This is a genomic window from Cupriavidus sp. (assembly GCF_057315035.1).
Map to the genome: position 1 here is coordinate 1 of NZ_DBHKYV010000004.1, position 56406 is coordinate 56406.

Consider the following 56406-nt stretch of genomic DNA (forward strand, 5'->3'; position numbering starts at 1 on the left):
GGCTCTTATACCCAGAACCCCCAAGCCCATAAGCTTGGGGGTTTTGCTTTTGGGCTTTTGTATTTTTGCGCGACGGTTTGGGCTCGCGTATCATCGCTGCCAAATGTCTGCCGATACCGACCTCGCGATCGCTGAGGAAACTCCCTGGTTTCTCTATATGCTCGAGTGCGAAGGTGACTCGATCTACACCGGCATTACGACTGACGTTCAGCGCCGCTATGCCCAGCATGTGGCGGGAATCGGAGCCAAGTACACACGTGCCCGCAGGCCATTGCGATTGCTTGGCTGGCTGCAATTTCCAAATAAATCCGAGGCCCTCAAGGCCGAAATAAGGATCAAACGGATGTCTGCCACGCAAAAGCGTGCGATGTATGTCGATCTGCAGAGGTCAGGCTAATAAACCCAGGATCCAATGAAAAACGCCGGCAAATAGCCGGCGTTTTTCATATCTGCAGCGTAGACAGCTTCACACCACGATCAGGTTGACCTCGATGTTGCCGCGGGTGGCATTCGAATACGGGCAAACCTGGTGAGCGGCTTCCACCAGCTTTTGCGCGGCTTCCTTTTCCATGCCCGGTAGCGAGATCTTCAGTTCGACCTGAATGCCAAAGCCCTGGGGAATCTGGCCAATACCGACTGCACCTTCGATCTTGGCATCCGGTGACACGGTAATTTTCTGCTGGCCTGCCACGAAGCGAATCGCACCCAGGAAGCAAGCCGAGTAACCGGCGGCGAACAACTGTTCCGGATTCAGGCCGTTGCCGGCTCCGCCCATTTCCTTCGGCACCGCCAGCTTGGCATCGAGTTGGCCGTCGGAAGTCTGGGCGCGGCCATCACGGCCACCGGTTGCGGATGCATGAGCGGTATAAAGGACTTTTTCCAGTTTCATTTGCAATCTCCTAGGTTCGCCCGGAACGGGCAGCTAATCAAAGAGCCGATGATCGGCAATCAATCCTCGGTCCGCGAAGCTTCCAACGTGGACCGCATGGCATGCAGGCGCGCCGTCAATGACTGGATCTCTTCGATCGAGCACTGCGTCGCGCACAACAACTTTTCCGGAATTCCTACTGCGGTGCTGCGCAACGCGCGGCCAGGATCCGTAAGGCTGACCAGCACGCGGCGCTCATCTGCAGCATCGCGCTCGCGTCTGACGAATCCGGCGGTTTCCAGGCGCTTCAGCAAGGGCGTCAGCGTCCCGGAATCCAGCGTCAGTCGCGTTCCCAACTCCGATACCGCCAACTCGTCGTGCTCCCACAAGACAAGCATCACAAGGTACTGAGGATATGTAAGCCCAAGCTCACTAAGCATCGGCTTATAGACTTTCGTCATTGCAAGCGATGTTGAATACAGCGCGAAACAGAGTTGCTGATCGAGCTGAAGCCAGTCAGTTGGCTTGGCCTGGGTGTTGGTTGGCGTCGTCATGCAGCTATCTTATACACAATTAAATTGTGTGCAAGATAAATTTTCTATCGACCCTATAGAGAATAGGGCTCGCTCATGAAGGGGCAAGGACTGATCGGTTCTGGCAAGCCAATAGCCGAGCCTTAAGTCTGGTTTAAGTGTGGCTGCTTAGGATGACCATGTCGCGCCAATCAGCAAAGCGGCGCCACCCATCATCCAGAAAGGAAAGCACCATGATTCGTCAGACTCTTGCTCGCTCCGCTGTCGGTGTCGCCGCGCTCGCAGCCCTTGCGGGCGGCTATGCCTATTTGCAGAAGGATGCCATCACTCCCGGATATGCAGCGCCAACGCCGGCTGTCACTGCACCGGTAGCCGTGGCCACCCCAACTGATTTTTCCGGCATCGTCGACCAGTATGGTCCTGCCGTCGTGAATATCAGCGTAACCGCGCGTGCCCAGCGCACGTCGGCGCAAATGCCGTCGGGCATGGACCCGGACGATCCGCTGTTCCAGTTCTTCAAGCGTTTCGGTCCTCAGTTCCAGGGCCCGCAGAGCCAACAACCCCAGCTTGTGAAGGGGCTGGGGTCGGGCTTCATTGTCAGCGCCGATGGACTGATCCTGACCAATGCCCACGTTGTCGATAACGCAACCGAGGTCACGGTGAAGCTGACGGATCGCCGCGAATTCAAAGCCAAGGTACTGGGCTCGGATCCGCAGACCGATATCGCAGTCATTCGCATCGATGCCAAGGACCTGCCTACCGTACGTCTGGGCGACCCCTCGAAGATTCGGGTTGGTGAGCCCGTACTCGCGATCGGCTCGCCCTATGGCTTCGAGAATACGGTGACTGCCGGCATCGTCAGCGCCAAGTCGCGCTCGTTGCCGGACGATACCTATGTGCCGTTCATCCAGACCGATGTTGCCGTCAATCCAGGCAACTCGGGCGGTCCGTTGTTCAACCAGCGTGGCGAAGTGATTGGTATCAATTCACAGATCTACAGCCAGACCGGCGGTTACCAGGGATTGTCGTTCGCGATCCCGATCAACGTGGCCAAGAAGGTTGAGCAGCAACTGGTGGAGCATGGCAAGGTCACCCGCGGGCGTCTTGGCATCTCGGTACAGGAAGTCAACCAGGCGCTGGCGCAGTCTTTCAACCTGCCGAAGCCGGCGGGCGCGCTGGTCAACTCTGTCGAACCAGACAGTCCCGCTGCAAAAGCCGGCGTAAAGCCGGGCGACGTGATCGTGCAGCTGGGCGATGACGTGATCGATCACTCGGGCGATCTGCCAGAACACGTGGCTGACCTGCAGCCAGGTACTGAGACCAGGCTTAAGGTGATCCGCAAAGGCGAGCCAATGGCATTGACCGTCAAGATCGGCGCCGTGAAGGAAACGTCGGTTGCGCAAGGCAAGAACGGTGGCGAGGCAGGTGGCCGACTGGGTCTCGCGGTACGTCCGCTGACGCCGGCCGAGAAACGCGATAGCGGTATCGATGGCGGACTGGTCGTCGAGGATGTTACGGGTCCGGCCGCGCGCGTGGGTATCCAGCCCGGAGATGTCATCTTGTCGTTGAACGGCACACCGATCGCATCGGCGGAGCAACTGCGCGCGCTGGTGTCGAAATCCGGCAAGCAGGTGGCCCTGCTTGTACAACGCGACGACGCACGCATCTTCATCCCGCTCGATCTCGGTTGAGCGAGCACGACGAAGCGGTTTACGCGCCACCGGAAACGTATACGAGACGTATACAGCGGGCGTATACGTATACGCGTATACGCCCGCAAACCCTTGCCAGAAGCGGATTTCCGGGTGACAAAACGTACCATGGAGGCGTTTGAGCGGGTATCATCTCGACTGCGATGCATGAAGCGTGTGGTGACTCACGTCGCCACTTCTGGTTCTTGCTGAATCGACAGAAGAAGGAAGTCTATGCAGTTGGATTTCACCCGCGCCCCCATCTCGCCGGGTACCGACCTGGCACGGCGGCTCACGCCAGCCACTACAAAGCCGACGGCTCGTCGGCGCAAGAAAGAAGTCCCTCCCCACTGGGAGCGTGGCTACCGTTCTCACTACTATCGCAGTGATCGTGGCGACAAGCTTGGCGAGGTTCGCCTGTCCGACCGCGGTGACCTGCCTGTGGTCTACCACTGGGCGGCCGGCAACTATTCCGGCGCAGAGGGTTCGCTCGCACACGCACGTGCCCGCGTGGAAGAGACCGTGGGTTTCGGCATGCGCCAGCTGTCGCTGTTCTGAAGACCGCGTGACCGCACCGCGTTCCTGATCTCAGGGCATACTTGCCCGTTCGCGATGGCGATGCGCCATTGCCGCGCTGCTGCCAGCGCAACCGTACGACCGCCGTTCCTCCTCCGCTTGCTTCGCCAGGCGTGGTCAATCGAGCCGGCGCTGCACCAGCATAAAGACCGCCGCCATCAGCGCGAGCGCGGCAATCAACCGATAGAGATCCTCGCAGGCAATCAGTCGCGCCTGTTGATCGACCATGGCAGCCAGTTGTACCAGCGCACCGGCGTGAGCCTGTCCGGCATCGAAGCCACGTGCTGCGAGTGTGGACTGCATGGCATGCATCCATTGTTCTGTTTCCGCCGGCCGTTGACCGATGGCATTTGCCAGGCTCGTGTGCACGGCAAACTGACGGTTCTGCAGTAGCACTGCGCCAACGGCCGAGGCGAACGAGCTCGCGATCTGCCGGACCAGGTTTTTGCTGCGATAGCCGTGGGCGAAGTCGTCGCCGGCCAGAGAGCCGAAGGTGAGCCCTGCAATCGGGATGATGACCATCACACCGAACAGGCCCTTGCCGATGAGCCCGACGACTAATGCCGAAGGGCCAATGTCTGGCGGCATGAACGAGAAGTACGTCATGGCGGCACACATCAGCAGCAGCCCGGCGACCATCACCGGCTTCTTGTGTTTGAGCCTGCGCGCCATGCGCAGATAGACCCAGATGCCCACCAGGCTGATGACCCCGGCCAATGTGTTGAGCCACCCGGTAGTGGCCAGCGGAAACCTGAGCGCCTGTTCCGCATAGATCGGGAACACATAGCTGCTCAGGTTGCTGATCATGTAATAGATGAAGTACATCGCCAGCCCGGCCATGTACACCGGTTGGCGCAGTGAGCGCAGCCGCAAGACGGGCGTGGCGTGGTGCCACTGATGCCAGAGGAAGATGCCGAGCAGCGCCAAAGCGACCGCGGCAATGACAGCCACGCGCAGAGGGTGCGAGAAGATGTCGAAGCGTGCCTCGGTCATCGATGCCTGCAGCGCGACCATGGCCACGCCGAACAGCAGCAAGGGGCCGAGTGCGGGCCCTTCCATGTCATCGCGCGGTTCCGCGTCGGGCAGCAGCAGCCAGACCCCGGCCGTGGCGAGCAAGGCGAACGGCATTACGCCGTAGAAAACATCCTGCCAGACACCGCGTTCGACCAGCTCCGCAGCCAGGGCCGGCGCGATGGCCGATGCCGTGAAAATTCCCAGCATGAACAAGCGCGAGGCGCGCGGGCGGTCTGCGGCGCCGAACATCAGGTTGACCAGTATCCGGCAACTGGTGAACAGCGCACCGCCGCCGACACCCTGCATGAAGCGGGCGAGAACCATTTGCGGCAGTGACGTGCTGGTGGCGGCCACCAGCGTGCCAGCCATGAACAGCAGCAGCGAGGCGGTCAGGTAGTGGCGATAGCCAAACCGCTGCGCCAGCCATTGCTGCTTCAGGATCATCATCATGCTGCCGACCGCGTAGGCGGCCTGCACCAGCGCAAAGCTGCGCGGGTCCGCATCGATGCCGCCGATGATATGGCTCGACGCAAACACGAACATGATGTTTTCAAGGAATTCGACGCCGGTCGTCAGTCCCAGCAGCATCATGATCAGCGTCTGCCGCTGCTGATGGCTTAACAGCCGCAGCCAGCGCATGCCGGCACGCAGCCGGTGCCAGCGTCCAGCATGGGCGCTCACGGCTTGACTGCCTCCAGCGCGGCAAGGTGCTGATGTAGCTGGGTGAGTTCGCGGGTGGCGGCAGCCAGACCGGCCTTGCCGATCGGTGCCCAGGCTTCGCCATAGGCGGCATGGACGGCGGGCGCTGCATGTTCCAGAAGCGCGTGTGCGGCCGGTGTCAGGCTCAGCTCCAGGCTGCGCCGGTCATGCTCGGAAGCCTTGCGCTGCACTAGGCCCCGCGCTTCCAGAACGTCGATCAACCGCGTCATCTGCGTGCGCGTGGCATCGATCGTCATGCCCAGTTCCGACGGCATGGTCGGTTCGCCAGCATCGATCGCCAGCATGCTGATGACAAGGTACTGGCTCAGGTCCAGCCCGTGAGGCGCGAGGGCGCGCTCGATGTGATGCCGCAACAGCCGCGCCGAACGCAGCAGCAACCGCGACGCCAGGATCAGGTCACGTGGCGCTTCTGGATGGTCATCGCAAAAGCGGTCGATGCGGCGTTCGAACGACATAGGTAGTTTCATCTGCAATAGTTACGGATGAAACTATATGTGCCGCGACGTCAGTTTGCAAGGCGCGTCTGATGGACAGTCTGGTCATGCTCAGCGACGATTCGCCGCGCCAACTTGTCGGCAAATCTATCGTTTGAGGCTTCGCGCCAATTCGCGCAGTGCCTGGCGCAGGTTGGACAGGTTCCTGGCGTCCGCTTGCCCGGCCGGTTTCCCGTAGCGCCACGCAATGTAGCCATTGGTGAACGCGCGCACCGCTGGCGCGGCGTGGGGCAACGCGGTTTCGGCACGCGCCGCGAAATCATGCGGCCCCTCCGATGCGCGCCGCGCGCAGCCATGCCGAGACAGCAGCCCACAGAAGCGCTCGTACAGTGCCTGAACCGGATCCACGCGCCGGCGCCGTAGCCACATCGGCACCAGTGCCATCAGGCTCAGGCCGGCCAGCCCAAAGGCCATCACACGCGGCAACTGGTTGGCCAGACCAATCTGGTCGAGCAAACGGTGTTGTTGCCCCCGGTCGTATTCGAGCACCCAACGTTGCCATTTGTAGGCCAGGCCGTCGAAGCCCCAACGCAGATCACGCAACCATCCGGGCGCGCGCAGGTCGCGCAGCGCCTGCAGTTCTTCTCCTTCGAGCGCGGCATCGACACCTTCTTCCACCCGGCTTGGCGCTACGGCGCTGGTCGGGTCCACACGAACCCAGCCGCGCCCGTCGAGCCAGACCTCGGCCCAGGCGTGTGCATCGGACTGCCTGATCACATAGTGTTTGCCGACCGGATTGAACTCGCCGCCTTGATAGCCGGTTATCACCCGTGCAGGCACGCCGGCCGCGCGCATCAGGAATACGAAGCTGCTCGCGTAGTGCTCGCAAAAGCCGCGCCGCGTATCGAACAGGAAGCTGTCGACCTGTTGCGCACCCAGCGGCGGCGGCGAAAGTGTGTAGGCAAATGGCGCCGCGGCAAACAGCCGCATGGCTGCCTGCACGCGTTGCCACGGATCGGCATACTGCGTTGCCCAGCGTGCCGCCAGCTCGCGACTGCGCGGATTACCATCCGGCAATGCCAGCGATAGCTGCAGCGTACGGCGTGTCAGCGGCTGGGGTGTTGCCTGCAGCATCGATTGCGCCCGATAGCGCAGTGGCCGGTCCACAGGGGTACGCGTGAAAAACTCTCCGTCGGCGGATTGGCGTGCCGCGAGGCTGTCCGACACTGCCACGCCACGATCGAGCAGATAGAGCCAGGTTTTCTGCGTGGCCTCCAGGGTCACGTTGTATTCGCGCAGGCCTGACGATGGTGCGGCCAGCGGGACATCGTCCTCGACATCATCGCGCAAGCCCGGCGCGGGTCGGGTCGGTTGCGCGTCGTCCAGTCGCCACGTCTGGCCGTCGTAGTTCCAGAGCACCAGGGCGCGCCAGTAGAGCGCGCTGGGGGGCAGTGGATTGCCGATGATGTCGGCGCGGAACGCCGCTTCCGGTGACCGGATCAGCTCGCCGATACTCCCCGGCTTCATCGTGTCGCTGATGCCGGTACGGCCCAGGGGCTCGGATTGCGGTAGCCGCCATAACGGATGGTCGAGCCGAGGAAACAGCGCGAACAGGAACAGGGCCCAGGGCAAGCCGAACAGCGCCATGCGTCCCAGCAGCGGCCAGATCGCCAGCCGTCCGCGTGCTTCCGGGTGATGGAACAGCAGCCAGTTGCGCAGGATCCAGGCACCGATGGCCATGCTGTAGAGCGCCAGCCAGAATGGCTGGTCAGCCAGATAGAGTGTCAGCAGCAGGTAGAACGACAACTGCGTGACCAGCGTCGCATCGGGCAGCGCACGCGTTTCCATCAGTTTGAGGATGACGAACGCCGCCAGCAGCGCCACGCATAGCTCTCGGCCCAGGCTGCCGCCGGCCTGCCAGACCAGCGCGCCGGCAATCACCAGTACCAGTACCGCTGTTACGCCGATCATCAGCTTCGATGGCAGCGGCGCGCGCTGCCGCCACAGCAGCCAGCGCCAGGCCAGCAGCAGCAATAGCAGGATACTGATCGACACCGGTAGCGTGCGGGCCTGCGGCGCAAGCACCAGCGCCAGCTGGCCAATCAGCATGCCATGTTCCTGGTGGCCGAGCGTGCGTTGCGGCTGGGCTGGCGATGTCATGATGGGCGGCGCTCCGGCCATAGCGCCAGCGCTTCCAGGCAGGCACGGCGATGCGAAGCGCCGTGGCCTGGCGAGAGTTCCACGCCGGGCAGGCGCAGGCCGATGTCCATGGTGTCGCCCGCGGCCAGCACCCACGCGCAGAGCCGCGACAGCCGTGCCTCGGTGTCCATCGTGACCGGCAGCGTATTCCAGTCGATCCAGCAGCCGGGCTGCCGCTGGGTTTGCCCGGTACGACTGAGCCAACGGCCGGCACGTGCGCTGTGCTTCCACGCTATTCGGTGCAGCGGGTCGCCCGGACGGTACCTGCGCAACTGGTCGATGCCATCGTCCGATGCCACGCCGAGCACGCCGTCGTCACTGTCGTCGGGCTGGGGAATCAACGGCAGCGGTGGCGCCTTGGGTTCGGCTGCGGGATAGACGATCGCGGTGACCGGAAAATCCGCATAGCTCCAGACGCGGAATAGCCCGAATGGAAAGCGGCTGGAGATGGTGACGCGCGGCAATGCCAGCCGGCCGCGGCGCGGTGCGGGCACATGGACAGGCAGGTCGCCACTGCCCATGCCATCGAGCGTCAGCGAAGGTGGCTGCCGTGTCTCGCTGTCGCGCGATACACGTGCCTCGATGCCGATTCGCGCGCCGCTGTCGTGATTGCTGGCGTGCAATGCAAACACCGCGACATCGCCCGCGAAGGCAGCGGATACGGGGCCTGCGGAAACTTCGAGGTCAAGCAGGTTGCGATAGGCCATCCACATGCAGGCCATGCCGATACCGGTCAGCAGGAAGGTCAGGGCAAAGCCCAGGCTGATGTTGTAGTTCAGCGAAGTCACCAGCATGGCCAGCAACAACAGTGCGAAGCCGAGCCCGCTACGCGTGGGCAGGATATAGAGATGCCGCCGGTCGAGCGTGACCACGCCGTTGATGGGCTTGCGCGGCCGACGCGGGCGCGCCGTCACCGTGGCGGGTGACGTTCCATGAGCATTGGGCACCGCCGAGGCGCGTCGCATGATCTGGGCGCAAGCAACTGTGGCGCGTGGTCAGGGGATCGCCACGCCGGCCAGCAGGCGATCCAGCGAGGTTTGTCCCTGCCCGGCTGGCAACAGCCGGTGAGCGGCTACCGCTGCAAAGACGGCCTGCACGTCTTCAGGCACCACCATCTCGCGCTGGTCAAGCAGCGCCCAGGCCCGCGCGCATGCCAGCAGTGACAGGCCGGCGCGTGGCGAGAGTCCCGCGGCGAAGCCTGGTTCCGCGCGTGTGGCCTGTACCAGGGCCAGTACATAGTCCACCAGCGCCGGGCTGGCGTAGACGCGGCCGACCGCAGCTTGCAGCGCCAGCACCTGCTCCGCGTTCATGATGGCCGTCGCTTCCTGCTTTGCGGCACCGCCCAGGTAGAGCACGCGTTCGAACGCCGGGTCGGGATACCCGAGCGAAATGCGCATCGTGAAGCGGTCCAGCTGGGATTCGGGTAGCGCATGCGTCCCGATCTGTTCTAGCGGGTTTTGGGTGGCAATGACAAAGAACGGAGCCGGCAGTGCATGCGTGACACCGTCATGGGTGACCTGACGCTCGGCCATCGCTTCGAGCAGGGCGCTCTGCGTCTTCGGTGGCGCGCGGTTGATCTCGTCGGCCAGTACCAGTTGCGCAAAGACCGGACCGGGGTGGAAGCGGAAGTCACCGGTCTCGCGCAGGAAAACCGAAACGCCAACCAGATCGGCGGGAAGCAGGTCGCTTGTGAATTGCACACGCCGGTACTGGAGTCCCAGTGTTTGCGCCAGGGCATGCGCCAGCGTGGTCTTGCCCACGCCGGGCACGTCTTCCAGCAGCAAGTGGCCGCCAGCGAGCATGCATGCGAGCGCCAGCCGCACCTGGCGGGGTTTGCCCAGGACGATGCGGCCGAGCTGGTTCTGGGCCTCGGCCAGCGAGGCGGTGATCTTGGGTCGGGCAGTCACGATGGCGGCATCAAGGGTGGTTGGCGATGCGGTTCGTACAGCAGGGTGCGGCCATTGTAGCGGCGCCGGGGTCGCATCGGACAGTGGGTTTCCGCACGCAGCGAAGCCGCGACAACGCCTCTGTTTAGTCCAAAAACACCGGAATCAGGCGCCAACCCGCGCCGGTTCTCGTGGCTTCTGGCATCATCGGTGTTGTTGGCACCTTGCCACTTTCAGAATCGTCTTACCTCGCTGCAATGACTGCTTCGCAACAGCGCGCGTCTGGCGCGTCCGCTTCCCTCGATTTCGATTCTTCCGCGCCGCTGGCCGACCAGGCGGCGCTGGCCAGCCTGGCGCGTGAATTCCACACCGGCGGGTACATTGTCCTGCGCAACTTTGCCAGCGAAGCCACGTGCGCGGCGCTGGAAGCTGTGACGCGCCAGCATTTGGCGGGCGCGGTGCCGCCGGTGGAGTTCGAGGCCGATCTAGGCTACCCGGGGGCACCGGCCACGCGCCAGGCCACGGGCGGCAATACGGTGCGCCGCCTGCGCCAGGCCTATGGCCGCGACGAGGCATTCCGACGCTGGGCCAGCAATGCGCAAGTGGTGGCCACGGTCGAGGCGCTGCTTGGCGAGCCGGTGCGGCTGACCCTGGCCCACCATAACTGCGTGATGACCAAGCATCCGCATTTTGGCAGCCAGACTGGCTGGCATCGCGACACGCGCTATTGGTCGTTCGTAAAGCCGGATCTGGTCACGGTGTGGCTGGCACTGGGCGATGAAGACGAGCGCAACGGCGTGCTGCGCGTGATTCCGGGCTCGCACCGCGCGCGGCTCGATCCGGCGCAGCTCGATCCGGCCGAGTTCCTGGTGGAGGCGCATCCGGCCAGCAAGGATCTGCTCAAGGGCACCATGCCGCTGGCGCTGCACCGGGGCGACGTGCTGATGTTCGACAGCCGGCTGTTCCATGCCGCGGGCCGCAATGACTCGGAAGCCGTCAAGCTGTCGGTGGCATTTGCGTATTTCGGTGCCAGCAATCGTCCGATAAGCGGTAGCAGATCGGCCGAGTTTGGCAGCGTCGAGATGCCGCCGGCCACGATCTGAACGACCCGGGAAAACAAAAGCCGCCCATCTGGGCGGCTTTGTTCATGGTGGGCCAGAGGTGTGGCTTTGGCTCAGACCGTCTTGCTTTGCGTGGTTCCGCTCCGGAGCAGCGCCAGCAGGTCGGCGAAACGGAACGGCAGCAACGGCGTGGCCTGACGAACGATGGCACGGCGTGCGAAGTGGCTGCGAAGCTGCTCGCCCACCGGACGGTCGAAATACGAAGCATCCGGGTAGTTCATGGTGATTCCCTATTGTGGTCAACAAACGCCTACAGTATACACTTCAATGGTGCACTGCGCCATTTCGTGGTGCGCAATGCGGGCTTGTGTGAACTGAAGGGGTGCAGCTGACCTCAGGGAGCCACCGGGCGAGCGAGTTATTGCGGTGCTGCGCTACTGCGTTATTACGCCGCCGTGGCGTCACCGTTCATCGCTTCCACTGCCTTGGCCGCGCTGTAGACATGGCGGGTAGCCAGTAGTGACGCCAAATCGGCATCGCCGGCGATCACGGCCTGCAGGATCTGGGCGTGCTCGTCCCAGTTGGTGCGCGCCCGGCTCAGGTTTGCCGGGGCAAACAGCAGCGCGGTACGTTCGCGCAACGAGCGCATCATGTCCTGCAACACACTGTTGGCAGCGATATTTCCGAGCACTTCGTGAAAGCGGGAATTGAGTTCAATAAAGCGCTCGGTCTGCCCGCTGTTGACGGCATCGTTGCCTTCCTTGAGCACTTTCTCGAGCTCCTGGATCAGCGCCGGGTCGCGGCGCTGCGCGGCCAGCTTGGCGTTAAGCCCTTCCAGCGTGGCGCGCACTTCCACCATCTCGCGCGCGATATTGGGCGACAAGCGCGCCACCGATGCGCCACGGCGCGGCTCGATACTCACCAGGCCTTCGGCCGCCAGCGCGCGTAGCGCCTCGCGCACCGGAATACGCGACACGCCCAGCTCCAGTGACAGCGTATTTTCCACCAGCCGCTCGCCCTGTTCGTATTGCCCGCCAAGGATGCGTTGCCGCAAGGTGTCGGTCACCAATGCGAAAAGAGGGGAATGCTGGGCACCCAGGCTGGCAGCCGGGGCTTCCGGATTCGGCTTGATGGCACTGGCGGTGGCGTCGTTCATGGTCGGGATCGGCCGTCGGAATTCGATGGAACGCCGCGGTCGGTTGGCCACGGCGTGAATGCCGCTATTGTATACCGTCACTTCCTCATGCAAGACATAGGGTAGACAACTACTCAATGCTCGGCATGCTGGAACGTGAATCCGTCCGAGTAAATGAACGGCGCCTGCGCGCCCAGCACCATGAAGGCCTGTTTGGCATCGTGGATCATGTTCGGTGAACCGCACAGGTAGATGGCGTGCTCCGACAGGTCGCCCAGGTCGGCGGCCACGGCATCGTGCACATAGCCGCGGCGGCCATGCCAGTCTGCGTCGGCACGCGACAATACCGGCACATACTGGAAGTCATAAAGCCGTTCGCCCCAGCGCGCAATCTCGTCATGCAGATACAGGTCGGCGGCTGAGCGCATGCCCCAGTAAAGCCACACGGGCGGACAGTCGGGATCATCCATCAGCGATTCGAGCATGCTCTTGATCGGGGCCAGCCCGGTGCCGGTGGCCACCATCAGCAGCGGGCGGTAGTCTTCCTTGCGCAGGCTGAAGTTGCCATGTGGCAGTTCTACGTCGAGCTGGTCGCCGGCGTGCAGTTGCGGCAGCTGCTGCGACGTGAAGCGGCCATTGGCGATCTGCCGGACGTGAAAGTCGACGGTATTGCCATTCGGCGCCGACGCCATCGAGAAGCTGCGATGGCTTCCGTCGCCGAGCAGCACCTTCAGGTACTGGCCCGGCGCGTACTCGAATGGCTCGTCTGCGGGCAACGCCAGGCGCAGGTGAAGGACATCGGGGCCGAGTTGTGCGATGGACTGGACCGTGGCCGTGGCGCGCCGCGCGGGCACCAGCGTTTCCGTGCCGCGCGCGGTGCTGATCACGAGATCGCCGTCGGGCCGCGCCTGGCAGGCCAGCGCGAAGCCTTCGGCGTGTTCTTCCTCGGTCAGCCCCATCGGGAAGTCCTCGTAGGAGACCGACCCTTCCACCACGCGCATGCGGCACGTGCCGCAGCCACCGAAGGTGCACTCATGCGCCAGGCTGACGCCGCAGCGCAGCGCGGCGTCGAGCACCGATTCTCCAGGTGCCACCATGAACACCTGCTGCGTTTCCGCAATCTCGACCCGATGGGACATGATGACTCCTGCTTACTTCTTGATATCGGCCTGGGCCAGCACGGTCAGGTCTTCAGCGGCCAGCAGGTCGCGCAGCGCTTCGAGCGCCGCCACGCCGCAGGCGGTGTCCTGTTCGCCGTTGCCGCCCGACAGGCCCACGCCGCCAATCACTTCGCCATTGACCACGATCGGGTAGCCGCCCACGAACACGGCGAACTTGCCGTCGAAACTCCACTGGATGCCGAACGCTTCGTTGCCGGGCAGTGCCGGGCCATTCGGCGCCGTGTTGAACAGATGGGTCGAGCGCTTGTGCCCGGCGGCCGTGAACGCCTTGTTCCAGGCAATCTGCGGACCGGTGATGCGGGCACCGTCCATGCGTTCCAGCAGCAGCGGATAGCCGCCGTCATCGACGATACAGACCGATTCGAGCACGCCGATTTCCTCGGCCTTGCGAATCGCGGCGGCCACCATATGGCGGGCTTCCTTCAACTCGAGCTTGATGGCTTTCTTCATGTTGGTTTCCTTATGGCGTTGTTTGTCAGACGCCCTGGTAGACGGTCTTGATCTGCGTGTAGAACTCCAGCCCGGCGCGACCCGATTCGCGGAAGGTCGAGGTACTGGAGCGCTTCAGGCCACCAAACGGCGCGTTGACCAGGTTGCCGGTGGTGGTGCGGTTGATCTTCACCGTGCCCGATTCGATATCGCGGGCAAAGTCGTGGATGTAGCGCGGATTGCGTGTGGCGATGGCGGCGGACAGGCCGTACTCGCTATCGTTGGCCTTGGCGATGGCGTCGGCGTAGCTGTCGACTTCGATGATCGCCAGCACCGGGCCGAAGATTTCTTCCTGCGCGATCCGCATGGCCTGCGTGACGTCGGTGAAGACGGCAGGCGCCACGTAGTAGCCGTGGGCGAAGTCGCCTTCGGTCAATGGCTCGCCGCCGCACAGCAGCGTTGCTTCCTGCTTGCCGGTGGCGATATAGCCGAGCACCGTTTCCAGTTGCTTGCGTGTGGCCAGCGGACCCAGATCCATGCCCGACGCCATGCCGTGGCCGATCTTGAGGGTCTTCACCTTGGCCACGAGTTTCTCGGTGAATGCCTGCTTCACGCCGCGCATGACCAGGATGCGGCTGGTACCGGTGCAAGCCTGGCCTGACAGCGACAGGCCGCCCTTGATGGCGAGGTCCACGGCGCGATCGAGATCCGCGTCTTCCATTACGATCAACGGATTCTTGCCACCCAGCTCCATCTGCGTGCGCGTGGTCATCGGCACCGACTTGTGGATCTGTTCGCCAGCCGAGGTCGACCCCGTGAACGACACCGCGCGCACCGCACGTGATTCGACAATCGTGGGCCCCACCTCGGCGGCACTGCCGGTCAGGAAATTGAGCACGCCTTTCGGGATGCCTGCCTTGACAAATGCCTCGGCCAAGCGAAATCCGGACAGCGGCGCGTCGGAGGATGGCTTGAACACCACGGTGTTGCCGGTAATCAGCGCCGGTGCGATCTTGCGCGCGGGAATCGATACCGGGAAGTTCCACGGCGAGATCACGGTCACCACGCCCAGCGGTTCGCGCAGGCTGTAGACCAGCATGTCCGGATCGTCGTTCGGATAGCTTTCGCCGCTGAAGGTCTGGCCTTCGACCGCATAGAAGCGCAGCGTCTGCGCCGAACGCATGATTTCGTCGCGCGCCAGGTTCAGCGACTTGCCTTCCTCGCGCGTCAGCTCGGCGGCGATGGCATCGGCGTTTGCTTCCAGATGCGCGGCGGCATCGTTCAGGATCTTCGCGCGCTTGCCGATCGGGGTTTTCTTCCACGCGTCGAATGCGGCGGCGGCGGCGGCCACCGCGGCGGCGGCGTCACGTGCGTCGGACGCTGCGTGGCGGCTGACGATGTCGCGCGTGTCGGCAGGATTGATATTGTCGAGCGTGCGGCCGCTGGCGCTGTCGCACCATTCGCCGTCAATATAGTTGCGGTACGTCTCGGTCATCTTGCGGGGGCCCTGTTCTGATTCGGAGAAACACCGGACGCGCCAGCAGCAGCGTCCGGCCATGGCGTCGCGATGCTTCAGGCGGCCACTGCTTGCTGCTTCGGTTCGACGTAGTCGTAATAGAGCGCGGTCGTATAGAGCAGGCGCATCTGGGCGCCGATCTCGCAGATCTTCAGGCAGCGCTGTTGCAGTTCGGGCGTGTTGGCGTGCTCGAGCACGATCTGGTAGCCGCGCTCTCCATGGATTTCGTCGGACACGATATGCAGGTCGAAGAATTCCACTTCCTCGTCGGTAAAGCCGTACTTCTCGCGCAGCGTCGGGGTTTGCTTGCGATAGATCGACGGGACCTGCGACTCCAGGCCCACTACCAGGCCGGCCACGGCCACCACCGGGTCTTCACGCATGGCCACCGCATAGCACCAGCTCTGCAGGCCGCGCGTGGTGGGCGACATGTTGTCGGGACTCACCATACGTTCGCGCGTGGTGCCGCAGGCCTCGGCAAAGCGGATCAGCAGGTCGGTATGGCGATCACCGCCAATTTCTTCCTCGTACATGTTTGCCAGCAGGAAGTCCTTGGCCTCGGTCATGTGGTCGGGCGTGCGGGCATAGATATAGCCAAGGTAATCCGCGAACGGACCCACATAGTGATAGTGGTTCTCGGCCCAGCGGGCCAGATGGTCGCGGCTCAGCGTGCCACTGGCCCATGCCTTGCTGAACGGCGCCTGGTTGGCGCTCTTGCCCTTGATGGCGTTTTCAAGGGCGGCACGGAAATCTTCACGGTTCATCAGTTCGGCCATTTGGGGCTCCTGTACTTGGCGAATGGGGGTGAGTGAGTTTTGTATACTTTCTACAACGTCGTTTGGGCGATAAAAAAGCCGCACAAGGCGGTTGACTGCAAGGTTCCTTTATCCGGTCAGGCGGCGACGGCTTTTGCGTCGCACAGGCGTTGCCATGCCACGCCAGCCAGCGCCACATCTTCCAGGCCGACGCCCACCGACTTGTAGATCACGATGTCGTCGGGGTTTTGGCGCACGGCTTTCGAGTCGAGCAATACGTCGGACAGTTCCACGATCTTGTGGTCTGGCAGCACGGCCTTGTCGGCCAGCACGAGGTCGCCCGCTTCGCGCAGGGACTGTGGCCGCCATTCGACCACCACTGCGGCGGCACGCGACAGCAACGTGTCGTCGAGTTCACGCGTATGCGGCAGGCTGGAACCGATGGCCGCCACGAATGCGCCGGGTTTGACGCTGGCGCCCGCGAATAGCGGTGTGGTGGACCGTGACGCCGTGACAATGATGTCGGCGTCCGCCACGGCGTCTTCGGGTTGGGCAAATTCGACAGCGATGCCGCATTGCGTGGCCAGTCGGTCGGCAGCATCGGCAGCGGCATACGGATCGCTGACAAGTATGCGCTGCAGTGGCAGGGCGGCGGACAGTTGCAGCGCATGCTGCACCCCCTGGGTGCCGGCACCGAACAGCGCCAGTGTCCGCGCATCGGTGCGCGCCAGGCGCTGTGCGGCCAGTACCGTGCAGGCCGCTGTGCGCAACCGCGTGATGGCGCCCGCGTCGAACGAGGCCAGCGGCCGGCCGTCAACCGTTGAAAACAGCAGGATGACAAACGAGAACTGACCGGCGATCGTGGTGTAGACCTTGGCGCCGGCCACTTGCTGGTCCGGTATGACAGCGCCCAGTGTCGAAAGCTTCACGCCGCCGGCCTCGGTACGAATCCGTTCCTGCATGGCGGCGTCGCCGCGGCCGAAGCTGCGGAATGCTTCCAGCATCGCGGCCTGGGCGTCGGCGGCCGTGACGTGGCGATCGATCATTGCGTCGGTGACGTGGAGCATGGCTAAGTCGTCTCAGAAGCTATTTCGGTATACAGTCTACACAAGCTTTTGAAAAATGCCAGAGGGTTTTCCATATTCCGAGGCACTTCCGAACTGGTGCGAGATGCCCGTAATCCGTGCGCTGTAGCCAGATATCGCACCGATCGGGTGATTTCCCTAGGTTCTGCAACTTTCGCTTGTTTTCGGGATGTTGCGGGATATAGTATACAAAAAAGATTCGAGACAGTAATTCCATACCGCCCCCACAAGGGCCTCCATGATCAGGGGAGCCTCATGCAACAAACCGTAGAGATCGGCCTGGCACACTGGGTGTACCTGCTAGGCGTTGCAGTGATCGTGTTGACCATGATCCTGCGTGCCAATGTCGTAGTGCCGTCGATTCTTGGCACTTTCCTCGTGATCCTGGCCATCACGGGCAGTCCGGTCAGCGCGCTGGGCGGCATATTTTCAGCGAGCCTGGTCGCGGCCAAGGAGCTGTTCAACATCTTCCTGGTCATTGCGTTCATGACGGCGCTGCTCAATGCGCTGAAGACGTTGCGCTCTGATATACGCATGGTCGAGCCGTTCCGTGTGGTCATGAAGAACGGACACAGCGCCTACTTCATCCTGGCCGGCATTACCTATGTGATCTCGCTGTTTTTCTGGCCCACGCCCGCGGTGCCGCTGGTCTCGGCCATCCTGCTGCCCGCCGCGATTGCCGCTGGCTTGCCGCCGCTGGCCGGAGCCATGGCCATTGCGATTGCCGGCCAGGGCATGGCACTGTCGTCGGACTATGTGATCGGTGTGGCGCCGGGCATCAGTGCCAAGGCGGCCGGTGCTGCGGTCAGTGCCGCCGTGGTGGCGGACCGTGCGCTGATCCTGTCGATCATTACCGGCGCGATTGCGCTCACGCTGGCCTACCTGTCGATGCGTCGCCATATCGTGCCCGCCAGCGGGGCGCTGCTCGACCGCTGGCAGGCGCGTGCCACCGGTGTCGATACCGCCGTAGAAGCAACCGGTACCTTCGACAAGGCTGAGATCGCACGCGGCACCTCGCATGCGGAACCGCTGGTGACCGACGCCAACATCGAGTCGAGCCTGGCGATGGTGGCGCAGCGTCGCGTGAAGTGGTCCAAGTTCTTCGCGGTGCTGACGCCGTTGGCGTTCATCTGCGTGGTCTCGCTGATGGTGCTGCCGAAGATCGGCGCGGGCATGCCCGATCTCAACGGTGGCGCTGCCGCGGCGCTGGTGGGTGGCGTGGCGGCTCTGCTGATGATGCTGGCCACGCTGGCCGCCGAGGGGCCGCGCAAGATGCTCGACGTGTGTCCCGAACACATTACCGATGGCTTTGTGTTTGCATTCAAGGCCATGGGTTCGGTCCTGCCAATCGCCGGTTTCTTCTTCGTGGGTGCCGGTGAAACTGCCGCGCAGATCCTGGGCGTGGATGCGGGCAAGGCGCCAAGCCTGCTGTTCGAACTGATCCAGGCCTACCAGCACATGATTCCCGACAACCACGTGCTGGTCGCCTTTGGCGTGCTGCTGGTGGGCATGATCACCGGCATCGACGGTTCGGGTTTTGCCGGACTGCCGCTGACGGGCACGCTGGCCGGTGCGTTGGGTCCGGTCGTTGGTTTCGATTCGGCCACGCTGGCGGCCGTAGGCCAGATGGGTGCGGTGTGGACCGGTGGCGGCACGCTGATCGCCTGGTCGTCGCTGATTGCCGTGGCTGGCTTTGCGCGCGTGCCGGTGCTCGACGCCGTGCGTGCGCTGCTGCTGCCGGTGATTGCGGGGCTGGTTGTCTCCACGACCTGCGCGATGTTGATCTGGCACTGATACGAGCACGGGCCAGCCGATTCCAACTCAGATTTTACAAAGTCATATGCCGAAAGTTGTTTTCCACAAGAACGGCCAGGTGTTCGTGGACGAGGTCAAGCCTGAGACGAACCTCGTGGTGCGCGCGGGCATCAAGCAGTTCCCGTATCCACACCTGCGCTACGAGTGTGGCATGGGCAAGTGTTCCAAATGTGCATGCCGAGTGCTGGATGGTGCCGAACACCTGCCGCCACCCAACTGGAAAGAGAAGAAGCAGCTTGGCGAACGGCTCGACCAGGGGTTCAGGCTGGCATGCCAGATCTGGCTCACGCATGACATCGAACTCGAGCAGCCGGAACTGACGACCTGACATGTTCGTGATCCTGACCAGCAAGCCCGGCCAGTTCCGCACCGAGGCCGTACCCGGCGTGCAGCCTCTGGAAACCTGGGAATACCTGTTCTACGGGCGTCCCAAGGCCATCTTCGTGATTGCCGAACTGGTGGAAACGGAAAAGACGATAAAGGTGCGCGTAATCGATGAAACCGGCGATGGAGTCGATGCCGGCACCGCGCCAGTGGTCAATCACGTGCCCACCAAATTCCTGGAGCGTTTCGATACGCTCGCCGCTGCCCACGATGCGCTTCACAAACTCGCGCACTTTGGCAGCATGGATCTCACTATGAGGAAGCAATGATGCGGGCCGATACCGAAACGGATACCACTGTGGCCGACGATACCGAAGCCGATGCCGTGCCGCAGACGCGCACGGTGGCCATCACGTTCTTGACCAATCAGGGCAAGACCGTGACCGCGCCGGAAAACAGCAACCTGCTACGCGTATCGCTGCGCGAGCAGGGCGGCATCCCGTTCAAGTGTGGTGGCGGCATCTGCGGTACCTGCAAATGCCGGATCGAGACCGGGCTCGAGCATACCGATGCAGTCAAGCCCAAGGAGCGCAAGCATCTCAACGATGACGATCTGCGCGCCGGCTATCGCATGGCGTGCCAGACGTTCGTCAAGGGCGATGTATCGGTGTCCTGGCAGCCATTGACCGCGCCGCGCTAGTACCAGCGGGCTGGCGCGCTCAGGTGCGCAGCCCGACCATGGCCGAAATCTTGTCGGCCGCCTCCAGCAACGGCGGCAGGAACTGGTCCACCATTTCCTGTGCGCTGGTGCGATTGGCCTGGCCGCTGATATTGAGCGCGGCAATCACCTGTCCGGTGCGATTGCGGATCGGTGCGGCCAGCGACACCAGCCCTTCTTCCAGTTCCTGATCGTTCTGCGCCCAGCCGCGTGTGCGGATTTCGGCGATCAGTGTCTTCAGCGTGTCGATATCGGTGACCGTGCGACGGGTACGTGCCTGCAGGTCCGATGCACGCAACACCCGGTCGAGTTCGGCCGCATCCAGTCCCGACAGCAGCACGCGTCCCATCGACGAACAGTAAGCCGGCAGCCGGCTACCGATCGACAGGTTGATGGTCATGATCTTGCGTGCCGGCACGCGCAGCACGTAAACGATCTCGGTGCCGTCCAGCACGGAGATCGAGCAACTCTCATGCACGGATTGCGAGAGCGTTTCCATGATCGGCTCGGCCAGGTTCCAGAACGGCATCGACGTCAGGTACGCGAATCCGAGGTCCAGGATCTTCGGCGTCAGGCGAAACAGCCGACCATCGTTCTGCACATAGCCCAGGCCCACCAGCGTCAGCAGGATGCGGCGTGCCCCGGCGCGGGTCAGTCCGCTGGCCTGGGCGATCTCGGTCAGCGTTTGCGCCGGATGACTGGCGTCGAAGGCACGGATCACCGACAGGCCGCGCGCAAACGACTGCACATAGCTGTCGCTCGGTTTCTCTGTCGTACCGGCCACGGGCGCCCGGGACGTTGCGGAATCGGCTGGATGCGCCATGGATCTGAAAGGGCTCGAAAGGCCGAAAGGGTAGAGGAAATGTGCCTGCTTTGCCAGTCCGGGGCAACCTTTTGCGAACTTGTGTGGCCATCGTGTCGAAGACGGAACTCGCGTGGTCGCTGACGAGACAAAACTGTCTATCGCATAATGTGCAACCGCACAATGTTGCAGCATCGCGCAACAGATGGCCACGACAACAATGTCATGCAATGGGAAACGGGTCCGGTGAACGAGACAATCCAGTGGAACGATTGGGAGGCTTTTTGCTGTGTGGTGGAGCAAGGCACGTTTACAGCCGCTGCCGCCGCGCTTGATTGCCCGAAGTCACGCGTTTCGGCGGCGGTGATCCGGCTCGAGACCGCGATCGGCGCCAAGTTGCTGGAGCGCACCACGCGCCGCATGCGGCTCACCGATGCCGGGGGCGCGGTTTATCGCGACGTGGCGCCACTGTTTGCGCGCCTGCGCGAAATCCGCCAGGAAACCCTGGCGCGCGAGGAGCGCGTGCAGGGAATGCTGCGCATCGCCACGCCCTATGAATTTGGTGCCCAGCAACTGGGCGGCGTGATCTGCCGCACGCTGGCCGCGCATCCGGCACTCGATATCACCGTGGAGATCGCGCAGGGACTGGTCGACCCAATCCGCGAAGGCTATGACATTGCCTTCGTGACCGTCGATACCGACCTGCCCGACTCGGGCACGATTGCCCGCCGCATCTGGCACGTCGAGCGCGGGCTGGTGGCGGCGCCGACCCTGGCAGCAAGCCTGCCGGCACAGATGCAGCCGGAAGACTTGTCGAACATGCCTACGCTGGCCACGCCGGGTGCTTCGATCTGGGAATTTTCGCGCAACGGCCAGCGGATTGCGGTGCCGATCCGACCTCGCATGCAGACCTATAACGCCGAACTGCGCATGCAGGCCGCGCTGGCGGGACTGGGAATTGCCAGGGTGCCGATGACGGCTGCGGAGACGGAAATTGCGCAGGGCAGGCTGGTGCGCGTGATGCCGGATTGCCCGTTGCCGCCGCTGAGGGTATTTGCGTTACTGCCCGACCGGCGGCTCCAGCCGCGCAAGGTGCGCGCATTCATGGAAGCCATCGAGTCGATGATGGGGGCGGATCTCGACGATCTCGGGCAGTAACTTGCGCTGTGTGACTGGCTCAACGGAACTGGGGGAGCGTTCCGCCGAACCTGTTTCGCCTGGACTGGCGAAACTCATGCGCCGGCGAGGCGCATGCGACGCTTACGCGCCTTCGGTGTAGACGTCGCGCTTTTCCGTGACGGTGCGGGCGCCTTCGGTGTAGACGTCGCGCTTTTCGGTGACGGTGCGGGCGCCTTCGGTGTACACGTCACGCTTTTCGGTCACGCCGCGCGCGCCGTCGAGGTACGGGTCGATCGTGCGGCCGATGCTGCCGTCCAGGCGTGCCAGGTCCGACAGGGGTTGGGCAGCCTGGGCTGCGGTGGCGCCGATCGACAGGCCGAGGGCGATCAGGGAGAGGGCGAGGGTCTTCTTCATGGTGTGCTGTTCCTACTATTTGGCAGAGATCGCGGGTGGGTTCCGCGCTGGCTGTAATGTAGGCTTCGGCATGCACAGGAAAAAGGGTGAATCCTCGACAGACTGTTCAATGCACTGAACAATAAGGGTTAACCCTAGACCGGAATTGTGTGATACGGTGGCGCCCCTCGCCACCGCTGATACCGGCCAGTGATTGGCCGTAAAGCGGGTTAGCGACTGCTTACACCGACGCTAACTTCGAGGTTCATACGACCCCGCGGCTCAACCCGCCGATCACCATCAGCAGGATCTGGGCGATCACGAACAGGATCAGCGGCGAGATATCGAAGCCGCCAAGGCGAGGCAGGATGCGCTGGATCGGGCGCAGCAGCGGGGCGGTCAGGTGCCAGATCGGGCCGGCCAGCGGCGATTGCGGGTTCACCCAGGACAGTACTGCCATCAGCAGCGTGACCCACATCACCATGCTGATGCCCCACTTGAGCATGCTCAGGATGGCAAGCGCGAGGATCACAGGCAGGAATGACACCGGATCCGCATTGAGCACCAGCGCGCGGCAAACCAGGAATGCCACCGCGGTCAGGTAGGCCGCGAGCACGGTAGCCCAGTCGATACCGCCGATACCGGGAATGATGCGGCGCAGCGGACGCACGATCCAGTCAGTGACCTGGAATACCCCTTGCGACACCGGATTGCGGGACGGCAGGCGGGTCAGTTGCATCCACAAACGCAGCAGCAGCGCCATGCCGAAGAGCGTGAAGACAGTATCAAGCAGGAACAGGACGATTTCCGTGAACATCGGGCGGATTTCCCTTTTAGGCGTTGCGCGTTTAGGTTGCGACAGGGGTGTCGGCGACCGCACAGATTTTGCCATACCCGGTTGCCCCACCCTGCGCAAAAATGGAGGCTGAATGCGCGTCAGCGCACCAGATGCGATCGCGGCAACTCATATAATGGGCGCCCAGTCACCTGACACCGCGCATCCCGCTGCCTTCTATGCCCCGCAAGCCCGCCACCGCGAAGCCGACCGGCGAAACCACCGCACTGAGCAAACCGGACTTCGAGGCGTTGTCCGACTTCCGTTACCAGTTGCGCCGCTTCCTGCGGTTTTCCGAGGATGCCGCGCAGTCCGAAGGCGTGACCGTGCAGCAGTACCTGCTGATGCTCCATATCCGCGGCAGCCGCGACAAGGAATGGGCGTCGGTGGGCGAACTGGCCGAGCGGCTGCAGGCGAAGCAGCATGGCGTGGTGGCGCTGGTCAATCGCTGCGAAGCGGCAGGGCTGGTCAGCCGTCGCGTCAATCCCGACGACCGCCGCGTGGTGCAGATCCATCTGCTGGCCAAGGGCGAGCGTTGCCTGAACCGGTTGGCCGCGCTGCACCGCGCCGAGCTCGAGTCGTTGCGCGGCACGTTTCGCGTGGCGCGCATCACCGCGTTCAACGACGACGAAGCCGAACGGACCTGATCCGACCTGACCCGGAACGCCACGCGTTACAGGCGGTTACCCAACACAATCTCTGGTGACACCTGCGCGCAGGCGGCCGCTCTAGACTCCCGCGCATTATCAACACGCGCTTCGACGCGGGAGTGTCCACCATGTCCATCCGAATTCGTTCAGTCATGCGCCCGCTGGCACTGGCCACGCTGGCCGCCGGTACGCTGGCAGGCTGTGCCGCGCCCTACGGTGCCGGCTATGGCGATGGGTATGGGACGGGGTACCAGAGCGGATACCAGACCGGCTATGGCAGCGCAGGTTACGGCAGTACCGGCTATGACAATGGCTACGGCACCTCCGGCACGCAGATCAGCGGCACCCCCGCCTATCAGCAGCAGCCGTATCCACAGCAAAGCTACCCGCAGCAAAGCTATCCGCAGCAGTCATATCCGCAGGCGCAACAGCCGGGTTATCCGCAGCAGCCTGCCTATGACCAGTATGGCTATCCGCAGCAGGCCCAGGGTGGCTACGGCGCTGCAACTGGCAATTCCGGCTACAGCGACCCGTATGCCGTGCGCTATGGCTGGGTCGAGTCAATCGAACAGGTGGGTGGCCAGCCGGCCGGCACCAGCGGTGCCGGCGCGGTGATCGGTGGGGTGGTGGGCGGCCTGCTGGGCCACCAGGTAGGCGGCGGGCGCGGCAATACCGTGGCGACGATTGGTGGCGCGGTGGCGGGCGCACTGGCGGGCAATGAAGTGGAGAAACGCTCCGGCACCACGCAGCCTGCGTTCCGCGTACGTGTACGCACCAATGACAACAACTATCTGACGTTGACGCAGACCACCCCATACAACCTGCGCATGGGCGATCGCGTCAAGGTGCAGAACGGCGTGGCCATGCCCTACTGAGCCGCGTCACCAGCATCACCAGCATCACCAACATCAGCCATCAGGAACGCCCGGTCACGCAGCCGGGCGTTTTGCTGTCTTGCCGTCTTGCGTTACGACAGCGCGTTGGCCAGGAAGGACAGCGTGCGGCCGTGGGCCAACGCCGCCGAGCGTTGGTGATACGAGCCACGTGCCCAGCAGTTGAAGCCGTGGTCAGCCTGCTCGTATACGAAGACCTCGGTGCCGCGCTTGCCGGCCACGGCCTGGCGCACCTTCTCCACGTCGTCAGGGGTGATATGGGCATCCAGCGCGCCGTAGTGGAACTGCACCGGCACGTTGATGGCTGCCGCCTCGTGCAGGTTGTTCTGGATGCCACCGCCGTAGTACGGCACGGCCGCATCGACCAGGCCACGGGCCGCGGCTATGTACGAGACCAGTCCGCCAAAGCAGTAGCCCACGGCTGCGACCTTGGCGCCTTCGCCAATCTCTTTGCGCAAGGCAGCCACCGTGGCGCTAACGTCGGACACGGTATCTTCGAGGTTCACGGCCTTGCGCAACTCCATGGCCTTTTCCCAATCCTTGCCGTCGTAGCCCAGTTCCACGCGCGGTGCCTTGCGCCAGAAGACGTCAGGAGCCAGCACCACATAGCCGTCGGACGCATATTGATCGGCCACCGAGCGGATGTGTTCATTGACGCCGAAGATTTCCTGAACCAGTACGATGCCGGGATTGCCCGGCTGCTTGCCGGCGGGCGGCAGGCTCAGGTAGGCGTCAAAGCTGCCGTCGGCGGTATCGATACGGATCCAGCGGCTATTGGGCGTGGTGCTCATGATTGGGGAAACTCCAGGGTTGTTCAGGCCAGCAAGGGGCCAGCGGATGCGCAAGTGTGCCACCGCTGCAAGGAACCTGCAGCGCGCCGATCCAGGTCACGCCAAGGCAAACCAAGGCGTGCCGCAAAAAAACATGCCGGCACCCGCGGGTCGGGTTGGCCGGCATGGGGGCCGCATGCATTGCGGCCGCAGGACTGCTTGTTCTTTCGCTGGGCGTTGCTGCTATGCGTCGCTTACCAGCGTTACCAGCGCAATTGCACGTTCTTGTCGCCGGGAGCCACCGTCGTACGTTTGGACATGCCGTCGTACGTCGCTACCACCTGGTACGAGGCGCGTGGGCCCTTGATCAGGCAGCGTGGACCGGTCGATGTGAACTGGGCCACTTCCTTGCCATTGCGCATCAGCTTCACGTTGACATCCGACAGGTACTCGCCACGTCCACCTTGCGTGAACAGCAGCCCCATATCGTAGTTACGCGCCTCGCTGCGCATTTCGGCCTGTTCGTCGGCTGCGACACCGCCGCACACATAGGTGAACGGGCCGGCCGTGGACGTACTCATGTCCGCGTTCGCCGCCATCGACACGCCTAATGCTGCGGCGAATATGCCGACAGCACACCAGCTTCGCGCGCGTCGGTGCACCGTGGACTTCCGGGCAAATTGGTCAGTGTGTTGATCTGCTTGCATCGCTTCCTCCTGCCAGGTTGACGGGATGGCGCGACGCTTGCCATGGGGCAGGTTCATGGACTGGACAACAGCCTGTCGCGGCATCTCCTTGGATACGTACCTCAAGTAGATACCGCAGCGCAGCAGGCGTCTGTCAGCGTTTCACTGATCTTCCTGCGGGACGAGGCTGAGCCATGCGGGAAACAGCGGGGTATTTTGCCCGCTGCCGTACCGGGCTTGCAGGAAAGAGAGGCGCCGCTCACATGGCGGCGCACACTTGTTACTCTGGCAGGCAGTGTCAGTATGCCGACGACTTTTCGAAGCGCGTGCGCCAGTTGTCGGAGTAGGCCTTGACCACAGCGCTATCGCCACGAATCAGCATGCCGTTCTCGGCGTTGCGTTCCTGCGCGGACTTCGTGAAATTGAACGAACCCGTGAATACTGCCTGGTCGTCGAACACCATGACCTTGTTGTGGGCGATGGCTGGCCGGGTATCGACCACCACCGGAATGCCCGCGTTCTTGAGGAAGGTGGCACTGGTGTAGCGTTCCGATGCCTGGCTCTTGTCCACGATCACGCGCACATCCACGCCTCGCTGGTGCGCTTCGGTCACGGCCTTGGCGATTGGCGTGCTGGTGAACGAATAGGCCTGGATCAGCAGCTTGTGCCGCGTCTTGTTGATGGCCTCGACAATCATGTCCTGGCAGCTTGGACCATCGGGCACGAAGCACAACGTGTAGGTGCTGCCGGTGGCGAACTGGCTGGTATGCGCGCGTGGCGCGCCAAGCGTGTCGACAAAACGTTCCAGCGTGGAAGTGGTGCGAGCCTGCGCGGCACCCGCGACAGTGACGACGGCCAGCAGGCCCAACATGCCCGCCTTAGCGAGGCGCCTGCATCGGAGCAAGGAAGGAAACATCAGGTTACAGGGTGGTGACAGGAATCGAGGGCACGCAGCGTAACAGGCCGTGCGCTGTTTTCGCAACCGGAAACGCACATGCATTTGCTGCTTGCGGGAACTGATGAACGGCCTTGGGACTCGATCCTGAGGGTGCCTATGATGAATGGGCTGCAGTGCTGTTACGCGGCAGGCAGCGGTCCTGCCAAATGAGCCATGACACAGGAGACCAAGATGTCCAACCACACCTACAAGCTGGTCGAAATCGTCGGGTCGTCAGCCGATGGCAGTGACGACGCCATTCGCAATGCGCTGACCAAGGCAAGCGAGACCATCAAGCATATCGACTGGTTCGAAGTGGTGGAGACGCGCGGCCATGTGGTGGACGGCAAGCTCGCGCATTTCCAGGTGACGCTGAAGATCGGCTTCCGGGTCAACTGAGCCCGACGGGGCCGGGCGCATTCAATCGAACTGGTACGACCACAGCAGGTTGATCCGTGGCGAGCGGTGGCTGGCGTTGGTGGGCTTGTCGCCCACGGGCTGCGCCACCGATACGTCCATCGAGTAATAGCGGCGGTCGGAGAAGCGCAGGCCGATAGCCACCGACTGCAACGTACGGTGTGACAACGACACGCTGTTGGAGTACACGCGCGCCATGTCGGTGGCAATAAAAGGCTGCAGCGTCTTCAGGTACGTGAAGTCAACGGTGAACAGCCGGTTGATCTCGGCCGATGCGCCCCAACCCTTGTCGCCGGCGATCTCGCCTGCGGGATAACCGAGACCGAAGAAGCGGCCCCCGAAGCTGATCTGCTCGCTGGAGGCGAGCCGGTTGCCGCTGTATTGTCCGGCGGCCGACAGCGCCATGCCGAAGCCGAACGGCAGGTCGTTGGCCTGTGACAGCAGCAACCGGGTGCGCCAGAAGCTCAGATCGTTAAGGTTGTTCTCGCGATTGGCGCCGAGCGCGTCGAAGCCCTTGTAGAGGCCCAGCGTCGCGTTGCGTGTGACACCGCTACCGCGCTGCAGGTAGGACATTTCCGCACTGGCCACGCGCACGCTGGTCGACAGTTCCACCTTGCGCCCAGCGCCCGGTTGCACAGCCTGCGTATAGCGCTCGAACTGGCTGTTGGCATAGAAGCCGCCGGTCAGCGTCAGCACATGGCGGTTGTTGAGGATCAGCGGATAGGCAAGCGAACCGCCGAGCCGTTTTGAATCGTTGACGTAGCGCGATTCGAAACCGATGGGTGCCAGCGCGCTGTTCTCGGGTACGCCGCGATAGTGCGAAGCAGTGATCTTGGCCAGCATGCCTTCGGTGCCGAGCGGCTGCGCGTAGGTGGCGGCGTAATACTCTTCGCTGTCGCGGCCCTTGGGGAACAGCGTGGAGAACGACAGTTGCTCTCCGAGCGGCGTCAGGCTGTTGGTGGTGGCCGTGGCAATCGCGCGGATACCCGGCGACATCCATTCCACACCGGTGCCGAAGGTGAATGGCTTGCGCTTGACCTCGATCACCATGTCGCACGCACCATCGGTGGTGGTGGGCGGTTGTACCGTGGCGTTGACCTGCATGCCCGGCTGCTGCGCCAGCACGTTGACATAGTGCTCGAAGCTTTCCTGGCGCAGCGGGCGGTCCTGCTTGAGCTGTTCGGCGATCTTGCGCAGCCGCGCTTCAGAGGGCCCCGGCTTGCCACGTACCGTGACGTTGGCAACATACCCTTCCACCACGGTGATCAGCACCTTGCCATTGTCGAAAGCTTGCGCCGGCACGAAGGCGAAGGACAACGGATAACCGGCGTCCTTGTACATCTGCGTGACGGCTTCCGCTGCCTGCAGCAGTTCGGCCACCGTGATTTCGCGATTGGCCAGCGGCGTGAACTTTGCCGCGATCTGCTCGAACGGCAGGGTCTTCGCACCTTCGATCTGGAAATGCCTGGGCGTGAGGCGCGTCGCAAGCAGATTCTGCAAGGCTGAGTCGGGACGCTCCACCTGCACCGTGACATTGCTTTGCGCAGGCTTGCTTGGAGCGATGCTGGGCAGGGTCTGGGTCGGATCGCCCTGTACCGGGCCTCGTTCCGCGTGAGACAAACCGCCATGTATGGCGCCGACGCCAAGCAACAGCGCGGCAACGCGTTTGCGTGTACGCATGGTATTACCCCTCGGTGTAAAACTGCTGTGCGGCTATGAGGTCGCGTGCCACGGGCGCAAGGGATGCCGCTTCCCTTGCCGCCCACTGGTGGCCGTGACGCTTTGCTTCGTTGGGGGTGCCATCAGCACCCCGTCAAGGTCTAGGGCTTGCCGCCGAGCGCGCCGCTCAGTCCGCTTGTGAGCCCACCCACGAGGCCCCCGACGACGCCCGTAACCGGGGCCAGCGGATTGGCCGGCTTGCTGCCGCCCGAGGTCGAAGCGGTGGTGGTGCTGGCCGGTGCATTGCCGCCGGCAAGGCCCGCAACCACCGCGGTGACTGGCGCCAGCGGACTGGCGCCGCCGCCGGTGGCGTTGGTCACGCTGCTGGTTACTCCGCTGACCAGGCCGGTCACCGGGGCGAGCGGACTTGTGCCACCACTGGCTGCGCCGCCGAGTCCGCTGCCGAGTCCGCTGGTGAGTCCATTCGTGAGTCCGCCGACCAAACCAGTCACCGGCGCCAGCGGGCTGCTTGCGCTGCCACCGGCCGGGCCATTCACGACACCGCCCACCGATGCCACCGTGGTGCCGGTGCCCGTGACGATGCCGCCTACACCCGATACGACCGGTGTATTGGTATTGGTCAGTTGCGTGCCGGCAGTTGCCAGTGCGCCGCCCACCGTTGCCAACAGGTTGTTGACCGGTTGGCCCAGCCCCGTTGCGGCGCCAAGCGTTTGCGTGCCGTTGGTCAGCGTGGACGTCAGCGGCACGATGGCTTTGCTGACGCTGCTGGTCAGTTGCTCGACCGGACCCGAGGAAAGCGCGGTGCCGAGCTGGCTGCCAACGCTGCTGACCGTGCCGCCCACCTGCGACACCACGCCACCCAGCGGCGTGGTCACGGTACCCAACGGTGCCAGCGGGCCGCTACCGAGGCCGCTGACGGCGCTACCGGCATTCGACACCGCATTGCCGAGCTGGCTCACCACGCCGCCTGTGCTGGCAACCGTGGTACCCACCGGGTTGGTGGCATTGGGAATATTGCCGAGACCGGACTGCACACCGTTGCCAAGTACGCTGACGGCATCGCCAACGGAACTCACCACGCCGGCCAGGCCGTTCTGCGTCTCTGACGATATGCCGGGCACGTTCGCGGTCTGGATGGCATCGCCCACGCCGCTGACCGTGTTGCCCACGCCGCTCACGAGGCCGCCGGCATTGTTGGCGATGACGCTGGTCGGCGTCAGTGCCGTGGTGTTTCCGCCATTGTTGCCGCCGTTACCACCACCGTTGTTGTTCGAAGTATCGGTGCCGGTGCTGCCGGTGCTGCCGGTGCTGCCGGTGCCTCCGGTGCCACCAGTGCCACCGCTGTTGCCCGTCGTTGCGGTATTGCTGGTGCCGCCGGAACTGCCCGTGCCGCTGGTACCCATCGACGTCGAACCGCTGCCGCTCGCGCAACCGCCAAGTGCCAGCAAGGACCCCAGCAGAGTCGTGACCAACATCTGCTTTGCAAAACGTTGCTCTTGTCGCATGACCTTTTCCTGTTTTGATTTTCCCGTTCAAGTTCACGAGCACGCGTCCTTGTTTTGTGTGTCATCGAGGTACGTGGCGTGCCGTGTCTGACATGCATTGCGCAAACGGTGTGCCAATCAGCGGGAGGGTCCTTGATGGACCCATACGAAGGTTGGGGATGCCGCTGCAAACGCCCGTGTCACAACGGTTTCAGGCAGGTGGGTCAAACGCGCGCATGAAGCGCGCGGACATCGCGCAGGCTCTAATTCGCGTTACGCGTTACGTAACGCGTCGGCGTAACACGTTACGTGACACGTAACGGCCTGTGATGGCGCCGAACCCCTGCGTGGCTCGCCCATCAGGAACCTGCGCTCGTCCCGCAAAGCCGCCGTGCGCAACGGTTTGCCGGCGTTCGGCGGAAGTGCCGCGGCGCTCGTGTCGAACATGCGCTTGAGCCTGGCACACCGTTTGCGCTTTCGGTTCCCACATACCAGCACACCGAAGGAGAACAGGACATGAAGGCAACGATGCAGACGCGCCCCCTCAACGTGATGGCTATCGCCTGCGCCGCCGCGGTGGTCTTGCTGGCCGGGTGTGCCTCGGGTGGTTCGAGCGGCGGTGCAAGTCCGTCGTCGCCAAACACGCCGACCAATCCGGGGACCACCAATCCGCAACCGACCGCGGAGACCACGCCTACCGCCAAGGTGACGGAGAGCGCCGGCAATACGGTGACGGCCACGGGCAGCGCGCTAAGCCAGATCGGCCAGCAGATCAAGGACACCGACGTGCCGCTGGTACCGGCTGCCGCGAAGAATGCCACCGGTGATGTCGTGGTGGAGGCAGGCAATACCGTGGCCACGCTCGGTACGGGTGTGCGTGATGGGTTAGGCATGATTGGCGCGGTCGACAATCCGGTGGGCGTGACCGTTGCCAACACCGGCAATGTCGTGACGCAGGCCGGCGCTACCGTGGTCAGTGCCGGCGACCTGGTGCAGGCGGTTGGCAGCGACCAGCTTGCGCCGCTGTCGGCCGTGACCAATCCCGTGGGAGGGGTGGTGCAGACCGTGGGCAGTGCCGTGATGACCGGTGGTGACAAGCTTGGCGAGGCACTGTCGACCGGACCTGTCGCGCAAGTGACCGGCAGTGTCAGCACGGCCATCGTGCCGCTGACCACGCAACTGACCGGCGCCACGCAGACCGTAGGTGCGGCAACCGGCCTCGGTGCGCCGGTGAACAACCTGCTGACGCAGGTCGGCAATACGGTGGCCACTACCGGCGGCCTGATCTCTGGCCAGAACGTGCCGGTGGTGTCCCCCTTGGGCGGTGTGGTGACCGAAGCGGGCAATACCGTGTCGGTGGCCGGCGTGCTGCTCAACGGCAGTGGCAGCAACGGCGGAGCTGCCGGGAATCCGTTGGGCGGCCTGCTCAACACGCTACCCGCGCTGGGTGGCGCAACGGGTGCCGCAAGCGGTGGCACGACCGCTGGCAGCAATCCGCTGGCACCGGTCACCGGATTGCTGGGCACGGTGACTGGTGGGCTGACTAGCGCGACCGGCGCCACCACGGGGGCAGGCAGCAGCACGAGCACCAGCAATCCGCTGGCGCCGGTTACCGGACTGCTCGGCGGACTGACGCGCCCCTGATACACGCGGAGACTAGGGACTTTCCCTGTCATTCGCGCCGACTACTTTACGGTGCGTTGTCGTCCTTACCCCGCGCTGCGCATCCTTTTATTTCGTGCCGTGCCTCGGTCCTGCATTGTCATGTGCAGACTGCCGCACGGCACCCTTCATTTGTTGCACGCTCCTTAACAATTCGAGCCTGAATCATTGCTCCTCATCCCGATGGCCAAGGTGCGGGCCGCATTGTTTCAAACGTCTGTCCTACCTTAAGCTGGCTCGGCCATAGCCCGAACGGGGGGTATGGTTGAAACAAACCATGTCTTATAAATGTTCTACCGGCGGCGAAACGAAATAAATGCCACAAGTTGCATAGATGGCAATGCGGATAAGGGGTCAGAGATCGCCGGGGATCCATGCAGGGGTAACGCACTTCGGGAGTGAGCATCATGAATCGGAAGCTGGCGCGCTTCAACAAGACCCAACGCGGTGCAACCGCGATCGAATATGGCCTGATCGTAGGCCTCATTGCCCTTGCCATCGTCTCTGGCGCAACGCTTCTGGGCAATAACCTCGGCACAAGTTTTACCACCCTGGCAGGTCAGGTTACCGGATGGCTAACCGCGCGCTGATAGCGATCTGACGGCTGTTGCCGCGCAGCGGCAGCAACCGTCGCGCAGTCAAGACGCGGATCGCATTGATGTTCGTGCCTGCGGCGGCGCAGGCACGACGGGCGCTTCTGGCCGACGAAAACTGGCTTTTCAACTTTCGACATCACTCTCGATGGCGCGGGGCTTCGGCTGCCCGCTCAGCGGGCGAAGCATTGGTGGCAGCACAGAAGGCGGAATCTGAAGTGGTAGCAGTGGCACTGGCCGCAGGCAATCACGGACGGCCAGGCAAGAGTGGTAAGAGTGGTCCAAGTCGCGATACGTCGCAGTAACGGCGCCCACAAGGCACGCCGCTGCTGGCGCCGGCAGCCATGCCGGCGCCAGTCATGCGGCCTTGGCGCGCTATCCGGAAGGCGTACGTAGAAGATACCGGGTGAAGCATGGCATCACGGGGGAATGCGTACCGTCATCGCGAAGACGGTGTCGCGGCGATCGAGTTCGCACTGGTATTTCCGATCCTGTTGGCGATGGTGTTGGGCATCGTCTACTACGGCATGGTGCTTGCCGTTCAACAGGTACTGACGCTCGCCGCCGAGGAAGGCGCGCGGGCTGCCTTGCGTTATCCATTGACATCAAATGGCGGCACGCTGGCCGACACGGTCCCGCTGCGCGTGGTGGCCGCCGAGCAGACTGCACGCAGTACGTTGCCGACAACGCTTGCCGCGAACCTGCAGTCGACCGCCATCGCCCAGGCCGAGGCCTGCACCGCGCCAGCCGGCACACAATGCGTGCGCGTCACGCTGAACCTCCCCACCCAAACCATGCTTCCGGTCGTGCCGTTCGTGCCGGTGCCGGCCACGCTGACCGGCAGCGCCGTCGTCCAGCTTTCTCCAGATACCTGAGGCCATGATGCAGATGCCATTGCGTGGTACTTCCCAAAACCTCACCGGACGGGTTGAGACATGAGCAGCAAACAGATCCGGATTCTTGCCGTGGTCCTGCTGGTACTGGCCGGGCTGCTGGCGCTGATGGCGTGGCAGGTGGCGCGTCATCAGGCGTTGCCCGTGCCGGTTGCCACGGCAACGCCAACGCATGCGGTAGTGGTAACCACGCGCGCGGTGGAAGCCGGCAAGCCGCTGCCAGCCGATGCGCTGACCGTGATGCAGTTGCCGATCCAGCCTGCCGGTGCCTACCAGGATGTGGCGCGCGTGGCGGGACAAATCCCGCTGGTCAACCTCGGTGCCAATGTTCCGGTCATGGAAAGCCAGTTGCTGGCTGGACTGGCGCGACAGATTCCCGAAGGCGACCGTGCCCTTGCAGTTGCAGTCGACGAAGTCGTTGGCGTCGGGCATCAGGTACAGCCGGGAGACTTTGTCGACGTGTTCGTGATCCTGCGCCGCGACAGCCAGGAAATAGCGGAAAGCCAGACCCGCCTGCTGCTGTCGCACCTGCGCGTGCTGGCGTATGGCGTGGGCTCGGTCGGCGAAGCGCCCAAGGTCCAGGGCGAACAGATGATGGCGCGCCGCGAGGGCGCCAAGACCGCGGTGCTGTCGGTCCCCGTCGAGCAGGTAGGGAAGCTGGCCATGGCGCAGCAGGCAGGGCGCCTGATCCTGGCATTGCGCAATCCGAAGGACGAATCGATGCCGAGCGAAGGCATGTTTGCCGAACCGCCATCCGTGCTGGCGGCACGTGCGGGTGTGCCGCCCGAGGCTGAGCGCGCGCCGATGGACAAGGCGGCGGCTGGCGTAAGTCTGTCTGGGCTGGTGAACAACACGGCGCCGCGCACCGGCACGCCAGCGCCGGTCATGCGACCCGTCGTGCAGCCCGGCGCCGGTGCGTTGACTGCATCGGCATCGCGCCGCGAACCCCTGGACAACAACGGCGTCGAGGTGATCCGCGCCGGCAAACGAGTGATCGAGTAACGGACAACACGGCATGCCCAAATCGATGAAAGACCGTGTGTGGGCGCAGGCGCGCCAGAGCAAGTCGCAATGGATGATGGAGATCGCGCTGCTGATGGCAGTTGCGACGTCAGTCATCAATGTCATGAACATCCGGGCTGCCCACGCGGAGGAAGCCACGACGCCATCGTCGGTGCGCACGCTACGTATGCTGGCCGGCGCGCAACAGGAAATCCGCCCCGGTCAGTCGTTGGAGCGTGTGGCCGTGGGCAACCCGGCCGTGGCCGATGCATTGCTGCTCAAACATCGCGGTGGCTCGCCCACGGTGCTGGTGGTGGCCAAGAAGCCCGGTGTCACCGACCTGATGATCTGGAGCCGCAATGTGGCGCCGGTCAGTTACACGGTGCAGGTCGACGCGGTGGCGCAGGACGCCGGCGGTGCCACGCTTGACCTGTCAGCGGCAGGTGCGACGATCAGCGGCCAATCGCGCGACGCAGCAGCCGCCTCGCGCATGCAGCAGGCCGCGCGTGCTGCGGTGAGCAGTCCCGATGGCAAGGGCGGCATGGTGGTTGACCGTTCGGTCGTGCCGGTATCGGGCACGGTGCAGGTCGATGTGAAGGTAGTGGAAATCAGCAAGACCGTGCTCAAGGAGGTCGGGCTGAATTTCGTACGTAACAACGGGGGCTTCACGTTTGGATCGTTTGGTCCGTCGTCGCTGACCAAGACCACGATCGGGCCGAATCCGTCTGTGGAAGGTACGTTTCCGATCAGTAGCGCGTTCAACCTGATCGCGGCTTCCGCGTCGAAAGGCATTTTTGCGAACCTGAGCATTCTGGAAAGTAACGGACTGGTGCGCGTGCTGGCGGAGCCGAGCCTGGTGGCGCTGTCGGGACAGAGCGCGAGCTTTCTCGCCGGCGGCGAAATCCCGATCCCGGTGCCGCAGGCCTTGGGCACGACGACGATCCAGTTCAAGCCGTTCGGTATTGGCCTGACCGTATCGCCGACGGTGCTGTCGAGTGATCGGATTGCACTGAAGGTGGCGCCGGAAGCCAGCGACCTGGATCCGTCGCGTGGCATCACGATCAATGGCGCATCGGTGCCGGCCATCATCACGCGCCGTGCCGATACCACGATCGAGCTGGGCGACGGCGAGAGCTTTGTGATCGGTGGACTGGTCAGTCGCAATACCGTCAGCAACGTAAGCAAGATTCCGTTCCTGGGGGACCTGCCCATCATCGGCAGCTTCTTCAAGAACCTGAACTTTCATCAGGAAGACCGCGAACTGATGATCGTGGTCACGCCACACCTTGTAAAGCCGCTCGCCAAAGATTCACAGGCCGCGGCCAATGTGGCCAACGATGGGCGCACGACGGCCAGCCCCAATGTGTGGGGCCGCTTCGTGCTGGGCGAGTATGCGGATCCGACCTTGCCGGGATTTTCACGCTGACCGGCGGGGCAGGGAGCGAGCGACCGAGGGTGGATCAACGGTGATCAAGGTAAGCAAGGGCGGATGATGGAGCGAGATGGCCAGATGGACTATTTCCTGCTGAACACCACGCGCGAGAACGTGCGGCACTGGCTGGGCCAGGCCCTTGCCGGCGTCGGCACACTGGCGGCCGAGGATGGTGCGCAGGAGGCCTTTGTCGAGCAGATCGGGGTACTGCGCCCCGGACTGGTGTTCCTCGACTTCTCCGCGGCGCATGCGGCGGCATCGACGCGCCTGGCGGAGCAGGTGCTGCGCCTGTTCCCGCAGTTGCCACTTGTTGCGGTGGGCAACGCGGGCGAGCCGGACGCGATGCTGGCGGCACTGCGTGCCGGCGTGCGCGACTTCATCGATCTGCGCGGCGCACCCGCGCAAGCGACTACCGCCGTGCGGCGCCTGATGGTGCCGCGCGCGCAGGTCCGGGCCGTTACGCCCAGGCATCGGCACGGCAGGATCGTGGCCTTGCTGGGCGCGCGGCCTGGCGTCGGCGTGACCAGCCTGGCGGTGAACCTGGCCGCGGCGGTGCGCCAGCGCGAGAGTGCCGAAGTGTTGCTGCTCGACCTGGGACTGCCCGCGCGCGATGGCGCGCTCTACCTGAACATCGCACCGGAGTTTCACTTTGTCGAAGCCGTGCGCAATCTGCGCCGCTTTGACCAGGTGTTTGTCGAGACCGCGCTGGCGCGGCATGGCAATGGCGTCTCGGTACTGCCGCTGCCGGCCGCGCTGGCCGAGTTGCGCGATATCTCGTTTTCGGAGGCGCTCTCGCTGCTCGATCTCCTGCGTGGATTCTTCGACCTGCAGGTCATCGACCTCGGCGGGTTTTCCAATGCCGAGTTCATGGCGCAGATCGTCAAGGCGGCCGATGCCGTAGTGGTGGTTGCGGAACAGAGCGTTGGCGCCATTGTCTCGGCGGCGGAGCTGGTGCAGGAACTCAGGAAGCGCGAGATCGATCGCCAGGACCTGCATCTGCTGGTGTCGCGCTTCGATCCCGAGCTTGGCGTGGATGCGCAACAGATTGCCGAGCGGATCGGGCTGGCCTCGGCAGGCACGCTGCCCGACCGGCGCGCCGCACTGCTGCAGGCCGCGAACCGCGGCGTGGTGCTGGCCGACGATGCGCCGACCGACCCCTACGTGCGCGCGATGGGTGCGTTGATGGAACGACTGGGCTACCACGCCGGACAGCCCGCAGAGCGTGGCCTGCTGGGCCGGATCAAGGACAAACTGCCTGGGGCATTGCGTGTCGCGCGCACCGCACGGGCCGGGAACTGACATGACCGATGCGATCGAATTCTCGGACAACACCGCCGCCCCGTTTCCTGTCTCGCAGGAATTCCACCAGATCAAGGAAGCGGCGCACGAACATCTGCTGACGCGCATCGAGGAACTCGGCGCGGAGTTCGGCCGCTGGTCGCGCGGGGCGATCCAGCGCTTTGTCGATCTTGAACTCGAAAGCTTTACGCGGTTGCGCCGCATTCCGATCAACGAGGCCGAACTTCGCCAGATCTCGGAGGCGCTGACCAAGGAACTGGCGGGTTTCGGTCCGATCGAGGACCTGCTGCACGACGTGGCGGTGGAAGACATCCTGGTCAACGGCCATCTCGACGTCTATGTCTCGCGCCACGGCGTGCTGGAGCGGATTCCGGTGCGCTTTGCCGACAACGGCCACCTGTTGCGCATCGTGCGCCGGATCCTGGCACCGATCGGCCGCCGGCTCGACGAATCGAATCCGATGGTCGATGCGCGGCTGCCCGACGGCGGCCGCATCAACGTGATCATTCCTCCGCTGGCATTGGCGGGCCCGGTGGTGTCGATCCGCAAGTTCCGCAAGGACCCGCTGACGCCGGCCGACCTGCAGGCGCTGGGCACGATGAGTCCGGAGATCACGGAACTGCTGGAAGCGGCAGTGCGCGCGCGCTGCAATATCCTGGTAAGCGGTGGCACGAGTTCCGGCAAGACTTCGCTGCTCAATGCGCTGGCTACATTTATCCCTCCCACGGAGCGCGTGATCACGATCGAGGACACTGCCGAACTGGCGCTCAATCACCCGCATGTGGTGCGCCTGGAAAGCCGGCCTGGCGGATTCGAGGGCACCGGTACGGTGACCATCCGCGACCTGCTGCGCAACAGCCTGCGCATGCGGCCCGACCGCATCATCGTGGGCGAAGTGCGCGGTGGCGAGGTGCTGGAAATGCTGCAGGCCATGAGCACGGGCCACGATGGCTCGATGGGCACGATTCACGCGAGCAGTCCCCGCGAATGCCTGTATCGGCTGGAAATGCTGGCCGGATTCGCCGGCTTCCAGGGTAGCGAAGTCAGCCTGCGCCGACAGATTGCCAACGCCATCGACTTCATCGTGCAGATCGGGCGGTTGTCGAATGGGCGCCGCCGCATCGTGTCGATTACCGAGGTTACTGGCCTGGGTGACAACATCATCTCTACACAGGAACTGTATCGCCACGAGCCCGTGCAGAACGCCGACGGCACGGAAACCGACCGGTGGCAGTCGCTTGGGATCCTGCCGCATTCGCCGAAACTTGCGCGCATGCGTCCGGCCAACTTCGCGCTGGATGACCGCTTTGATCTCTAGCGCCAGCCTCTTCATCGCCGCGTTTGCCCTGGTGCTGCTGGGGCTTGGCCTGCTGATGCTGGCCACGGCCCGTGGCCGCGCCAATGCCGAGGACGCGCGGGCGCATCTGGTGGCGCAGACCGAGCAGGTGCGCGCGAGGTATGTCACCGCCGCGGAACCGGCGCCGCAAGGCAATACACGTGATTTGCGCCGGCACTGGGCGGATCTGCTGCGTCGCGCCGACATTACGCCAGCGCGCGGCACCTATTTGCGCTGGGGTATGCCGATACCGGTCATGGTGCTGGTTGGCGCGGTCGCGGGTGGCTGGATTGGCGCGGTGGCGCTGCTGATCGTCGGCGTGGCGCTGCTGTCGTTCCTGCTCTGGATGCGCATCCGTCGTATCAAGGACAAGATGCTGCGGCAACTGCCGGGCTTTCTCGACGGTGTGGTGCGATTGATGACGATCGGCAGCAGCGTGCCGGCCGCGTTCCAGAATTCGGTGGCCAATACCGAGCCACCGCTGCGCCAGTGCCTGGTGCAGGCCATCCATCTGCAGCGTGCCGGCAAGGAACTGGACCAGGCCGTGCTGCAGATGGGGCGGGCCTATGATCTCGACGAACTGGTCATCGTGTCATCGGTACTGCGGCTTTCGCAACGCTATGGTGGGCGCGCCGACGTGGTGATGGAGCGCACCGCGACCTTCATGCGCGACCGCGAGGAAGCGCAGCGCGAATTGTTGGCCTTGTCCGCGGAGACACGACTGTCCGCATGGGTACTTGGGCTGCTGCCGTTGGTGGTGGCTGGCGGCCTGTTCGTGATGAATGCCGGGTACATCATGCTGATGTGGCGCGACCCGAGCGGCCGCGCCATGCTGCTGACCGCCGCGGCGCTCGAAGTGGCGGGTGTGCTGATGCTGTACAAGCTGGCGAAGTCCATCTAGGCGCGCGCATATGCAAATCGACGCGATCACGTTGATCTCCACAAGCCTGCTGGCCGCGGCGATGGCGCTGCTGGTGCTGGCATGGCCACTGCTGCAGCAGTGGCGCCATCGGCGTGCAGCCTCGCGCACGATCGACGCGGCACTCCAGCGCCAGGCCGCGCTTGGCGCCGCGCAAGCGGGCCATCCGGCGCCAGCCACACCGACTGCGCAGGGCGTGCCCACGGCCGCGCCAATGTCGGCGCGTGCTGCCGCGGCGGCGGCAGCACTGACACCCCAGCAAGCATCGACGCAGGCTGCGGCCCCGGCCAGCAATGTTTCGCCGGCTGCCTCCGGCACGCTGGGCGCAAGGCTCGGCAAGGAATTTGGTGAACGCTTCAACCAGCGCTGGCTTGAATCGCGACTGGGCCGTGCGGTGGTCACTGCCGAGGAACAACGGTTGCTCGAACAGTGCGGGCATTACGGGATACAGCCGCGCGCCGTATTTGGTGGCCTGCGAGTGCTGGTGCCAACGGCGCTGGCAGTCTGCGTGCTGCTCTGGCGCATCGATGGCAAGGTGCTGCACGCCTTGACGTGGTCCTTCGCGACTTTCTCGGTGATCTTCCTGCTGTCGAAGATGGTCTTGCGGCGCTGGGCGCGTAGCCGTCAACGGCAGGTGGCCGAGGAATTATCGGTGCTGATCGACATGCTGCGTCTGCTGCAGGGCGTGGGGCTGTCGATCGACCAGAGTCTGCAGATCATCGTTACCGAGTTTGGCACCATGCTGCGCGTACTCGGCCCGGAACTGCAGCGCGCCAACCAGCAGTTTGCATCAGGGCGCTCGCGTGAACAGACGCTTCAGCGGATCGGCAAACTGTTCGATGACGAAGACCTCAAGAGCCTGATCACGCTGCTGACGCAGGTGGACCGACATGGCGGCGCGGTGCAGGAGCCGCTGCGCCAGTTTGGCGAACGTCTGCAGGTTGCGCGCAAGGCGCGCATGAAGGACAAGATTGGCCGACTGACAGTGAAGATGACCGGCGTGATGGTGGTGAGCCTGCTGCCGGTCCTTCTTATCCTGACCGCTGGCCCGGGTTTCCTGGGCGTGATACGCATGCTGTCGCGCATGAACGGAGGACATTGATGGAGATTTCCATGACCCGGCCCGTTGCGCTGGCCGCGATGCTGGTGCTGCTCGGTGGCTGCGCCAACGTGCCCAACAACGCCGACGCCATGGCGCGGCAGGCCGATGCACAGATCGAGCTCGCCAAGCTGCAGGAGAAGGAAGCACGTGCCGAGTACAACGACCAGAACGTGTACATCGGCCTGATCGCCAAGATGCAGTCGGAGGGGATGTACTACGCGTCGCTGGCGCATATCGACGCATTCCAGCAGCGCTTCGGCAGCAACACGGCGCTGCAGGCGTTACGTGCCGATGCATTGCGCGAAACGGGGCAGGATGAGCTGGCGTTGCAGGCCTATCGCGAACTGCTCGGTACCGACCGCGCCGCGCGCGCGCGGCATGGCATGGGGCTGGTACTGGGTCGGCAAGGCGACTTTGTTCAGGCGGCCGGCGAGTTGCGCCAGGCGACGGCGCTCGATCCTGTCAATGCGCAGGTGGCCAACGATCTCGGCTATGCGCTGATGCGCGGCGGGGCGTTGCAGGAGGCGCGCGTGCCTGTGATGCAGGCGCTGGAGCTCGATGCCAACAATCCGCGCGTAATCAGCAATGCCGTCGTATGGATGCTGGCCTCAGGCAAGCGCAATGAGGCCAACGCGATGATGCAGCGCGCGGCAATGCCGGAGCCCACACGCGCGGCGATCCGCAAGGAAGCAGACCGCGTGACCAAGGCCGCGCAAATGCGTGACAAGGCCACGCCGCGTTCGTCCTCGAATCAGAACCGGAACAGCGCAGCCACGCAATCGGTGGCGCTCAATGCAGGGGGCAGGCCATGAGGCAAGTTCTTCGCGGATTCGCATATGGCCTGACGGCCGTGGTGCTGGCCATCGCGCTGCTCGGCAGCGCCTTGCCGGCCGGTGCGCAAACGCAGTCGACACCATCCGTTGCCGAGGCGCGGCCCAACGGCGTCGCGGTGGGCGATCACACGCGCGCGCTGCTCGACGTCCAGCGGTCCGGCTCGCAGGCCGGCCCGTTGCATCCGCTGACCGGTGAACAGGCGGCATTGGGCTACGCGCGATACATGCGCAGCTTCAACCATGCGCTGCCCGAGTTCTTCACAACCCAGGCCACCGGCAGCCCGTTGCGGGGAGGCTCCGGTAGCCAGTCGGGCAATGGGCAATAGGCAATAGCGTGGATCGCTACACGTCTCGATCGAGCATGCGCCGGCGCGCCACCGCGGAACTTGGCCGGCAGCAGGGCGCCATCAGCGTGATGGCCGTCATGCTGATCGCCACCGTTGCCATTGGCGCGCTGGTGTCGATCGATGTTGGCTATGTGTTTTACAGCCAGCGGCAATTGCAGAAGATGGTGGACCTGGCGGCGTTGTCGGGCGCGCAGCAACTGAAGCGTGCCGACGATCTGCCGACCACCACCATCAACGTGATGGCCAGCGTGACAGCGACGGCCAGCCAGAATGGCTACCCGGATGCGGTGAGCGCCAATTGCAGCGACGCTGCTGCTGGTGGGGCCGACGGCATGCGCGCGTGCCTGGGACTGTGGGATCCCGCCAATGCGGCGAATGGCGACAGCGTGCGGCACTTCAATGCCGGCTATGACACGGCAACCGTATCGCCCAATGCCGTACGCGTGCAGGCAACGCTGACGGTGCCCATGCTGTTCGTGTTGCCGGGCGGACAATCACGGCAATTGCATGCGGAGGCTATCGCAGCGGGAAGTCCCCCGGTGGCGTCGTTTTCGTTGGGCAGTGGGTTACTGAACCTGAACACGGCGAGCGGTGCACTGGGACTGTTGCTTGGCAATACAGTGAATCTGTCGGTGGCCGACTGGAGTGGACTGGTCGGCGCCAATGTCACGCTGGAGCAACTACGTTTGCAGGCCAACGTTGGCACCATCGAGCAATTGCTCAATACCGCGCTGTCGATCCAGGATTTCTATGCGCTGGTGCTGAATGCGGCCGGGCAGCAGGCATTGCTTGGCGCTGCCTTGGGTAGTCCGGCGACACAACTCGGACTTAACGGCATTGGCACCAGACTGACCCTTGCCCAACTGCTCGATCTGGGCGTACTGACCCCGGCCGCCTCGTCGGCGGCAGAGGTGGGGTTGAATGTGGCTTCACTGCTGACCACGTCGGCATATGTAGCGCGAGGGACGAGTGCCGTGGCACTGAATGTCCCGAACCTCAGTGTCCCTACAGCCTTTGGGAATACCACGGCGACGGCGTCGCTGACAGTTATCGAGCCGCCCAGGGTGGCGGTTGGACCCGCCAAGCAGCTTCCGGACGGGACCTGGCGTACCACTGCGACGACCGCGCAAGTCGGGTTGAACGTGGCGGTACATTCCAATCTCTCCCTGCTGGGAGTTGTCCGGGCCGACGTCGACCTGCCGCTACTGGTTCGGGCGGCCAAGGCTGACGGAGATCTAACTAATCTTCTGTGCGCGGCTACGCCAGCTCAGCGGCGCGCCACCGTCAACGTATCGACGGAACTGTTGAGTACCTGCCTCACCGAGAACGGCCGTACTTGCAGGACTAGCGGCAGCATGACGCTGGCCAATGTCGTTGTTCTGCCGATACTCCTTGGTGGCGCTCAAACCAGCCTGATTGGCAATCCGACCGCACCGAATGCGGCGTTCTCCAACAGTGGTGCCATCGTGCTGCCGCCGGGTGGAACGGCCACGGTCTCTTCCGATACTGCAATCAGCCAGAGCGTCAGTAGTTTGCTGACGGGGCTCAATCCTTCGCTCAAGGTGGACATTTTCAAGCTGCTTGGTGTCAATCTGCAGGCTGGCGACTTGTTGACGCCTTTGCTTGTTCCGGTCGCCACCATCGTCAATGCGGTGGTGGTGTGGTTGGGCAACACGCTCGGCCTCAACCTTGCCACTGCAGACTTGAAACTCAACAGCATCGACTGCAACAACGCCGAACTTGTGTATTGAACTGAACCAACATGAAAGCAGAGCGCTGGGCTTACGAGAGCCTTGAAGTCTATGTGTGGGAAGGCCAGTACGAGATCGCCGATCGCGTGGCGCGGTTCCTGGCGCCGCTTGGTGCCGAGGTGATTCGCGCCGGCGCGCTCGATGCCTTGCCGGGCGAGCCGCGTGTGAAGCCCAGCATTGCGGTGATCAGTGCGTCGGCGATTGGCTCGGCCAAGTTCACGCTGGACTGGGAGGCGGTGCACGGCATGCCCGTGATCTGGGTCGGGGCACCGGATCGCGATGCCGATCCGGGCCGCTTCCCGCCTGAGTATGCGTACATCCTGCCGCACGATTTCACGGGCGCCGACCTGCGTACGCAGATTGCCAAGCTGATGCCGCAGATGATGGCCGCAGCCGACGCGCGCCCCGCCGTGGCCGACCTCGTGGCCAGTTCGCCGGCCATGCTGCAACTGCTGGAACAGGTGGATACGTTTGCCAACTTCGACAGCAATGTGATGCTGTATGGCGAGACGGGCGCGGGCAAGGAGCGCATTGCGCGCCTGTTCCACGAGCGCAATGCCACCTATGGCAAGGGTCCGTTCGTGGCGGTCAACTGCGGCGCGATCCCCGACGGGCTGTTCGAGTCGCAGTTCTTTGGGCACGCCAAGGGCGCGTTCACGGGCGCGATGTTTGCGCACCGCGGCTTTTTTGAGCAGGCCACGGGCGGCACCTTGTTCCTCGACGAGATTGGCGACCTGCCGCTGTTCCAGCAGGTGAAGCTGTTGCGTGTGCTGGAAGAGAACGCGCTGACGCGGCTTGGCTCGACCATGGCGGTGAAGCTCGACTTCCGGCTGGTGGCGGCCACCAACAAGGACTTGCGCGAAGCGGTGAGCCAGGGCCGCTTCCGTGCCGACCTTTATTTCCGGCTGGCGGTAATCGAGTTGCGCCTGCCGAGCCTGGAAGAGCGTGGCGCGGCCGACAAGGTGGGGCTGCTGCAATCGTTCCTGCGCCATATGACTGGCGCGGCCTTCTATGACGCGCTGCCGCCGATGCCGGACTGGCTCAAGGGGGCGGTGGGTACCGCGTTCTTTATCGGCAATGTGCGGGAGCTGCGCAACCTCGCCGAGCGGGTGGGCATCACGGTACGGCAGTGCGGGGAATGGGACGAGGAGCGGATCCGGCCGTTGTTTCGCGGCTTGCGGCCCGGTGCATTCGACGGCACGGAACGTAGCGATCCGCGCGGCGATGCCGAGGAGCGCCGCCGCATCATTGCGGCGCTCGACGCCAACGGCTGGCGCCGGCAGGATACCGCTGCGTGCCTGGGCATCAGCCGCAAGGTGCTCTGGGAAAAGATGCGCAAGTTCCAGATCGCGGACAGTGAAGCGGAGCCGGTCTGAGAGCCGCGCGTGGTGCCGACAACGTTATGATGCGGGACTGCGCGGCGTTGCCGTGCGCTCCGCGCCACGGCGCCGAAGGACCCGAATTGCGTTTTCTCCACACCGCTGACTGGCATCTCGGTCGGCTTTTCCATGCCCGTAGCCTGCTCGATGACCAGGCATATGTGCTCGACCAGTTTGTCGCGCTGGTGCGCGACGTGCGTCCCGACGCCGTGCTGATTGCCGGCGATGTCTATGACCGGGCCGTACCGCCGCCCGAGGCGGTGGCGCTGCTCGACGATGTACTGGCGCGCATTGTGGTGGAGGCGGGTGTGCCAGTGGTGATGATCGCGGGCAACCACGACAGTGCCCAACGTCTGGACTTCGGCGCGCGCCTGCTGTCGGCACGTGGGCTGCACGTGGCGGGTCGCACGGGTCCGCAGACGGCGTGCGTGACGCTTCATGACGCGCACGGCGAGGTCCGTATCTACGCCTTGCCGTACGCGGAGCCGGCGGCGGTGCGCGATGCGCTCGGTGTTGACCTGTCATCGCATGAGGCGGCGCTCGGCGCGCAACTCGACGCGATCCGCGCCAGCCATCCGGCCGGTGTGCGCGCCGTGGCGGTCGCCCATGCGTTCGTGGTGGGCGGTGCCGTCAGCGAATCGGAGCGGCCGTTGTCGGTCGGCGGCAGCGGAGCGGTGGCCGCCGAGCTGTTCGACGGGTTCGATCTCGTCGCGCTGGGCCATTTGCACCGGCCGCAGACGATTGGCGGGCGCGTGCATTATTCCGGATCGCTGCTCAAGTATTCGTTGTCGGAAGCCGATCACCACAAGACCGTGTCGCTGATCGAACTCGACGAAAAGGGCGAGGTGCGCATCGAGGCGATTGCCTTGCAACCTCGCCGTGACCTGCGCATCCTGAAGGGGGAACTGGCGCAATTGATCGAGGCCGGCGCCAGCGACGCACGCCGCGACGATTATGTCTATGCCGTGCTTACCGATAACGGTGCGCTGCTGGACCCGATGGCGCGGTTGCGCGAAGCCTATCCGAACGCACTGGCGATAGAGCGCGCCATTCTGGCGCGCAGTGGCCAGGCGGGCGAGTTCGGCCGCAGGATGCGTGAGATGGACACGGGCAGCCTGTTCGCGAATTTTTTTCGCGAAGTGGCTGACGCGGATCTGGACGACGATCAACGCCGCGCGCTGGATCGTTTACTGGCAGGCATGGAGGCATCCGAAAGGGAATCGGCATGAAACCGCTGTACCTGAAGTTGCAGGCCTTCGGCCCGTTTGCCGCCACCGAGACCATTGATTTCACGCGGCTTGGGGAGCAGGCATTCTTCCTGATTCACGGTCCCACGGGCGCGGGCAAGACCACGCTGCTCGATGCCATCTGCTTTGCGCTTTATGGCGATACGTCGGGCGGCGAGCGTAGTCCGCAGGACATGCGCAGCGCCAACGCGGATCCGGCCTTGCGTACCGAGGTCACACTCGAGTTTGGCCTGGGGGCCATGCATTACCGGGTTACACGCTCGCCGACGCAGGATCGACCCAGCCAGCGCGCCACCGGAGGCCTGGTCAAGGAAACCGCCAAGGCACAGCTCGACGTGATGCTGGACGGCAACTGGAAGAGCCATGCCAGCCAGCCCAATCGCGTCAGCGACGCCGTGCGCGATCTGCTGGGCTTCGACAGTGCGCAGTTCCGCCAGGTCATCGTGCTGCCGCAAGGTCGCTTCCGCGAACTGCTGACCGCCGATTCGAAAGCGCGCCAGAGCATTCTGGAGCGGCTGTTCCATACCGAACTCTATCGCCGGGTGGAAGAACTGCTCAAGGAGCAGGCCGCCGGCATCCGTCGCGAAGCCGAGGAAATTGCGCTGCGCCGGAAAACCTTGCTGGAGCAGTACCAGTTGCCGTCCGTCGAGGCCATGACGGAGCGTATCGAGGCGCTGCAGGCCACCCTGGCGGAGTTACTGCGTAGCGAAGACGTGGCGCGTTCCGCCAGCGAGGCCGCGCAGGCGTCGTTGCGCAAGGGCGAACTGGAAAGCACGCAGATCAAGGCATGGCGCGAAGCCGAAGGCGCACATGCGGTGCTGCTGGCAAAGACCGCCGCGGTCGACACCGATCGCGCGCGCTTGCAGGCGGCACGGCGCGCGGCGCAGGTCACGCCGGCCGTGCAGCATCTTCAGGCCGCCATGCAGGATCAGGCCACCGCGCGTGCCGCCGTGGTCCAGGCGGGAGCGGCCGCCGCGCGTGCCACGCAGGCGGCGGAAACCGCCGCCACCGCCTTGCGCGCGGAGATCTCGCGCCACGATGTGCGCATGGCCGCGCAACGCACGGTGGCGACATTGGAAAACCTGTTGCCGCAGGCGCGCAAGCTCGGTGTGCTGCGCAATGCGGTGGCGCAGGCCGGCACCGCGCTGGCCATGGCCCAGACCGCCGGCACGCGGAAGATCGAAGCGTTCAACGCCGCTACGGCGGCGGTGAAGACGCTCGAAAGCGAATTCGAACAGGCGCGTGTTGGCGGCGCGGGCTTGCAGGCATTGCAACTGCAACTTGGCCAGGCACGTGAGCGGGCCGCACGGCTGGCGCGGTGCCGACAGATCGAGGCCGATCTGGAGCCCTTGCGTGTGGCGCTGGCGGACAGCGACGTGCAACGGCGCCGGGCACTCGAGGCACGCGACGCCGCGCGCGCGGCGATGCGCCAGGCTGAGGTGGATTGGCGTCATGGCCAGGCCGCACGGCTGGCCGCCGGACTGAAGCGTGGCGAAGCCTGCCCGGTATGCGGGGGTAAGGATCATCCGGCGCTGGCGCAACAGGTGCTGGCGCTGGTGACCGACGAAGACCTCGATGTCACGCAGGCGACGTTACAGCGCGCCGACGATGCGCTGGCGCAGGCTACCGCCGCACATCAGCAGGCTGACGCCAAAGTGGCGCAATGGCAGGCGCGGCTGGCCGATCTGGCGGAATCCGCCGGCGCCTACACGGCGGCCGCCGCGCAGGCGCTCGATTCGGACATTGCCACGCTGACTGCATCGACCGCCGCTGCGGAGCAAGCTGCGCGCCGCGCCGAGGTGTTGGCCGGTCAACTGGCACAAGCCCGCACCACACGCGACGCCGCCGAAGCGGCCGCGCAAGCCGCGGACGGCGCCGCACGCGTGGCGCTGCAGGAGCACGCGCGGCTGGACGGCGAATGGCAGGCAGCTTGCGCGCTGGTCCCCGAAGAGTCGCGCGACCCCGATGCGATGGGCGCGGCGCTGGCAGCCGCGCGCCGTGAGGCCGGTGCACTGGAAGCCGCGCTGCAGGCAGCGCAGGGCGCCGAGCGCGATGCGGTGGCATTGCAGGCGGGCACGTCGGCAGCGCTGGCATCGGCGCAAGTCAATGTGGCGCATGCCGACACGCGCATCGTGCAACGCGAAGCGGCGCTGGCCGAGGCAATGCGCACGGCCGCATTTGCCAGTGACGCCGAATACCAGGGTGCATGCCTGCCCGACGACGCCATCCTCAAGCTTGATGAAGCGGTCCGTGCATTCGATGTGGATCTTGCCCGCGCGGCCGAATGGCGCGTGCGCACGGCGGACATCGCACAAGCTTTGCAGGTACCGGACCTGCCGGCGTTGCTGGCCGCGCGTGACGAGAGCGCGGTGAAGCTGGAGGCGGCGATTCGGGCGCGCAGTGAAGTCGCGGCCTCGCGCGATGCGCTGCTGCAATGCAAGGGGCTGCTGGAGTCGCTGGCCAGCGGGGGACGCGAGGTCGAAACGCGCTATGCAGTACTGGGCCGGCTGTCGGAGGTGGCCAATGGCAACAATCCGCGCCGCATGACGTTCCAGCGTTTTGTACTGGCGACGCTGCTCGACGAAGTACTCGAAGCGGCGTCACTGCGGCTGTTGCGCATGAGCCGTGGCCGCTATGCGCTGCAACGCGTGCGCGAGCAGGGCGACCAGCGCGTGGCCGGCGGGCTCGATCTGGCGGTATTCGACCACGACACCGGCAGCGCGCGTCCGGCCAATACATTGTCGGGCGGCGAAGGTTTCCTCGCGTCGCTATCGCTGGCGCTGGGGCTGGCCGACGTGGTGCAGTCGCGTGCGGGTGGCATCCAGCTCGACACGCTGTTCGTGGACGAAGGTTTTGGCACGCTCGATCCGGAAAGCCTGGACTTTGCGATCCGCACGTTGCTGGACCTGCAGCAGGCGGGACGCCTGGTCGGCATCATCTCGCATGTGTCGGAACTGCGTGAGCGTATCGATGTACGGCTCGAAGTGCGCCCCGGAGTCAGTGGGAGCCAGGCGGTGCTGCGGCTGCCCTGAACAGGGGCGCGGCAATCCTCCCCGTTCAGGGTTCGTTTAGGGCGGGGAGGATTTCAAAATGCTGCGGTGCACAGCGTCCAATGTCCGATTATCGCCCGCCACGCGTGGACTCTTATTGACCCTGTTTTGACGGCCGGTGTAATCTTTGTTCATTCTGCGAATTGAGGTTCGTATAGCGAACTCTTTACGGTTTGTACTCACAAGCGTGAGTCCTGATTCGCCGACCATCGCAAAGCCGCTGACAAGACGGCTTATCAAGACAACTGCAAGATTGTTGGACCCTGTCCTGCAACCCGCACCGCGCCCCAGGCGCAGCGTGGCACAGCAGAACCCCGTCTGAGCAGCCTGCCGGAGACAACTTTGCGTGCCGCGACCTTGCGGCCGGTCCCGGTTTGATGCCGGACCCTTCCGTACAGGAACGCAAGTGATCAACAAGCTATATGACTCGGTGGAAGCGGCAGTGGCCGGCATCCACGACGGTGCCACGATCCTGATCGGCGGCTTTGGCCTGGCAGGCATGCCAGCCGAGCTGATCGATGCCCTGATCGCCCAGGGCGCGCGCGATCTCACGATCGTCAACAACAATGCCGGCAACGGCGATACGGGCCTGGCCGCGCTGCTCAAGACCAAGCGCGTGCGCAAGATCATCTGCTCGTTCCCGCGCCAGGCTGATTCCTACGTCTTCGACGCCCTGTTCCACGCTGGTGAAATCGAGCTGGAACTGGTGCCGCAGGGCAACCTGGCCGAGCGCATCCGCGCCGCTGGTGCCGGCATCGGTGGCTTCTTCACGCGTACCGCGTACGGCACGCCGCTGGCCGAAGGCAAGGAAACGCGCATCATCGACGGCCAAGGCTATGTGTTCGAAAAGCCGATTCATGCGGACTTTGCGCTGATCAAGGCCGATAGCGCCGATCGCTGGGGTAACCTTACCTACCGCAAGACCGCGCGCAACTTTGGCCCGATCATGGCCATGGCCGCCAAATGCGCGATCGTGCAGGTCAGCAGCATCGTGGAACTGGGCGAACTGGACCCCGAGCACATCGTGACTCCGGGCCTGTTCGTAAAGCGCGTGGTGAAGATTGGTGGCGCAGCCGCCAAGGCCGCCTGAGTCGATCGAGCTGAAGAAGGAGATACAGATGCAACGTCTGACCCGCGACCAAATGGCTGCCCGCGTAGCCAAAGACATTCCGGAAGGTGCCGTGGTGAACCTCGGCATCGGCCTGCCCACCCTGGTTGGCAATCACCTGCCGGCCGACCGTGAAATCCTGCTGCACAGCGAGAACGGCCTGCTCGGCATGGGGCCCGCACCGGCACCCGGCGAAGAAGACGGCGACCTGATCAACGCCGGCAAGCAGCCCGTGACGATCAAGGCCGGCGGCTCGTACTTCCATCATGCCGATTCGTTCGCGATGATGCGTGGCGGCCACCTCGATTTCTGCGTGCTGGGCGCGTTCCAGGTGTCCGAGAAGGGCGACCTGGCCAACTGGCATACCGGCGCACCGGGCGCCATCCCCGCCGTGGGCGGCGCGATGGACCTGGCCATTGGTGCCAAGCAGGTGTTCGTGATGATGGACCACCAGACCAAGCAGGGCGAAAGCAAGGTCGTGGCCGAATGCACGTATCCGCTGACCGGTATCGGTTGCGTCACGCGTATCTACACGGACCTGGCGACGCTGGACGTGACACCGGACGGCCTGGTAGCCCGCGATCTCGTGGACGGCCTGTCGTTTGAAGAGCTGCAACGCCTGACCGGCGTGCCCCTGAAGCAGGCCGTAGCCGCCTGATACCAACCAGACCAGAGAGACAGAACATGAGCGACGCATTCATCGTTGACGCCATTCGCACCCCCATCGGCCGTTACGGCGGCAGCCTGTCCGCCGTGCGCGCGGACGACCTGGGCGCGGTGCCCCTGAAGGCACTGATGGCGCGTAACCCGAACCTGGACTGGTCGGCGATCGACGACGTGATCTTCGGCAATGCCAACCAGGCCGGTGAAGACAACCGCAACGTGGCACGCATGTCGTCGCTGCTGGCCGGTCTGCCGCAGGACGTGCCGGGTTCGACGATCAACCGCCTGTGCGGTTCGGGCATGGACGCCACCGGCACCGCCGCGCGTGCGTTGAAGTCCGGTGAGACCAACCTGATGATTTCCGGCGGTGTGGAAAGCATGAGCCGCGCCCCGTTCGTGATGGGCAAGGCCACGTCGGCCTTCTCGCGCGATGCGCAGATCTTCGACACCACGATCGGCTGGCGTTTCATCAACCCGGCTATGCGTGCGGCCTACGGTGTGGACTCGATGCCCGAGACCGCAGAGAACGTGGCCACCGACTACAAGATCAGCCGCGAAGACCAGGACTTGATGGCGCTGCGTAGCCAGGAGAAGGCATCGCGCGCGCAAGCCGACGGTACGCTGGCGCAGGAAATCACCGCGGTGACGATTGCGCAGAAGAAGGGCGATGCAATCGTCGTCGACCGTGACGAACATCCGCGTGCCACCAGCATGGAAGCGCTGGCCAAGCTGCGCGGCGTGGTGCGTCCGGACGGTACGGTAACCGCCGGCAACGCCTCGGGCGTGAACGATGGCGCATGCGCGATCCTGCTGGCCAGCGAAGCGGGCCTGAAGCAGCACGGCCTGAAGCCGCGCGGCCGCATCGTCGGCATGGCCACCGCTGGCGTGGCCCCGCGCGTGATGGGCATCGGCCCGGCACCGGCCACCCAGAAGCTGATGAAGCAACTGGGCATGTCGCTGGACCAGATTGACGTGATCGAACTGAATGAAGCATTCGCCGCGCAAGGCCTGGCAGTGCTGCGCCAGATCGGCGTCGCCGACGACGACCAGCGCGTGAACCCGAACGGCGGCGCAATCGCCCTGGGCCACCCGCTGGGCATGAGCGGCGCGCGCCTGGTGACCACCGCGCTGTACCAGCTCGAACGTACCAATGGCCGCTTCGCGCTGTGCACGATGTGCATCGGCGTGGGCCAGGGTATTGCAATGGTGATCGAACGGGTTTGATGTGGCAATGTTCGGCTCCCCCCTCCCGCATGGCGGGAGAGGGGAGCTAACCAGAACTACGCAAGCGCTTAATTTCTTTCACTTCCCGCCGTTATTCACGATGGGAAGTTTCAGTGGTGTCTCTTCCCCAACGAGGTAGAGCATTGCGGCCAGGCCGACGGGCTCGCCGGTCTTGCCGCATCTTTTTCTGACTGACCCGGCTGACGTGCCGGTGCGGAGTACTGAGATGTCCCTTCCCGTTGCCACGCTTGTCACCGGTGCCAGTTCCGGTATCGGTCGTGCGATTGCCGAAATGCTGCTCGCCGACGGCGTGACCCGTGTGATCAATGTCGACTATGCAGAGCCGACGTGGTCGCATCCGAACCTGACCTTCTTCCAGGCCGACCTGACCAATGCCGACGCCACGCGTGCGGCGGCCGCCAAGGTGACCTCGCAGTTCGCGGTAACCCGGCTCGTCAACAATGCCGGCGCCACGCGCCCCGGCACCGCCGACACGGCCACTGCCGAAGATCTGGACTACGTCGTGGGGCTGACGCTGCAGGCCACGATGCTGCTCACCCAGGCCTGCCTGCCCGCGATGCGCGCGGCCGGCTTTGGCCGTATCGTCAACATGGCCTCGCGCGCGGCGCTGGGCAAGCCTGAGCGCGTGGTGTATTCCGCGGCCAAGGCGGGGCTGGTTGGCATGACCCGAACGCTGGCGATGGAGCTGGGCGGCGACGGTATCACCGTCAACGCCGTGGCACCGGGTCCCATTGCCACCGAGCTGTTCCGAAAGAGTAATCCGGAGGGCAGCGAACAGACACGGCGCATCCTGGCAAGCATCGCCGTGAAACGCATGGGAACGCCGGAAGACGTGGCGCGTGCCTCGCTGTTCTTCCTTGCACCCGAGAATGGTTTCGTGACGGGACAGGTTTTGTACGTCTGCGGCGGAACCACGCTGGGTGTGGCACCCGTATAAGAAAGTTGCCCGCCCCAGGGCACGGGGTGGAATAGCGATTCAAAGTATTGCATCCGCGGCGCTCACAAGGATTGCCAGCGGGTGTGCATCAACTCCTGGAGCACAAGATGAGCATCACCAAACAACCGTCGAAGGCGCGCAGACGCCTGCTGGCCGCTGGCGTGGCAATGGCCGCCGGCTTTACCGTCATGACCGGCGCGCAAGCGCAGGGTACCTACCCGACCAAGCCGATCACGATGATCGTGCCGTTCTCGGCCGGTGGCACCACCGACATCCTGGCCCGTATCGTCAGCCTGCAACTGGGCAAGGCGCTGGGTCAGCCGGTAGTGGTCGACAACCGTCCGGGTGCGGGTGGCAACATCGGCGCGTCGCTGGCCGCCAAGGCCCCGGCTGACGGCTACACGCTGTTCATGGGCACGATCGGCACGCACGCGATCAACCAGTCGCTGTACTCGAAGCTGCCGTTCGACCCGGTCAAGGATTTCGCGCCGATTACGCGCGTGGCCATGGTGCCGAATATCGTGGTGGTGAACCCGAAGGTGCCGGTCCACAACGTGAAGGAACTGATCGCGTATGTGAAGGCGAACCCGGACAAGCTGTCGTACGGTTCGTCGGGCAGCGGTTCGTCGATGCACCTGTCGGGCGAACTGTTCAACTCGATGACCGGCCTGCATATCCAGCACATCCCCTACAAGGGCAGTGCTCCGGCCGTGAATGACCTGCTGGGCAACCAGATCGGCCTGATGTTCGACAACATGCCGTCGTCGTACCCGCACGTGAAGGCCGGCAAGCTGCGCGCCATCGCCGTGACGTCCGCCAAGCGCTCGCCGGCACTGCCCGACGTGCCGACCGTGGCCGAAGCCGGTGTTCCGGGCTATGAAGCTACGTCGTGGTTCGCGCTTTATGCAACCGGTGGCACGCCGCAGCCGATCGTTGACCGCCTGAACGCCGAAGTGGTCAAGATCCTGGCCATGCCGGAAGTGAAGAAGCAGATGGCCGAGCAAGGCGCCGAACCGAATCCGGAAAAGCCGGCACAGCTGGCCGCGTTCATGAAGTCCGAAGCTGCCAAGTGGGCCAAGGTGGTGAAGGCTTCGGGCGCGACGGTGGACTGATCGCCCGCCGCATCCGGCAATTACTGCAATACTGAGAACCGGCCACCGCGCGCCTGCGCGGTGGCCGGTTTTTTTCATGGGCTGAAAAAAGAAAGCCCGCGAGGGTATCGCGGGCGTAAATCCCAGGTCCATAAAGGACAGGAGGAGACAATCTGCAGCTTCGGGTCAGCTCAGGCTGTATTTGACAACCTGTTCTTCCACGCCGACGAAGCGCACCAGCTGCCGCAGGCCGCTGGCGTATTCCTTGATGTGATGGCCTTCCGGCGTATCGGGCAGCCGGTAGTAAATCGGTGCGGTGCCGGCACGGGCGCGCGCGGCGCTGACCGCCCGGGACATTTCTCCCGAGGCCGTGCCTTCCGTGAATTCCGGTCTTGCGTTCATTGGCTACTCCCGTATGACGCATGGCGCGGAACGTTGGGCCGGCAGAAAAAAGGCGCGCGCATGCGTGTGGCAATGTCTGGAATGTATTGCAGTCGTTCGGGAAATGCCATTTCGAATTTTTTACATCAGTATCGAGACAATTGACTAAATTGTCGTATTTCAGTAATTCCTGGTCGGTCGACCCCGGCCGGTCCAAGCCGTCCGTATCCATCCAACAAGCGTTCCTTGGGGGTTAACGGCATGACGTGGCGTGACTTGCGCGCTACCATAGCGCCACTCTGAACCATCCCGGGTCAAGGAGGCAGCAACCTTCATGCCAACCGGGGCCAACCATCCACCGGCGAATGTCCACCCAGCACGCGCTCCTGATTTCCCTGCTCGAGAAGCCGTCGTCCGGCTATGACCTGGCGCGTCGTTTCGACAAATCGATCGGCTATTTCTGGCACGCCACCCATCAGCAGATCTACCGTGAACTCGGGCGCATGGCCGAACTTGGCTGGATTGCCGCCGACGAGACCGCGAGCCAGGCCGGTACGGCCGACGGCAACGGCGTGGAGAAAAGGAACCGCAAGAAGGTCTATTACGTGTTGCCGCCCGGACGCGACGAAGTGGTGCGGTGGGTGCTGTCGCCCGGTGCAGGACTGGACCAGCGAGAGGAAATCCTGGTCAAGCTACGTGCAGATGCTGCAATCGGGCCGCTCGGGCTGGACAAGGAAATGGATCGTCTGATTGCCTTGCACGAGGCGCGGCTCGAGCTCTATCGCGAGATCGAGCGCAAGGATTTCGGCGGCACGCTCGATCGTCGCCAGCAGATCCAGTACGCGCTGCTGCGTCGTGGCATCCGCTTCCAGGAAGACTGGGTACGTTGGGGGCGTGAACTGATGCCGCTGCTGCAGATGCCGGACGCGAAGCCCGGCAGCAGCGACTGAGGCGGTGGCCGCCGGAACCGGTCCGGCGGCAAGAGAGGACAAGAGGGGATCAGGCCAGGTCGGTGGCGCGTGCGGCCGTGGCAGCGGCCTCGGCCAGGCCCAGGCGACGGCGTGCGAGCGCGTACTCTTCCACAAAGCGGCGTACCAGTTCGGCGGCCGGTACTACGCGCTTGATCGCGCCCACGCCCTGGCCCGCGCCCCAGATGTCCTTCCAAGGCTTGACGCGGGTGGAACCGAAGTTCATCGCCGAGGCATCCGACGATGGCAGCGCTTCGGGGTCCAGGCCCGATCGCACGATGCTCTCGCGCAGGTAGTTGCCGTGCACACCCGTGAACAGGTTCGAGTAAATGATGTCGTCGGCGGTGCTGTCGACAATCATCTGCTTGTAGGCGTCCTGCGCGTTGGCTTCCTGCGTGGCAATGAACGCGGAGCCAATATAGGCCAGGTCGGCACCGGCGGCCTGTGCGGCCAGCACGGCGTCGCCGCTGGCGATGGCGCCTGACAGCAGCAGCGGACCATCGAACCACTCACGGATCTCATGCAGCAGCGCAAACGGCGACAACACGCCGGCATGGCCGCC

General features: G+C 64.1%; 57 protein-coding genes (1 of these 57 only partly in view). 33 read left to right on the forward strand and 24 right to left on the reverse strand.

What is annotated here, in order from left to right:
- Window positions 1-103: 103 nt before the first annotated feature.
- Window positions 104-397, forward strand: a complete 294-nt coding sequence (locus ACO550_RS08530) for a GIY-YIG nuclease family protein (protein WP_315597575.1) — start codon at window positions 104-106, stop codon at window positions 395-397.
- A gap of 69 nt (window positions 398-466) precedes the next feature.
- Here the strand turns inward: ACO550_RS08530 and ACO550_RS08535 are convergent, their stop codons facing one another.
- Window positions 467-889: an Ohr family peroxiredoxin gene (locus ACO550_RS08535; RefSeq protein WP_315597540.1), complete on the reverse strand. Its 423-nt coding sequence runs from the start codon at window positions 887-889 to the stop codon at window positions 467-469.
- Window positions 890-948: 59 nt separating this feature from the next.
- Window positions 949-1422 (reverse strand): transcriptional regulator, SarA/Rot family, encoded by a 474-nt coding sequence (locus ACO550_RS08540; RefSeq protein WP_315597541.1) that lies wholly within the window; start codon window positions 1420-1422, stop codon window positions 949-951.
- A 212-nt stretch (window positions 1423-1634) separates the two neighbouring features.
- Between ACO550_RS08540 and ACO550_RS08545 the strand changes: the two genes are divergently transcribed.
- Entirely contained in the window at window positions 1635-3092 is a 1458-nt protein-coding gene (locus ACO550_RS08545) for a DegQ family serine endoprotease (RefSeq protein ID WP_315597542.1), read from the forward strand.
- Window positions 3093-3326: 234 nt separating this feature from the next.
- Window positions 3327-3650: a hypothetical protein gene (locus ACO550_RS08550; RefSeq protein ID WP_315597543.1), complete on the forward strand. Its 324-nt coding sequence runs from the start codon at window positions 3327-3329 to the stop codon at window positions 3648-3650.
- A 135-nt stretch (window positions 3651-3785) separates the two neighbouring features.
- On the opposite strand, the gene ACO550_RS08555 is transcribed toward ACO550_RS08550, so the two are convergent.
- The 5 genes from ACO550_RS08555 to ACO550_RS08575 form a co-directional block, all read right to left on the reverse strand.
- Entirely contained in the window at window positions 3786-5321 is a 1536-nt protein-coding gene (locus ACO550_RS08555) for an MFS transporter (protein ID WP_315597576.1), read from the reverse strand.
- A 38-nt stretch (window positions 5322-5359) separates the two neighbouring features.
- Entirely contained in the window at window positions 5360-5857 is a 498-nt protein-coding gene (locus ACO550_RS08560; protein ID WP_315597544.1) for a MarR family winged helix-turn-helix transcriptional regulator, read from the reverse strand.
- A 126-nt stretch (window positions 5858-5983) separates the two neighbouring features.
- Window positions 5984-7996, reverse strand: coding sequence for a transglutaminaseTgpA domain-containing protein (locus ACO550_RS08565; protein WP_315597545.1), 2013 nt, complete (start codon window positions 7994-7996; stop codon window positions 5984-5986).
- Window positions 7993-9000, reverse strand: coding sequence for a DUF58 domain-containing protein (locus tag ACO550_RS08570; protein ID WP_315597546.1), 1008 nt, complete (start codon window positions 8998-9000; stop codon window positions 7993-7995). Before ACO550_RS08570 ends, ACO550_RS08565 begins: the two co-directional genes overlap by 4 nt.
- 30 nt (window positions 9001-9030) lie before the next feature.
- Window positions 9031-9942: an AAA family ATPase gene (locus ACO550_RS08575; RefSeq protein WP_315597547.1), complete on the reverse strand. Its 912-nt coding sequence runs from the start codon at window positions 9940-9942 to the stop codon at window positions 9031-9033.
- A gap of 236 nt (window positions 9943-10178) precedes the next feature.
- On the opposite strand from ACO550_RS08575, the gene ACO550_RS08580 reads away from it, so the two are divergent.
- Entirely contained in the window at window positions 10179-11024 is an 846-nt protein-coding gene (locus ACO550_RS08580) for a phytanoyl-CoA dioxygenase family protein (RefSeq protein ID WP_315597548.1), read from the forward strand.
- A gap of 71 nt (window positions 11025-11095) precedes the next feature.
- On the opposite strand, the gene ACO550_RS08585 is transcribed toward ACO550_RS08580, so the two are convergent.
- From ACO550_RS08585 to ACO550_RS08615, 7 genes are all read right to left on the reverse strand, one after another.
- On the reverse strand, window positions 11096-11263 hold the full coding sequence (locus ACO550_RS08585) for a hypothetical protein (protein ID WP_315597549.1): 168 nt from the start codon (window positions 11261-11263) through the stop codon (window positions 11096-11098).
- Between the two features lie 164 nt (window positions 11264-11427).
- Window positions 11428-12138 (reverse strand): FCD domain-containing protein, encoded by a 711-nt coding sequence (locus ACO550_RS08590; protein WP_315597550.1) that lies wholly within the window; start codon window positions 12136-12138, stop codon window positions 11428-11430.
- A 113-nt stretch (window positions 12139-12251) separates the two neighbouring features.
- On the reverse strand, window positions 12252-13256 hold the full coding sequence (locus ACO550_RS08595) for a 2Fe-2S iron-sulfur cluster-binding protein (RefSeq protein ID WP_315597551.1): 1005 nt from the start codon (window positions 13254-13256) through the stop codon (window positions 12252-12254).
- 12 nt (window positions 13257-13268) lie between these two features.
- Entirely contained in the window at window positions 13269-13748 is a 480-nt protein-coding gene (locus ACO550_RS08600) for a heme-binding protein (protein WP_315597552.1), read from the reverse strand.
- Between the two features lie 25 nt (window positions 13749-13773).
- Window positions 13774-15222, reverse strand: a complete 1449-nt coding sequence (locus ACO550_RS08605) for an aldehyde dehydrogenase family protein (RefSeq protein ID WP_315597553.1) — start codon at window positions 15220-15222, stop codon at window positions 13774-13776.
- Window positions 15223-15299: 77 nt separating this feature from the next.
- Window positions 15300-16019: an iron-containing redox enzyme family protein gene (locus tag ACO550_RS08610; RefSeq protein ID WP_315597554.1), complete on the reverse strand. Its 720-nt coding sequence runs from the start codon at window positions 16017-16019 to the stop codon at window positions 15300-15302.
- 116 nt (window positions 16020-16135) lie between these two features.
- A complete protein-coding gene (locus ACO550_RS08615; RefSeq protein WP_315597555.1) occupies window positions 16136-17065 on the reverse strand; it encodes an ornithine cyclodeaminase family protein in 930 nt (309 codons plus the stop codon).
- A 273-nt stretch (window positions 17066-17338) separates the two neighbouring features.
- On the opposite strand from ACO550_RS08615, the gene ACO550_RS08620 reads away from it, so the two are divergent.
- From ACO550_RS08620 to ACO550_RS08635, 4 genes are read left to right on the forward strand one after another with little or no spacing between them, the layout of a single operon-like run.
- Entirely contained in the window at window positions 17339-18877 is a 1539-nt protein-coding gene (locus tag ACO550_RS08620; RefSeq protein ID WP_315597556.1) for a hypothetical protein, read from the forward strand.
- 46 nt (window positions 18878-18923) lie between these two features.
- Window positions 18924-19226: a 2Fe-2S iron-sulfur cluster-binding protein gene (locus tag ACO550_RS08625; RefSeq protein ID WP_315597557.1), complete on the forward strand. Its 303-nt coding sequence runs from the start codon at window positions 18924-18926 to the stop codon at window positions 19224-19226.
- A 1-nt stretch (window position 19227) separates the two neighbouring features.
- Window positions 19228-19551 (forward strand): ferredoxin, encoded by a 324-nt coding sequence (locus ACO550_RS08630; protein WP_315597558.1) that lies wholly within the window; start codon window positions 19228-19230, stop codon window positions 19549-19551.
- Window positions 19551-19922, forward strand: coding sequence for a 2Fe-2S iron-sulfur cluster binding domain-containing protein (locus ACO550_RS08635; protein ID WP_315597577.1), 372 nt, complete (start codon window positions 19551-19553; stop codon window positions 19920-19922). Before ACO550_RS08630 ends, ACO550_RS08635 begins: the two co-directional genes overlap by 1 nt.
- 19 nt (window positions 19923-19941) lie before the next feature.
- On the opposite strand, the gene ACO550_RS08640 is transcribed toward ACO550_RS08635, so the two are convergent.
- The gene (locus tag ACO550_RS08640) at window positions 19942-20763 is read right to left on the reverse strand and encodes an IclR family transcriptional regulator (RefSeq protein ID WP_315597559.1); all 822 of its coding nucleotides are present in this window, start codon (window positions 20761-20763) and stop codon (window positions 19942-19944) included.
- Between the two features lie 225 nt (window positions 20764-20988).
- On the opposite strand from ACO550_RS08640, the gene ACO550_RS08645 reads away from it, so the two are divergent.
- Complete coding sequence (locus tag ACO550_RS08645) at window positions 20989-21900, forward strand: LysR substrate-binding domain-containing protein (RefSeq protein ID WP_315597578.1); 912 nt, start codon at window positions 20989-20991, stop codon at window positions 21898-21900.
- 102 nt (window positions 21901-22002) lie between these two features.
- Here ACO550_RS08645 and ACO550_RS08650 read toward each other — a convergent pair whose 3' ends face one another.
- Together ACO550_RS08650 and ACO550_RS08655 are read right to left on the reverse strand one after the other, a co-directional pair.
- Window positions 22003-22275 (reverse strand): hypothetical protein, encoded by a 273-nt coding sequence (locus tag ACO550_RS08650; protein WP_315597560.1) that lies wholly within the window; start codon window positions 22273-22275, stop codon window positions 22003-22005.
- A 244-nt stretch (window positions 22276-22519) separates the two neighbouring features.
- A complete protein-coding gene (locus ACO550_RS08655) occupies window positions 22520-23071 on the reverse strand; it encodes a YggT family protein (protein ID WP_315597561.1) in 552 nt (183 codons plus the stop codon).
- Between the two features lie 197 nt (window positions 23072-23268).
- Here ACO550_RS08655 and ACO550_RS08660 point away from each other — a divergent pair, with 197 nt between their 5' ends.
- The gene (locus tag ACO550_RS08660; RefSeq protein WP_315597562.1) at window positions 23269-23736 is read left to right on the forward strand and encodes a MarR family transcriptional regulator; all 468 of its coding nucleotides are present in this window, start codon (window positions 23269-23271) and stop codon (window positions 23734-23736) included.
- Between the two features lie 131 nt (window positions 23737-23867).
- Complete coding sequence (locus ACO550_RS08665) at window positions 23868-24614, forward strand: glycine zipper 2TM domain-containing protein (RefSeq protein ID WP_315597563.1); 747 nt, start codon at window positions 23868-23870, stop codon at window positions 24612-24614.
- A 92-nt stretch (window positions 24615-24706) separates the two neighbouring features.
- Here the strand turns inward: ACO550_RS08665 and ACO550_RS08670 are convergent, their stop codons facing one another.
- From ACO550_RS08670 to ACO550_RS08680, 3 genes are all read right to left on the reverse strand, one after another.
- Window positions 24707-25423, reverse strand: a complete 717-nt coding sequence (locus ACO550_RS08670) for a dienelactone hydrolase family protein (RefSeq protein WP_315597564.1) — start codon at window positions 25421-25423, stop codon at window positions 24707-24709.
- 242 nt (window positions 25424-25665) lie between these two features.
- Window positions 25666-25983, reverse strand: a complete 318-nt coding sequence (locus tag ACO550_RS08675; protein ID WP_485994611.1) for a hypothetical protein — start codon at window positions 25981-25983, stop codon at window positions 25666-25668.
- 403 nt (window positions 25984-26386) lie between these two features.
- Complete coding sequence (locus ACO550_RS08680; RefSeq protein WP_315597566.1) at window positions 26387-26959, reverse strand: phospholipase D-like domain-containing protein; 573 nt, start codon at window positions 26957-26959, stop codon at window positions 26387-26389.
- A 258-nt stretch (window positions 26960-27217) separates the two neighbouring features.
- Here ACO550_RS08680 and ACO550_RS08685 point away from each other — a divergent pair, with 258 nt between their 5' ends.
- Entirely contained in the window at window positions 27218-27424 is a 207-nt protein-coding gene (locus ACO550_RS08685; protein WP_315597567.1) for a dodecin, read from the forward strand.
- A 21-nt stretch (window positions 27425-27445) separates the two neighbouring features.
- Here ACO550_RS08685 and ACO550_RS08690 read toward each other — a convergent pair whose 3' ends face one another.
- Together ACO550_RS08690 and ACO550_RS08695 are read right to left on the reverse strand one after the other, a co-directional pair.
- The gene (locus tag ACO550_RS08690) at window positions 27446-29122 is read right to left on the reverse strand and encodes a ShlB/FhaC/HecB family hemolysin secretion/activation protein (RefSeq protein WP_315597568.1); all 1677 of its coding nucleotides are present in this window, start codon (window positions 29120-29122) and stop codon (window positions 27446-27448) included.
- 140 nt (window positions 29123-29262) lie between these two features.
- The gene (locus ACO550_RS08695; protein WP_315597569.1) at window positions 29263-30627 is read right to left on the reverse strand and encodes a collagen-like triple helix repeat-containing protein; all 1365 of its coding nucleotides are present in this window, start codon (window positions 30625-30627) and stop codon (window positions 29263-29265) included.
- A 495-nt stretch (window positions 30628-31122) separates the two neighbouring features.
- Here ACO550_RS08695 and ACO550_RS08700 point away from each other — a divergent pair, with 495 nt between their 5' ends.
- From ACO550_RS08700 to ACO550_RS08795, 20 genes are all read left to right on the forward strand, one after another.
- The gene (locus ACO550_RS08700; RefSeq protein ID WP_315597570.1) at window positions 31123-32250 is read left to right on the forward strand and encodes a collagen-like triple helix repeat-containing protein; all 1128 of its coding nucleotides are present in this window, start codon (window positions 31123-31125) and stop codon (window positions 32248-32250) included.
- A 425-nt stretch (window positions 32251-32675) separates the two neighbouring features.
- Window positions 32676-32858 carry a Flp family type IVb pilin gene (locus ACO550_RS08705; protein ID WP_315597571.1) on the forward strand — a complete coding sequence of 61 codons (183 nt, stop codon included), beginning with the start codon at window positions 32676-32678 and terminating at the stop codon, window positions 32856-32858.
- A gap of 416 nt (window positions 32859-33274) precedes the next feature.
- The gene (locus tag ACO550_RS08710; protein ID WP_315597572.1) at window positions 33275-33736 is read left to right on the forward strand and encodes a TadE/TadG family type IV pilus assembly protein; all 462 of its coding nucleotides are present in this window, start codon (window positions 33275-33277) and stop codon (window positions 33734-33736) included.
- 60 nt (window positions 33737-33796) lie between these two features.
- A complete protein-coding gene (gene cpaB, locus ACO550_RS08715) occupies window positions 33797-34756 on the forward strand; it encodes a Flp pilus assembly protein CpaB (protein WP_315597573.1) in 960 nt (319 codons plus the stop codon).
- 13 nt (window positions 34757-34769) lie between these two features.
- Complete coding sequence (locus ACO550_RS08720; protein WP_485994616.1) at window positions 34770-36182, forward strand: type II and III secretion system protein family protein; 1413 nt, start codon at window positions 34770-34772, stop codon at window positions 36180-36182.
- 84 nt (window positions 36183-36266) lie between these two features.
- Complete coding sequence (locus ACO550_RS08725) at window positions 36267-37487, forward strand: pilus assembly protein (protein ID WP_315597580.1); 1221 nt, start codon at window positions 36267-36269, stop codon at window positions 37485-37487.
- A 1-nt stretch (window position 37488) separates the two neighbouring features.
- Entirely contained in the window at window positions 37489-38805 is a 1317-nt protein-coding gene (locus tag ACO550_RS08730) for a CpaF family protein (protein ID WP_315597574.1), read from the forward strand.
- Window positions 38798-39724, forward strand: a complete 927-nt coding sequence (locus ACO550_RS08735; RefSeq protein ID WP_315597581.1) for a type II secretion system F family protein — start codon at window positions 38798-38800, stop codon at window positions 39722-39724. The genes ACO550_RS08730 and ACO550_RS08735 overlap by 8 nt, the downstream gene beginning before the upstream one ends.
- A 16-nt stretch (window positions 39725-39740) precedes the next feature.
- Window positions 39741-40844 (forward strand): type II secretion system F family protein, encoded by a 1104-nt coding sequence (locus ACO550_RS08740; RefSeq protein WP_315597582.1) that lies wholly within the window; start codon window positions 39741-39743, stop codon window positions 40842-40844.
- An 11-nt stretch (window positions 40845-40855) separates the two neighbouring features.
- Window positions 40856-41656, forward strand: a complete 801-nt coding sequence (locus tag ACO550_RS08745) for a tetratricopeptide repeat protein (protein ID WP_485994618.1) — start codon at window positions 40856-40858, stop codon at window positions 41654-41656.
- Window positions 41653-42003 carry a DUF3613 domain-containing protein gene (locus tag ACO550_RS08750; RefSeq protein WP_315595913.1) on the forward strand — a complete coding sequence of 117 codons (351 nt, stop codon included), beginning with the start codon at window positions 41653-41655 and terminating at the stop codon, window positions 42001-42003. The genes ACO550_RS08745 and ACO550_RS08750 overlap by 4 nt, the downstream gene beginning before the upstream one ends.
- Before the next feature lie 8 nt (window positions 42004-42011).
- Window positions 42012-43775: a TadG family pilus assembly protein gene (locus ACO550_RS08755; protein WP_315595914.1), complete on the forward strand. Its 1764-nt coding sequence runs from the start codon at window positions 42012-42014 to the stop codon at window positions 43773-43775.
- An 11-nt stretch (window positions 43776-43786) separates the two neighbouring features.
- Window positions 43787-45151, forward strand: coding sequence for a sigma 54-interacting transcriptional regulator (locus tag ACO550_RS08760; protein WP_315595915.1), 1365 nt, complete (start codon window positions 43787-43789; stop codon window positions 45149-45151).
- A gap of 86 nt (window positions 45152-45237) precedes the next feature.
- Window positions 45238-46383: an exonuclease SbcCD subunit D C-terminal domain-containing protein gene (locus ACO550_RS08765; protein WP_315595916.1), complete on the forward strand. Its 1146-nt coding sequence runs from the start codon at window positions 45238-45240 to the stop codon at window positions 46381-46383.
- Complete coding sequence (locus ACO550_RS08770; protein WP_315595917.1) at window positions 46380-49433, forward strand: AAA family ATPase; 3054 nt, start codon at window positions 46380-46382, stop codon at window positions 49431-49433. Before ACO550_RS08765 ends, ACO550_RS08770 begins: the two co-directional genes overlap by 4 nt.
- 424 nt (window positions 49434-49857) lie before the next feature.
- Entirely contained in the window at window positions 49858-50541 is a 684-nt protein-coding gene (locus ACO550_RS08775) for a 3-oxoacid CoA-transferase subunit A (RefSeq protein WP_315595918.1), read from the forward strand.
- A 28-nt stretch (window positions 50542-50569) separates the two neighbouring features.
- Window positions 50570-51217 carry a 3-oxoacid CoA-transferase subunit B gene (locus tag ACO550_RS08780; RefSeq protein WP_315595919.1) on the forward strand — a complete coding sequence of 216 codons (648 nt, stop codon included), beginning with the start codon at window positions 50570-50572 and terminating at the stop codon, window positions 51215-51217.
- Between the two features lie 26 nt (window positions 51218-51243).
- Entirely contained in the window at window positions 51244-52446 is a 1203-nt protein-coding gene (gene pcaF / locus ACO550_RS08785; protein WP_315595920.1) for a 3-oxoadipyl-CoA thiolase, read from the forward strand.
- 226 nt (window positions 52447-52672) lie between these two features.
- Window positions 52673-53404, forward strand: coding sequence for an SDR family NAD(P)-dependent oxidoreductase (locus tag ACO550_RS08790; RefSeq protein WP_315595921.1), 732 nt, complete (start codon window positions 52673-52675; stop codon window positions 53402-53404).
- A 107-nt stretch (window positions 53405-53511) separates the two neighbouring features.
- The gene (locus tag ACO550_RS08795) at window positions 53512-54516 is read left to right on the forward strand and encodes a tripartite tricarboxylate transporter substrate-binding protein (protein ID WP_315595922.1); all 1005 of its coding nucleotides are present in this window, start codon (window positions 53512-53514) and stop codon (window positions 54514-54516) included.
- Between the two features lie 165 nt (window positions 54517-54681).
- Here the strand turns inward: ACO550_RS08795 and ACO550_RS08800 are convergent, their stop codons facing one another.
- Window positions 54682-54897 (reverse strand): hypothetical protein, encoded by a 216-nt coding sequence (locus ACO550_RS08800; RefSeq protein ID WP_315595984.1) that lies wholly within the window; start codon window positions 54895-54897, stop codon window positions 54682-54684.
- Between the two features lie 344 nt (window positions 54898-55241).
- Here ACO550_RS08800 and ACO550_RS08805 point away from each other — a divergent pair, with 344 nt between their 5' ends.
- Window positions 55242-55826 (forward strand): PadR family transcriptional regulator, encoded by a 585-nt coding sequence (locus tag ACO550_RS08805; protein WP_315595923.1) that lies wholly within the window; start codon window positions 55242-55244, stop codon window positions 55824-55826.
- 49 nt (window positions 55827-55875) lie between these two features.
- Here the strand turns inward: ACO550_RS08805 and ACO550_RS08810 are convergent, their stop codons facing one another.
- Window positions 55876-56406: the 3' portion of a nitronate monooxygenase gene (locus ACO550_RS08810; protein WP_315595924.1), read on the reverse strand. Its footprint extends 462 nt past the window's final position; 531 of the gene's 993 nt are visible here — the last part of the coding sequence; its start codon lies off the right edge, out of view; the stop codon is at window positions 55876-55878.

Excerpts from the sequence above, each read along its gene's own strand:
- ACO550_RS08530 (WP_315597575.1), top strand. The coding sequence starts at position 104 with ATGTCTGCCGATACCGACCTCGCGATCGCTGAGGAAACTCCCTGGTTT.
- ACO550_RS08535 (WP_315597540.1), bottom strand. The coding sequence starts at position 889 with ATGAAACTGGAAAAAGTCCTTTATACCGCTCATGCATCCGCAACCGGT.
- ACO550_RS08540 (WP_315597541.1), bottom strand. The coding sequence starts at position 1,422 with ATGACGACGCCAACCAACACCCAGGCCAAGCCAACTGACTGGCTTCAG.
- ACO550_RS08545 (WP_315597542.1), top strand. The coding sequence starts at position 1,635 with ATGATTCGTCAGACTCTTGCTCGCTCCGCTGTCGGTGTCGCCGCGCTC.
- ACO550_RS08550 (WP_315597543.1), top strand. The coding sequence starts at position 3,327 with ATGCAGTTGGATTTCACCCGCGCCCCCATCTCGCCGGGTACCGACCTG.
- ACO550_RS08555 (WP_315597576.1), bottom strand. The coding sequence starts at position 5,321 with ATGCGCTGGCTGCGGCTGTTAAGCCATCAGCAGCGGCAGACGCTGATC.
- ACO550_RS08560 (WP_315597544.1), bottom strand. The coding sequence starts at position 5,857 with ATGTCGTTCGAACGCCGCATCGACCGCTTTTGCGATGACCATCCAGAA.
- ACO550_RS08565 (WP_315597545.1), bottom strand. The coding sequence starts at position 7,996 with ATGACATCGCCAGCCCAGCCGCAACGCACGCTCGGCCACCAGGAACAT.
- ACO550_RS08570 (WP_315597546.1), bottom strand. The coding sequence starts at position 9,000 with ATGCGACGCGCCTCGGCGGTGCCCAATGCTCATGGAACGTCACCCGCC.
- ACO550_RS08580 (WP_315597548.1), top strand. The coding sequence starts at position 10,179 with ATGACTGCTTCGCAACAGCGCGCGTCTGGCGCGTCCGCTTCCCTCGAT.
- ACO550_RS08585 (WP_315597549.1), bottom strand. The coding sequence starts at position 11,263 with ATGAACTACCCGGATGCTTCGTATTTCGACCGTCCGGTGGGCGAGCAG.
- ACO550_RS08590 (WP_315597550.1), bottom strand. The coding sequence starts at position 12,138 with ATGAACGACGCCACCGCCAGTGCCATCAAGCCGAATCCGGAAGCCCCG.
- ACO550_RS08595 (WP_315597551.1), bottom strand. The coding sequence starts at position 13,256 with ATGTCCCATCGGGTCGAGATTGCGGAAACGCAGCAGGTGTTCATGGTG.
- ACO550_RS08600 (WP_315597552.1), bottom strand. The coding sequence starts at position 13,748 with ATGAAGAAAGCCATCAAGCTCGAGTTGAAGGAAGCCCGCCATATGGTG.
- ACO550_RS08605 (WP_315597553.1), bottom strand. The coding sequence starts at position 15,222 with ATGACCGAGACGTACCGCAACTATATTGACGGCGAATGGTGCGACAGC.
- ACO550_RS08610 (WP_315597554.1), bottom strand. The coding sequence starts at position 16,019 with ATGGCCGAACTGATGAACCGTGAAGATTTCCGTGCCGCCCTTGAAAAC.
- ACO550_RS08615 (WP_315597555.1), bottom strand. The coding sequence starts at position 17,065 with ATGCTCCACGTCACCGACGCAATGATCGATCGCCACGTCACGGCCGCC.
- ACO550_RS08620 (WP_315597556.1), top strand. The coding sequence starts at position 17,339 with ATGCAACAAACCGTAGAGATCGGCCTGGCACACTGGGTGTACCTGCTA.
- ACO550_RS08625 (WP_315597557.1), top strand. The coding sequence starts at position 18,924 with ATGCCGAAAGTTGTTTTCCACAAGAACGGCCAGGTGTTCGTGGACGAG.
- ACO550_RS08630 (WP_315597558.1), top strand. The coding sequence starts at position 19,228 with ATGTTCGTGATCCTGACCAGCAAGCCCGGCCAGTTCCGCACCGAGGCC.
- ACO550_RS08635 (WP_315597577.1), top strand. The coding sequence starts at position 19,551 with ATGCGGGCCGATACCGAAACGGATACCACTGTGGCCGACGATACCGAA.
- ACO550_RS08640 (WP_315597559.1), bottom strand. The coding sequence starts at position 20,763 with ATGGCGCATCCAGCCGATTCCGCAACGTCCCGGGCGCCCGTGGCCGGT.
- ACO550_RS08650 (WP_315597560.1), bottom strand. The coding sequence starts at position 22,275 with ATGAAGAAGACCCTCGCCCTCTCCCTGATCGCCCTCGGCCTGTCGATC.
- ACO550_RS08655 (WP_315597561.1), bottom strand. The coding sequence starts at position 23,071 with ATGTTCACGGAAATCGTCCTGTTCCTGCTTGATACTGTCTTCACGCTC.
- ACO550_RS08660 (WP_315597562.1), top strand. The coding sequence starts at position 23,269 with ATGCCCCGCAAGCCCGCCACCGCGAAGCCGACCGGCGAAACCACCGCA.
- ACO550_RS08665 (WP_315597563.1), top strand. The coding sequence starts at position 23,868 with ATGTCCATCCGAATTCGTTCAGTCATGCGCCCGCTGGCACTGGCCACG.
- ACO550_RS08670 (WP_315597564.1), bottom strand. The coding sequence starts at position 25,423 with ATGAGCACCACGCCCAATAGCCGCTGGATCCGTATCGATACCGCCGAC.
- ACO550_RS08675 (WP_485994611.1), bottom strand. The coding sequence starts at position 25,983 with ATGAGTACGTCCACGGCCGGCCCGTTCACCTATGTGTGCGGCGGTGTC.
- ACO550_RS08680 (WP_315597566.1), bottom strand. The coding sequence starts at position 26,959 with ATGTTGGGCCTGCTGGCCGTCGTCACTGTCGCGGGTGCCGCGCAGGCT.
- ACO550_RS08685 (WP_315597567.1), top strand. The coding sequence starts at position 27,218 with ATGTCCAACCACACCTACAAGCTGGTCGAAATCGTCGGGTCGTCAGCC.
- ACO550_RS08690 (WP_315597568.1), bottom strand. The coding sequence starts at position 29,122 with ATGCGTACACGCAAACGCGTTGCCGCGCTGTTGCTTGGCGTCGGCGCC.
- ACO550_RS08695 (WP_315597569.1), bottom strand. The coding sequence starts at position 30,627 with ATGCGACAAGAGCAACGTTTTGCAAAGCAGATGTTGGTCACGACTCTG.
- ACO550_RS08700 (WP_315597570.1), top strand. The coding sequence starts at position 31,123 with ATGAAGGCAACGATGCAGACGCGCCCCCTCAACGTGATGGCTATCGCC.
- ACO550_RS08705 (WP_315597571.1), top strand. The coding sequence starts at position 32,676 with ATGAATCGGAAGCTGGCGCGCTTCAACAAGACCCAACGCGGTGCAACC.
- ACO550_RS08710 (WP_315597572.1), top strand. The coding sequence starts at position 33,275 with ATGGCATCACGGGGGAATGCGTACCGTCATCGCGAAGACGGTGTCGCG.
- cpaB (WP_315597573.1), top strand. The coding sequence starts at position 33,797 with ATGAGCAGCAAACAGATCCGGATTCTTGCCGTGGTCCTGCTGGTACTG.
- ACO550_RS08720 (WP_485994616.1), top strand. The coding sequence starts at position 34,770 with ATGCCCAAATCGATGAAAGACCGTGTGTGGGCGCAGGCGCGCCAGAGC.
- ACO550_RS08725 (WP_315597580.1), top strand. The coding sequence starts at position 36,267 with ATGGACTATTTCCTGCTGAACACCACGCGCGAGAACGTGCGGCACTGG.
- ACO550_RS08730 (WP_315597574.1), top strand. The coding sequence starts at position 37,489 with ATGACCGATGCGATCGAATTCTCGGACAACACCGCCGCCCCGTTTCCT.
- ACO550_RS08745 (WP_485994618.1), top strand. The coding sequence starts at position 40,856 with ATGACCCGGCCCGTTGCGCTGGCCGCGATGCTGGTGCTGCTCGGTGGC.
- ACO550_RS08750 (WP_315595913.1), top strand. The coding sequence starts at position 41,653 with ATGAGGCAAGTTCTTCGCGGATTCGCATATGGCCTGACGGCCGTGGTG.
- ACO550_RS08760 (WP_315595915.1), top strand. The coding sequence starts at position 43,787 with ATGAAAGCAGAGCGCTGGGCTTACGAGAGCCTTGAAGTCTATGTGTGG.
- ACO550_RS08770 (WP_315595917.1), top strand. The coding sequence starts at position 46,380 with ATGAAACCGCTGTACCTGAAGTTGCAGGCCTTCGGCCCGTTTGCCGCC.
- ACO550_RS08780 (WP_315595919.1), top strand. The coding sequence starts at position 50,570 with ATGCAACGTCTGACCCGCGACCAAATGGCTGCCCGCGTAGCCAAAGAC.
- pcaF (WP_315595920.1), top strand. The coding sequence starts at position 51,244 with ATGAGCGACGCATTCATCGTTGACGCCATTCGCACCCCCATCGGCCGT.
- ACO550_RS08790 (WP_315595921.1), top strand. The coding sequence starts at position 52,673 with ATGTCCCTTCCCGTTGCCACGCTTGTCACCGGTGCCAGTTCCGGTATC.
- ACO550_RS08795 (WP_315595922.1), top strand. The coding sequence starts at position 53,512 with ATGAGCATCACCAAACAACCGTCGAAGGCGCGCAGACGCCTGCTGGCC.
- ACO550_RS08800 (WP_315595984.1), bottom strand. The coding sequence starts at position 54,897 with ATGAACGCAAGACCGGAATTCACGGAAGGCACGGCCTCGGGAGAAATG.
- ACO550_RS08805 (WP_315595923.1), top strand. The coding sequence starts at position 55,242 with ATGTCCACCCAGCACGCGCTCCTGATTTCCCTGCTCGAGAAGCCGTCG.